50 protein-coding genes and 4 pseudogenes (2 of these 54 cut by a window edge) are annotated in these 57,671 nt (G+C 39.4%); 40 read left to right on the forward strand and 14 right to left on the reverse strand.

Going from position 1 to position 57,671, the window contains the following annotated elements; all coding sequences use genetic code 11:
• Together strH and M594_RS00285 are read right to left on the reverse strand one after the other, a co-directional pair.
• Window positions 1–2,726, reverse strand: the 5' portion of a protein-coding gene (strH, locus tag M594_RS00280; RefSeq protein ID WP_173875658.1) for an LPXTG-anchored beta-N-acetylhexosaminidase StrH. The gene continues 1,402 nt to the left of window position 1, outside the view; 2,726 of the gene's 4,128 nt are visible here — the first part of the coding sequence; its start codon is at window positions 2,724–2,726; its stop codon lies off the left edge, out of view.
• Between the two features lie 302 nt (window positions 2,727–3,028).
• Window positions 3,029–3,787, reverse strand: coding sequence for a GntR family transcriptional regulator (locus tag M594_RS00285; RefSeq protein WP_173875659.1), 759 nt, complete (start codon window positions 3,785–3,787; stop codon window positions 3,029–3,031).
• A gap of 280 nt (window positions 3,788–4,067) precedes the next feature.
• Here M594_RS00285 and M594_RS00290 point away from each other — a divergent pair, with 280 nt between their 5' ends.
• The 9 genes and pseudogenes from M594_RS00290 to M594_RS00330 all read left to right on the forward strand — a co-directional run bounded on the left by M594_RS00290 (window position 4,068) and on the right by M594_RS00330 (window position 12,514).
• Window positions 4,068–5,855, forward strand: a complete 1,788-nt coding sequence (locus tag M594_RS00290) for a glycoside hydrolase family 35 protein (RefSeq protein WP_173875660.1) — start codon at window positions 4,068–4,070, stop codon at window positions 5,853–5,855.
• Window positions 5,852–6,328 carry a PTS sugar transporter subunit IIB gene (locus M594_RS00295; protein WP_000156970.1) on the forward strand — a complete coding sequence of 159 codons (477 nt, stop codon included), beginning with the start codon at window positions 5,852–5,854 and terminating at the stop codon, window positions 6,326–6,328. The genes M594_RS00290 and M594_RS00295 overlap by 4 nt, the downstream gene beginning before the upstream one ends.
• 26 nt (window positions 6,329–6,354) lie before the next feature.
• The gene (locus M594_RS00300; protein WP_173875661.1) at window positions 6,355–7,260 is read left to right on the forward strand and encodes a PTS mannose/fructose/sorbose/N-acetylgalactosamine transporter subunit IIC; all 906 of its coding nucleotides are present in this window, start codon (window positions 6,355–6,357) and stop codon (window positions 7,258–7,260) included.
• Window positions 7,247–8,068, forward strand: a complete 822-nt coding sequence (locus tag M594_RS00305) for a PTS system mannose/fructose/sorbose family transporter subunit IID (RefSeq protein WP_049502319.1) — start codon at window positions 7,247–7,249, stop codon at window positions 8,066–8,068. Before M594_RS00300 ends, M594_RS00305 begins: the two co-directional genes overlap by 14 nt.
• Window positions 8,069–8,071: 3 nt before the next feature.
• On the forward strand, window positions 8,072–8,476 hold the full coding sequence (locus M594_RS00310; RefSeq protein ID WP_173875662.1) for a PTS sugar transporter subunit IIA: 405 nt from the start codon (window positions 8,072–8,074) through the stop codon (window positions 8,474–8,476).
• Between the two features lie 253 nt (window positions 8,477–8,729).
• Entirely contained in the window at window positions 8,730–9,896 is a 1,167-nt protein-coding gene (locus M594_RS00315) for an SIS domain-containing protein (protein ID WP_173875663.1), read from the forward strand.
• Between the two features lie 116 nt (window positions 9,897–10,012).
• Complete coding sequence (locus M594_RS00320) at window positions 10,013–11,050, forward strand: aldose epimerase family protein (RefSeq protein ID WP_173875664.1); 1,038 nt, start codon at window positions 10,013–10,015, stop codon at window positions 11,048–11,050.
• A 202-nt stretch (window positions 11,051–11,252) separates the two neighbouring features.
• Window positions 11,253–12,107, forward strand: a pseudogene (locus M594_RS00325) (VOC family protein).
• Window positions 12,108–12,256: 149 nt separating this feature from the next.
• Complete coding sequence (locus M594_RS00330; protein WP_045594097.1) at window positions 12,257–12,514, forward strand: metal-sensitive transcriptional regulator; 258 nt, start codon at window positions 12,257–12,259, stop codon at window positions 12,512–12,514.
• A gap of 201 nt (window positions 12,515–12,715) precedes the next feature.
• Here the strand turns inward: M594_RS00330 and M594_RS00335 are convergent, their stop codons facing one another.
• From M594_RS00335 to M594_RS00345, 3 genes are read right to left on the reverse strand one after another with little or no spacing between them, the layout of a single operon-like run.
• Window positions 12,716–13,012: a rhodanese-like domain-containing protein gene (locus tag M594_RS00335; RefSeq protein WP_173875665.1), complete on the reverse strand. Its 297-nt coding sequence runs from the start codon at window positions 13,010–13,012 to the stop codon at window positions 12,716–12,718.
• On the reverse strand, window positions 13,002–14,657 hold the full coding sequence (locus M594_RS00340; RefSeq protein WP_173875666.1) for an FAD-dependent oxidoreductase: 1,656 nt from the start codon (window positions 14,655–14,657) through the stop codon (window positions 13,002–13,004). The genes M594_RS00335 and M594_RS00340 overlap by 11 nt, the downstream gene beginning before the upstream one ends.
• Window positions 14,658–14,677: 20 nt before the next feature.
• Window positions 14,678–14,983, reverse strand: a complete 306-nt coding sequence (locus tag M594_RS00345) for a rhodanese-like domain-containing protein (RefSeq protein WP_094753874.1) — start codon at window positions 14,981–14,983, stop codon at window positions 14,678–14,680.
• 175 nt (window positions 14,984–15,158) lie between these two features.
• Between M594_RS00345 and M594_RS00350 the strand changes: the two genes are divergently transcribed.
• The 14 genes and pseudogenes from M594_RS00350 to rpsD all read left to right on the forward strand — a co-directional run bounded on the left by M594_RS00350 (window position 15,159) and on the right by rpsD (window position 34,568).
• Entirely contained in the window at window positions 15,159–15,722 is a 564-nt protein-coding gene (locus M594_RS00350) for a sugar O-acetyltransferase (protein ID WP_173875667.1), read from the forward strand.
• Window positions 15,723–15,789: 67 nt separating this feature from the next.
• Window positions 15,790–17,141, forward strand: a protein-coding gene (locus M594_RS00355) for an IS3 family transposase (protein WP_125454068.1) whose coding sequence is annotated in 2 segments (ribosomal slippage) — window positions 15,790–16,231 and window positions 16,231–17,141 — 1,353 coding nt in all. Because the reading frame shifts where the segments join, the coding sequence is not laid out codon by codon here.
• A 668-nt stretch (window positions 17,142–17,809) separates the two neighbouring features.
• On the forward strand, window positions 17,810–21,226 hold the full coding sequence (locus M594_RS00360) for a hypothetical protein (RefSeq protein WP_173875668.1): 3,417 nt from the start codon (window positions 17,810–17,812) through the stop codon (window positions 21,224–21,226).
• 2 nt (window positions 21,227–21,228) lie between these two features.
• A complete protein-coding gene (locus M594_RS00365) occupies window positions 21,229–21,687 on the forward strand; it encodes a hypothetical protein (protein ID WP_173875669.1) in 459 nt (152 codons plus the stop codon).
• Complete coding sequence (locus M594_RS00370) at window positions 21,668–22,873, forward strand: response regulator (RefSeq protein WP_173875670.1); 1,206 nt, start codon at window positions 21,668–21,670, stop codon at window positions 22,871–22,873. The genes M594_RS00365 and M594_RS00370 overlap by 20 nt, the downstream gene beginning before the upstream one ends.
• Window positions 22,874–23,172: 299 nt before the next feature.
• Window positions 23,173–23,688: pseudogene (tnpA, locus tag M594_RS00375) on the forward strand (IS200/IS605 family transposase).
• A 379-nt stretch (window positions 23,689–24,067) separates the two neighbouring features.
• On the forward strand, window positions 24,068–25,300 hold the full coding sequence (locus tag M594_RS00380) for a carbohydrate-binding domain-containing protein (RefSeq protein ID WP_173875671.1): 1,233 nt from the start codon (window positions 24,068–24,070) through the stop codon (window positions 25,298–25,300).
• A 125-nt stretch (window positions 25,301–25,425) separates the two neighbouring features.
• Entirely contained in the window at window positions 25,426–26,190 is a 765-nt protein-coding gene (locus M594_RS00385; RefSeq protein WP_173875672.1) for a nucleoside phosphorylase, read from the forward strand.
• 33 nt (window positions 26,191–26,223) lie between these two features.
• Complete coding sequence (locus M594_RS00390) at window positions 26,224–27,603, forward strand: TrkH family potassium uptake protein (RefSeq protein WP_173875673.1); 1,380 nt, start codon at window positions 26,224–26,226, stop codon at window positions 27,601–27,603.
• 13 nt (window positions 27,604–27,616) lie between these two features.
• Window positions 27,617–28,282 (forward strand): potassium channel family protein, encoded by a 666-nt coding sequence (locus M594_RS00395; RefSeq protein ID WP_217423021.1) that lies wholly within the window; start codon window positions 27,617–27,619, stop codon window positions 28,280–28,282.
• Window positions 28,283–28,438: 156 nt separating this feature from the next.
• Window positions 28,439–31,891: an SSURE domain-containing protein gene (locus M594_RS00400; protein WP_173875675.1), complete on the forward strand. Its 3,453-nt coding sequence runs from the start codon at window positions 28,439–28,441 to the stop codon at window positions 31,889–31,891.
• A gap of 123 nt (window positions 31,892–32,014) precedes the next feature.
• Entirely contained in the window at window positions 32,015–32,713 is a 699-nt protein-coding gene (locus M594_RS00405) for a response regulator transcription factor (RefSeq protein WP_173875676.1), read from the forward strand.
• Complete coding sequence (locus M594_RS00410; protein ID WP_173875677.1) at window positions 32,710–33,762, forward strand: HAMP domain-containing sensor histidine kinase; 1,053 nt, start codon at window positions 32,710–32,712, stop codon at window positions 33,760–33,762. The genes M594_RS00405 and M594_RS00410 overlap by 4 nt, the downstream gene beginning before the upstream one ends.
• 194 nt (window positions 33,763–33,956) lie before the next feature.
• Window positions 33,957–34,568 (forward strand): 30S ribosomal protein S4, encoded by a 612-nt coding sequence (rpsD, locus tag M594_RS00415; protein ID WP_000092756.1) that lies wholly within the window; start codon window positions 33,957–33,959, stop codon window positions 34,566–34,568.
• A gap of 95 nt (window positions 34,569–34,663) precedes the next feature.
• Here rpsD and M594_RS00420 read toward each other — a convergent pair.
• The 4 genes and pseudogenes from M594_RS00420 to M594_RS10065 form a co-directional block, all read right to left on the reverse strand.
• Window positions 34,664–34,921, reverse strand: a pseudogene (locus M594_RS00420) (tyrosine-type recombinase/integrase); the annotation flags it as partial.
• Window positions 34,922–35,412: 491 nt separating this feature from the next.
• Entirely contained in the window at window positions 35,413–35,625 is a 213-nt protein-coding gene (locus M594_RS00425) for a hypothetical protein (RefSeq protein WP_049544542.1), read from the reverse strand.
• 30 nt (window positions 35,626–35,655) lie between these two features.
• Complete coding sequence (locus tag M594_RS00430) at window positions 35,656–35,865, reverse strand: CPCC family cysteine-rich protein (protein ID WP_049544541.1); 210 nt, start codon at window positions 35,863–35,865, stop codon at window positions 35,656–35,658.
• A 215-nt stretch (window positions 35,866–36,080) separates the two neighbouring features.
• Window positions 36,081–36,266: pseudogene (locus tag M594_RS10065) on the reverse strand (CPCC family cysteine-rich protein); the annotation flags it as partial.
• Window positions 36,267–36,659: 393 nt separating this feature from the next.
• On the opposite strand from M594_RS10065, the gene M594_RS00440 reads away from it, so the two are divergent.
• The 11 genes from M594_RS00440 (at window position 36,660) to M594_RS00490 (ending at window position 49,007) form a co-directional block, all read left to right on the forward strand.
• The gene (locus M594_RS00440; protein ID WP_080710438.1) at window positions 36,660–36,848 is read left to right on the forward strand and encodes a hypothetical protein; all 189 of its coding nucleotides are present in this window, start codon (window positions 36,660–36,662) and stop codon (window positions 36,846–36,848) included.
• A gap of 10 nt (window positions 36,849–36,858) precedes the next feature.
• A complete protein-coding gene (locus tag M594_RS00445) occupies window positions 36,859–37,128 on the forward strand; it encodes a hypothetical protein (protein WP_173875679.1) in 270 nt (89 codons plus the stop codon).
• On the forward strand, window positions 37,121–37,390 hold the full coding sequence (locus M594_RS00450) for a hypothetical protein (protein ID WP_173875680.1): 270 nt from the start codon (window positions 37,121–37,123) through the stop codon (window positions 37,388–37,390). Before M594_RS00445 ends, M594_RS00450 begins: the two co-directional genes overlap by 8 nt.
• Before the next feature lie 44 nt (window positions 37,391–37,434).
• A complete protein-coding gene (locus M594_RS00455; RefSeq protein ID WP_173875623.1) occupies window positions 37,435–37,677 on the forward strand; it encodes a hypothetical protein in 243 nt (80 codons plus the stop codon).
• 38 nt (window positions 37,678–37,715) lie between these two features.
• A complete protein-coding gene (locus tag M594_RS00460; protein ID WP_173875681.1) occupies window positions 37,716–37,943 on the forward strand; it encodes a 16S rRNA processing protein RimM in 228 nt (75 codons plus the stop codon).
• A 1,068-nt stretch (window positions 37,944–39,011) separates the two neighbouring features.
• Window positions 39,012–39,818: a hypothetical protein gene (locus M594_RS00465; RefSeq protein ID WP_173875682.1), complete on the forward strand. Its 807-nt coding sequence runs from the start codon at window positions 39,012–39,014 to the stop codon at window positions 39,816–39,818.
• A gap of 21 nt (window positions 39,819–39,839) precedes the next feature.
• Window positions 39,840–41,087 (forward strand): toxic anion resistance protein, encoded by a 1,248-nt coding sequence (locus M594_RS00470; protein ID WP_125443474.1) that lies wholly within the window; start codon window positions 39,840–39,842, stop codon window positions 41,085–41,087.
• Window positions 41,088–41,506: 419 nt separating this feature from the next.
• Entirely contained in the window at window positions 41,507–44,875 is a 3,369-nt protein-coding gene (locus M594_RS00475; protein ID WP_254597157.1) for a type I restriction endonuclease subunit R, read from the forward strand.
• Between the two features lie 160 nt (window positions 44,876–45,035).
• Window positions 45,036–46,106 (forward strand): AbiH family protein, encoded by a 1,071-nt coding sequence (locus M594_RS00480; RefSeq protein WP_173875683.1) that lies wholly within the window; start codon window positions 45,036–45,038, stop codon window positions 46,104–46,106.
• A gap of 11 nt (window positions 46,107–46,117) precedes the next feature.
• Complete coding sequence (locus M594_RS00485) at window positions 46,118–47,344, forward strand: restriction endonuclease subunit S (RefSeq protein ID WP_173875684.1); 1,227 nt, start codon at window positions 46,118–46,120, stop codon at window positions 47,342–47,344.
• A gap of 61 nt (window positions 47,345–47,405) precedes the next feature.
• Window positions 47,406–49,007, forward strand: a complete 1,602-nt coding sequence (locus M594_RS00490) for a type I restriction-modification system subunit M (protein WP_173875685.1) — start codon at window positions 47,406–47,408, stop codon at window positions 49,005–49,007.
• A 188-nt stretch (window positions 49,008–49,195) separates the two neighbouring features.
• Here the strand turns inward: M594_RS00490 and M594_RS10070 are convergent, their stop codons facing one another.
• From M594_RS10070 to rpmF, 4 genes are all read right to left on the reverse strand, one after another.
• A complete protein-coding gene (locus M594_RS10070; RefSeq protein ID WP_254597159.1) occupies window positions 49,196–50,050 on the reverse strand; it encodes a hypothetical protein in 855 nt (284 codons plus the stop codon).
• A gap of 137 nt (window positions 50,051–50,187) precedes the next feature.
• Window positions 50,188–50,577: a hypothetical protein gene (locus tag M594_RS10075; RefSeq protein ID WP_254597160.1), complete on the reverse strand. Its 390-nt coding sequence runs from the start codon at window positions 50,575–50,577 to the stop codon at window positions 50,188–50,190.
• Window positions 50,578–50,720: 143 nt separating this feature from the next.
• Window positions 50,721–50,870: a 50S ribosomal protein L33 gene (gene rpmG / locus M594_RS00500; RefSeq protein ID WP_001265622.1), complete on the reverse strand. Its 150-nt coding sequence runs from the start codon at window positions 50,868–50,870 to the stop codon at window positions 50,721–50,723.
• A 15-nt stretch (window positions 50,871–50,885) separates the two neighbouring features.
• Window positions 50,886–51,068 (reverse strand): 50S ribosomal protein L32, encoded by a 183-nt coding sequence (rpmF, locus tag M594_RS00505; RefSeq protein ID WP_000290417.1) that lies wholly within the window; start codon window positions 51,066–51,068, stop codon window positions 50,886–50,888.
• 229 nt (window positions 51,069–51,297) lie between these two features.
• Here rpmF and ilvD point away from each other — a divergent pair, with 229 nt between their 5' ends.
• Window positions 51,298–53,001 carry a dihydroxy-acid dehydratase gene (ilvD, locus tag M594_RS00510; protein WP_117306186.1) on the forward strand — a complete coding sequence of 568 codons (1,704 nt, stop codon included), beginning with the start codon at window positions 51,298–51,300 and terminating at the stop codon, window positions 52,999–53,001.
• Window positions 53,002–53,061: 60 nt separating this feature from the next.
• Here the strand turns inward: ilvD and M594_RS00515 are convergent, their stop codons facing one another.
• Window positions 53,062–53,403: a metal-sulfur cluster assembly factor gene (locus M594_RS00515; protein WP_033681053.1), complete on the reverse strand. Its 342-nt coding sequence runs from the start codon at window positions 53,401–53,403 to the stop codon at window positions 53,062–53,064.
• 124 nt (window positions 53,404–53,527) lie between these two features.
• On the opposite strand from M594_RS00515, the gene M594_RS00520 reads away from it, so the two are divergent.
• The 5 genes from M594_RS00520 to M594_RS00540 all read left to right on the forward strand — a co-directional run.
• Window positions 53,528–54,379 carry a helix-turn-helix domain-containing protein gene (locus M594_RS00520; RefSeq protein WP_049544535.1) on the forward strand — a complete coding sequence of 284 codons (852 nt, stop codon included), beginning with the start codon at window positions 53,528–53,530 and terminating at the stop codon, window positions 54,377–54,379.
• 199 nt (window positions 54,380–54,578) lie between these two features.
• A complete protein-coding gene (locus M594_RS00525) occupies window positions 54,579–55,826 on the forward strand; it encodes a transporter (RefSeq protein WP_173875686.1) in 1,248 nt (415 codons plus the stop codon).
• Between the two features lie 77 nt (window positions 55,827–55,903).
• Window positions 55,904–57,184, forward strand: coding sequence for a histidine--tRNA ligase (hisS, locus tag M594_RS00530; protein WP_101776924.1), 1,281 nt, complete (start codon window positions 55,904–55,906; stop codon window positions 57,182–57,184).
• Window positions 57,184–57,651 (forward strand): hypothetical protein, encoded by a 468-nt coding sequence (locus M594_RS00535; protein WP_173876726.1) that lies wholly within the window; start codon window positions 57,184–57,186, stop codon window positions 57,649–57,651. Before hisS ends, M594_RS00535 begins: the two co-directional genes overlap by 1 nt.
• A 9-nt stretch (window positions 57,652–57,660) precedes the next feature.
• Window positions 57,661–57,671: the 5' portion of a helix-turn-helix transcriptional regulator gene (locus M594_RS00540; protein ID WP_173875687.1), read on the forward strand. Its footprint extends 196 nt past the window's final position; 11 of the gene's 207 nt are visible here — the first part of the coding sequence; its start codon is at window positions 57,661–57,663; its stop codon lies beyond the right edge, outside the window.

The following is a 57,671-nucleotide window of genomic DNA, read 5'->3' on the forward strand; positions in this document are numbered from 1 at the left end:
TCAGGATATTTGGTAGAAGCTAGTTGATTGAATGGTGTTTTTTCAGTATTCTCAATAGCTTTTTTGAGGAAACCACCACCATCTTCTGGTTTTTGACCGAGAATGTAGTACCAGTCACCGTTGGTATTCAAGAACTTATAACCCTTGCTTGCTAGGTATTGAGGTGATGCGAGGTTGTAGCCCCACCAGCCTTTAGACCAGTAAGAAATCAAGACATCTTTGTCAAACTGAACATCGTCCTTGTCCTCATAGTAGAAGCCATCGTTGAAGGCCATTGGTTGAAGCCCTCTTTCTTTGGCCATGGCAGCGAGGGTGTTGGCATATTCGGCAAATTTGCCATAGAGTTGATACCATTTGAGGTAGTACCAGCCTTGGGCACTAGTCGCATCGTTAGCGTATTCGTCAGTACCAAAGTTGAAAATCTTTGTTTTTCCTGCAAAGAAGTCCATGTATTTACCGATGAGGGCTTTTACAAAGTTCATCGCTTCTTCGTTTCTCAAGTCCATAGTTGTTTTGGAGACTTTGTCAAAGTGGGCTTGAGGATTTTTAATACCCAATTTTTCCATGGCAACCAGCATAGCATCCATGTGACCTGGACTGTTAATAGCTGGGATGAGACCGATGCCCTTAGATTTAGCGTATTCAATTAGTTCTGTCACTTCTGCCTGTGTAAGTGCAGTCCCGTTTGGATCATCGTAGTAAGCTTTTGTTCCTTGGATGATGGCATTTTTGACATCATCACTTGCATAGGTTTTTCCGTTGGCAGTAATGGTCATATCATCGAGTAGGAAGCGAAGTCCGTCATTTCCTAGAAGGAGATGGACATCAGAATATCCGAGCTCACTGGCCTTGTCTACGATGCGTTTGAGCTGGTCAAGAGTAAAGTATTTGCGTCCAGCATCGATTGAAATCACCTTGTTTTTAGCAAGTTTTTCAACCTCACGTTTAGCATCTTCTTCTTTTTGAGCTTCTGGCGTGAAGGTCAAATTGCTGACTGCTTCTTGAAGTTTTGCAATTGCTTGGTCAATCGTGTCTTGTTGGGCGCGACTGAGGTTGCTATCAAGTGATCGGATGGCTTTTGCCGCTTCGTTAACCGCTGCGACACTTTCTGCAGTATAACGGTTAAGGTCTTTTGGTACCTCGTTAAGTGCTTGTTCTGCAGACTCATAATCAGCTGCGAAGTATTCAGCATTAGAATTTGCGAATTGACGCATGAGTTTGAAGAGGCGTGACGGTGAATAACGTGCAGATGGAGTGTCGGCCCACGCAGCTACCATACCACCGATGAATGGAATAGTTGCTCCGTCGGATTTTGGTACTGAAGTGATTGGAGTGTTCTTGATACCGTTTAAGCCTTGATCAAGGTTGTACCAACCTTGGCCATCTGCATTTCGCCCAAGAACATAGTACCAAGCATCGTTAGTGTTTAGGATTTGGTGACCTTTTTCTACTAGAAGTTTAGCAGAAGCGACGTCGTAACCTCCCCAACCACCAGTCCACATTGAAACGATGATATCTTTGTCAAAAGTTCCGAAGCTAGTATCACTATTGTAGTAGATACCATCATTGAAGGCCATTGGTTTTAGACCGTGCGATTTTACAATACGAGCTAGGTCATTGGCGTAGGCAATAAATTTTTCATAGCCTTTTACAGGATAGCCTTCGTTTGGATAGTATTTATCAGCTTGAAGAACGCTCCAACCTTTAGCGTTTGTTGCATCATTGGCATATTCATCAAGTCCGATGTTGAAGATTTCAGTCTTTTTCGCGAAATAAGCAGCATACTTATCGATAAGGGCTTTTGTAAAAGCGACTGCTTGTTCGTTGTCAAGATCGACAGTACGAGCTGATTCCTTCCCAAAATAGTTAAAGTTAGGGTTTTGGATTCCCAATTCTTTCATGGCATTGAGAATCGCATCCATGTGACCAGGACTATTTACTGTCGGAATGAGACCGATGCCTTTATCTTTGGCATAGTTAATCAGATCTGTCATTTGACTTTCTGTTAAGTGATTGCCGTTTGGATCGTTGTAATAATCATTCGTACCTTTTTCAATGGCACGTTTGACATCGTCACTCGCATAGGTCTTGCCGTTAGCTGTGATGCTCATATCGTCCAACATGAAGCGGAGTCCATCATTTCCAACTAATAGGTGTAAATCAGTGTAGCCATAATGTTTCGCTTTATCAATGATTTCCTTGAGTTGTTCTGGTGAGAAATATTTACGTCCAGCATCAATAGAAACAATTTTCTTTTTCGCTAGCTTTTCATTAGTTTGAGTGGCACGTTCAGTAGTCGGAGCGAGTACAGCAGGAGTAGCAGGCTCGTTTTTCTTCTCAGTATTGGCACTCTCTCCGCTTTTTTCCACTTGAGTTGCGCTATCTGCCCCTGTAGTAGGGGCTGGGCTGGCATGTTCTGTTACTACTGGTGTTACCACATTGTCTGTTTTTGGAACAACTGTGTTAACAGTATCTTTTTCAGTTTTAACTTCCTCTTTTATAGTTTTGTCAGCTTGTTTTACCAGTTTTTCTTCTTTATCTTGAATTGGTTCTTCTGATGCTTGTGGGCTATCCGGCACAGCTTGCAAAGTTTCAGTAGCTTTTGGTGCTGGTGTGAGTCCATCTGCAGATACGACTTGCGCACTGAAGGTAAATCCTATCAGTACAGAAGCTGCTCCGACTGCATACTTGCGGATTGAGAAACGCTGTTTCTTGTCTAGTTTCATGATAAAACCTCCTTGATACAACTATTTTGATAACGTTTACATAAAACCAACTTAATTTTATTATCTATATAGTAAAAAGTCAAGCAGGTTTATATAAGAACTATAATAAATGGAGGAAATCATAAGATTTTGGAAATGACAACTTATATAAGAAGGTAAAATTAAGGAAAAATCAGTGATTTTTAACTTGTTTTTAGTAAAAGTTCTACAAATTAAATAAAGGTATCTAATAGCGTTTTCATAGTCGCTTTTTCGTGCTATAATATATATAGAAAAAGCCTGAGCAAGGCTCAAGCTTTTTCTTAGTGACCACGGTTACATGAAATGAATTTGATTTTGTAGTAATCTGCTCGCTTATACGTTTCGCTATAGGCAAGAACTTGTCCAGTTGCTTCAAGCTTAGTAGTTTTTGTTTGAAGTACTGTTGGGAATTGTGTATCAATTCCTAGTACAGAAGCAGCATGCTCTGGTGTTGGGAATGCAATTGCATTGATTTCCTCAAAATGCTCATCACTCATGTGAATACGGTAATCCAATTTGAAACGGTTATAGATAGAGCTATAATATTCAAGATTTGGATAATTGGCATTGATATATTGTTCAGGAACATAAGATGTGTGATAGATGTACACAACGCCATTTGTTTCGCGTACACGCTCAATCTTGTAGTAGAACTGATCACCACGTAGTCCAAGTTTATCTAAATACTCAAGTTTATTTCCACGCTCGATAGAAAGGACGGTTACCTTATCATCTTTTGTTTCGAAAACTTCGACGTCTGAAAATTCTACGAGTTTGTGTTTACGTGCGCGTGAGACGAACGTACCCTTTCCTTGTTGGCGAACGATGTAACCATCTTTAGCAAGGTCGTTTAAAGCACGAACAACTGTGATAGAACTTACATCGTACATTGCGATCAATTCTGCTTCTGTGTAAAATTTATCACCACTTGCAAATTGACCAGAGATGATTTTATTTTTTAATTCATCTTTAATATATTGGTATTTTGGAATAGCCATAATTTCACCTCGATTCTCTTTCTCCATCCTTGATTTTACCATAAACGTAAAGAAAATAGTAGTATTTAGGCAAAAAAATTAAAATAATAGGCTAAAAATATTATGATACATGTAAAAAAATCCATTTTATAATTGGATAATTATCTGAACTTTTAAAATAGCCTCTTTCATGCGAATTTTTGATAATTTTGGTAAAAGGTAAGTAAAAAAATGGAAAAATTTTAAAGAATTTTCCAAAACCTATTGACAAATGCAAAAGATTTGATTATATTTAATATTATAACAAATGAAAGCGCAAACTTAGTTAGTCAGAGGTAAAAAAATGACAAGGTTTAAAATTGAGGACGATTTCTATTTAGATGGGAAACCGTTCAAGATTTTGTCTGGTGCCATTCATTATTTTAGAATTCCAGCAGAGGATTGGTATCATTCGCTCTACAACTTAAAAGCGCTTGGCTTTAATACAGTCGAGACTTATGTTGCATGGAATTTACACGAACCTGTTGAAGGGGAGTTTAATTTTGAAGGTGATCTGGATTTAGAGAAATTTCTCCAAATAGCGCAGGATTTGGGTCTCTACGCAATTGTGCGTCCGTCTCCCTTTATCTGTGCAGAATGGGAATTCGGTGGTTTACCAGCTTGGCTCTTGACCAAGAACATGCGAATTCGCTCATCCGACCCAGCGTATATTGAGGCAGTTGGTCGCTACTATGATCAATTATTGCCAAGACTGGTGCCGCGTTTGTTGGACAATGGCGGAAATATTCTCATGATGCAAGTCGAGAACGAATACGGTTCTTATGGAGAAGATAAGGCTTACCTGAGAGCGATTCGAAAATTGATGGAAGAACGAGGGATTGATTGCCCACTCTTTACTTCAGATGGCCCATGGAGAGCTACTTTGAAAGCTGGAACCTTAATCGAAGATGACCTCTTTGTAACAGGCAACTTTGGTTCTAAGGCACCTTACAACTTTTCACAGATGCAGGAATTCTTTGATGAGCATGGTAAGAAATGGCCACTCATGTGTATGGAGTTCTGGGATGGCTGGTTCAATCGTTGGAAAGAACCGATTATCACACGGGATCCGAAAGAATTGGCAGAAGCTGTTCGAGAGGTATTGGAGCAAGGCTCTATCAACCTTTACATGTTCCACGGTGGTACAAACTTTGGCTTCATGAATGGTTGCTCGGCTCGAGGAACTCTGGATTTGCCACAAGTTACATCTTATGATTACGATGCCCTTCTGGATGAAGAAGGAAATCCAACTGCCAAATATTTGGCAGTCAAGAAGATGATGGCAACACATTTCCCAGAGTATCCGCAGTTGGAACCACTCTATAAGGAAAGCATGAAGGTGGACGCTATTCCACTTGCTGAAAAAGTTTCCTTATTTGAAACCTTAGATAGTCTTTCTAGTCCAACAGAAAGTCTCTATCCAAAAGCGATGGAGGAATTAGGTCAATGTTATGGCTATCTTCTCTATCGTACTGAGGCAAGTTGGGATGCAGAAGAAGAACGCCTTCGCATCATCGATGGACGTGACCGTGCTCAACTCTTTGTAGATGGTCAACGAATTGCAACTCAATATCAGACGGAGATTGGAGAAGATATCTATTGTCAAGGTAATCGAAAAGGTTCTTCACAACTTGACATCTTGATTGAAAATATGGGCCGTGTTAACTATGGACATAAGTTCTTAGCTGATACACAACGTAAAGGAATCCGAACAGGTGTCTGCAAGGATTTACACTTCTTACTTAATTGGAAACACTATCCACTCCCACTAGACAATCCTGAGAAAATTGATTTTTCAAAAGGATGGACAGAAGGACAACCAGCCTTTTATGCTTATGATTTTACAATCGAAGCGCCAAAAGATACTTACTTAGACTTGTCTGAGTTTGGTAAGGGAGTTGCCTTTGTCAATGGGCAGAATCTAGGACGTTTTTGGAACGTCGGCCCGACCCTCTCGCTTTATATCCCTCATAGCTACCTCAAGGAAGGTGCAAACCGCATTATTATCTTTGAGACAGAGGGTGAATATAAAGAAGAGAGTCATTTAACTCGAAAACCTACACTAAAACATATAAAGGGGGAAAACTTATGACAATTGTAGGATGCCGTATCGATGGACGTTTGATCCACGGACAAGTAGCCAATCTTTGGGCTGGAAAACTAAATGTTTCACGTATTATGGTTGTAGATGACGAAGTTGTCAACAACGACGTTGAAAAGAGTGGTTTGAAACTAGCGACACCACCAGGTGTGAAATTGAGTATTTTGCCAATTGAGAAAGCGGCAGCCAATATTCTTGCTGGTAAATACGATAGCCAACGTCTCTTTATCGTGGCTCGTAAACCAGACCGCTTCCTTGGTTTGGTAGAAGCAGGTGTACCACTTGAAACCCTTAATGTTGGGAATATGTCTCAAACACCAGAAACTCGCGCTATCACACGTTCTATCAACGTAGTGGACAAGGATGTGGAAGACTTCCACAAACTGGCAGAAAAAGGTGTTAAACTTACTGCTCAAATGGTTCCAAATGATCCAATTTCAGACTTTTTGAGCTTATTAAAATAGGAAAAAATTTTTAGGAGGTCATTGTTATGATACAATGGTGGCAAATTTTACTTCTCACTTTGTACTCAGCTTATCAAATCTGTGATGAGTTGACGATCGTTTCATCTGCAGGTTCCCCTGTATTTGCTGGTTTCATTACTGGTTTAATCATGGGAGATGTGACAACTGGTTTGTTTATCGGTGGTAGCTTGCAGTTGTTCGTTCTTGGGGTTGGTACCTTCGGTGGTGCTTCTCGTATTGACGCAACTTCTGGTGCGGTTCTTGCAACAGCATTCTCAATCTCTCAAGGTATTGATACAGACCTTGCGATTACAACAATCGCTGTGCCAGTAGCAGCTCTCTTGACTTACTTCGACGTTCTTGGACGTATGACAACTACTTTCTTTGCACACCGTATTGATGCTGCAATCGAACGCTATGACTACAAAGGAATCGAACGCAACTACTTGCTTGGTGCGATTCCATGGGCTCTATCTCGTGCCCTTCCAGTCTTCTTCGCCCTTGCTTTCGGTGGAGAATTCGTACAAGGTGTTGTAAACCTTGTTAAAGAATACCAATGGGTTGCAGACGGTTTGACTCTTGCAGGTCGTATGCTTCCAGGTCTTGGATTCGCTATCTTGCTTCGTTACCTTCCAGTTAAACGTAACCTTCACTACCTTGCTATGGGATTTGGTTTGACAGCTATGTTGACTGTTCTTTACTCAAACGTACAAAGTCTTGGTGGAGCAGTTGCTGGTATCATTAGCACTCTTCCTGCTGAAGTTGCTGAAAAAATTGGCTTTGTTAACAACTTCAAAGGATTGTCTATGATCGGTATCTCTATCGTGGGTATCTTCCTTGCAGTTGTTCACTTCAAGAACAGCCAAAAAGTTGCTGTAGCAGCACCTTCTACACCATCAGAAAGTGGGGAAATTGAAGATGACGAATTCTAATTACAAATTAACAAAAGAAGATTTTAATCAAATTAACAAACGTAGCTTGTTCACTTTCCAATTGGGATGGAACTACGAACGTATGCAAGCATCAGGTTACCTATACATGATCTTGCCACAATTGCGTAAAATGTATGGAGATGGAACTCCTGAGTTGAAAGAAATGATGAAAGTTCATACTCAATTCTTCAATACTTCACCATTCTTCCACACAATCATCGCTGGTTTTGACCTTGCCATGGAAGAAAAAGATGGTGTAGGTTCAAAAGATGCCGTTAACGGTATCAAGACAGGTTTGATGGGACCATTCGCTCCTCTTGGAGATACTATCTTTGGTTCACTTGTACCTGCTATCATGGGATCTATCGCAGCAACTATGGCTATCGCTGGCCAACCATGGGGTATCTTCCTCTGGATTGCAGTTGCAGTAGTGTATGACATTTTCCGTTGGAAACAGTTAGAATTTGCCTACAAAGAAGGGGTTAACCTTATCAACAACATGCAAAGTACTTTGACAGCTTTGATTGACGCTGCATCTGTACTTGGTGTCTTCATGATGGGTGCTCTTGTAGCAACAATGATCAACTTTGAAGTTTCTTATAAATTGCCAATCGGTGAAAAAATGATTGACTTCCAAGACATCTTGAACTCAATCTTCCCACGCTTACTTCCAGCAATCTTTACTGCCTTTATCTTCTGGTTGCTTGGTAAGAAAGGTATGAACTCTACAAAAGCAATTGGTATCATCATTGCTCTTGCAGTAGGTCTTTCATTCATCGGTAAATTCTTGCTTGGAATGGGCGCATAATTTATGACGAAATCATTAATTTTGGTGAGTCATGGTCGCTTCTGTGAAGAACTTAAAGGTAGCACTGAAATGATCATGGGTCCACAAGACAATATTTATACAGTAGCTCTTCTTCCAGAAGATGGCCCAGAAGATTTTACTGCAAAATTTGAAGCTGCTATTGAAGGATTGGATGATTTCCTAGTCTTTGCGGATCTTCTCGGTGGAACACCATGTAACGTGGTAAGCCGTTTGATTATGGAAGGTCGTGATATTGACCTTTATGCAGGGATGAATCTTCCAATGGTGATTGAATTTATCAATGCGAGCCTTACAGGTGCAGATGCGGACTATAAGAACCGTGCTGCAGAAAGCATCGTGAAAGTTAATGACCTGTTAGCTGGCTTCGATGATGACGAAGATGAATAATACTCTTCGAAAATCAAATTCAAACTACGTCAACGTCGCCTTGCCGTAGGTATATGTTACTGACTCTGTCAGTTCTATCTGCAACCTCAAAACGGTGTTTTGAGCAGCCTGCGGCTAGTTTCCTAGTTTGCTCTTTGATTTTCATTGAGTATACGATGTGACAACGTGAAAATCGTTAGAGCATTTTATATAGAATATACATGGGAATGGGGCTTACTCCCATTCCCATATTTAATAGAAAAAGAGGAATTCAATGTTACATTATACAAAAGAAGACTTGCTCGAATTGGGTGCAGAAATCACTACACGTGAAATCTACCAACAGCCTGATGTATGGAAAGAAGCTTTTGAATCTTATCAAGCAAAACGTGAAGAAATTGCAGCCTTCCTACAAGGGATTGCTGATAAACATGACTATATCAAGGTTATCTTGACAGGTGCGGGGACTTCTGCTTATGTGGGAGATACCTTGGTACCTTACTTTAAGGAAGTCTATGACGAACGCAAATGGAATTTCAATGCTATTGCGACAACAGATATCGTTGCCAATCCAGAAACTTATTTGAAAAAAGATGTGGCAACTGTCCTTGTATCTTTCGCTCGTAGTGGAAATTCACCTGAAAGTGTGGCAACTGTTGATTTGGCCAAGGCCTTGGTGGATGAGCTTTATCAAGTGACGATTACTTGTGCAGCGGACGGTAAGTTGGCTCTTCAAGCTCATGGAGATGACCGCAATCTCTTGCTTTTGCAACCAGCTGCTTCTAATGATGCTGGATTTGCCATGACTTCTAGCTTTACGTCTATGATGTTGACAGCTCTCTTGGTCTTTGATCCTACAGAATTTGCTGTTAAAGCTGAACGTTTTGAAGTTGTATCTAGTCTTGCCCGTAAAATTCTAGACAATGCAGAAGATGTCAAAGAACTTGTTGACCTCGACTTTAACCGTGTCATCTACCTAGGCGCTGGTCCATTCTTTGGACTTGCTCATGAAGCTCAGCTCAAGATTTTGGAACTAACTGCTGGCCAAGTGGCGACCATGTATGAAAGCCCAGTCGGCTTCCGTCACGGTCCAAAATCTCTTATCAACGAAGATACAGTTGTTTTAGTCTTTGGTACAACGACAGACTACACTCGTAAGTACGACTTGGACTTGGTTCGAGAAGTTGCTGGTGACCAGATTGCTAGTCGTGTTGTGCTTTTGAGTGATCAAGCCTTTGGTCTTGAAAATGTCAAAGAAGTGGCCCTTGGTTGTGGCGGTGTCTTGAATGATATTTACCGTGTCTTCCCTTACATCGTTTATGCCCAACTCTTTGCCCTCTTGACTTCACTCAAGGTAGAAAATAAACCAGATACACCATCTCCTACAGGTACAGTAAACCGTGTGGTACAAGGTGTTATCATCCACGAATATCAAAAGTAATACTGCGTTTATAGATTCTCGATAAAGGGGTTTGTAAATCATACAAGTAAACCATAGATTGTCAATTCGCTTTCTATGGTTTGTTTGCTTGAGAGAAATAGTAAAAGGAGAAGAGAATGAAAGCATACACAGAGCGTGTATTTGGAAATGTTGAGGGACAAGATGTTTTGGCCTATCGATTTGAGACGGACGGTGGCTACCAGCTTGAGGTTATGACTTATGGTGCGACCATCTTGCGCTATGTCACACCTGACAAGGATGGAAATTTTGCCAATGTTATTTTGGGCTTTGATGACTTTGATAGCTATGTAGGCAATAGTCCTAAGCATGGAGCTAGCGTAGGTCCTGTGGCAGGCCGTATTGCAGGTGCGACATTTGAGCTCAATGGTAAGACCTATGACCTTGAAGTCAACAATGCTAGCAACTGCAACCACAGTGGCTCAACAGGTTGGGATTCCGGCTTGTTTGAACTAGTTGAGGTGAGCGACCATGGCTTGACCCTCTACACAGAGCGTACAGATGGGACAGGCGGATTTCCTGGCAATCTTAAAATCTGGATCAGTTACCACTTAGAAGAAACTGGTGCCTATGAAATCAGCTACAAGGTAACGACAGATCAAGATACGCTGGTCAATCCAACCAACCACAGCTATTTCAACTTGTCCGGTGATTTCACAAAGACGATTGACCGTCATGTCTTCCAACTAAACACAGAGGGCATTTACCCAATCGCTCCCGATGGTGTTCCGGCCAAAACTCCAGATGCCAATCGTGATGTGGTCAAACACATCTACAATGGTGCCTTGTTGAAGGATATCTTTGCAGAAGAAGATGAGCAAATCCAGTTGGTATCTGGCTTAGATCATCCATTTGCTCTTCCTGCAGGTCATGACAATGCTGGTTTCCTTTATGACCAAAATTCAGGTCGCTTCCTGCTTTTCAAGACAGAAGCTCCTTGTTTTGTAGTCTACACAGCAAACTTTGTGGATGAGAGTGTACTTGTGGCTGGCAAACCAATGGTACAGCACAATGGGATTGCTCTTGAAGCGCAGGCTTTACCAGATGCCATTCACAGCGACCTCAAAGACCAAGTCATTCTTAAAGCCGGTCAAACCTTTACAAGTAAGACACGTTATGAGCTTGTTGTGAAATAAAAAAGCTGGGAAAAAAGTCTTTAAAATTAGGAAAATGCATATTATCAGGTGCTGAAAACTTTGATAATATGCGTTTTATTATGGAAAGATTCACTTTATCTTATCCTGAAATGGCCTTATTTTTGAGTTGTCTGACTTGACTTTCTTGATGGATTTTATACAATAATTGTAATAATAAAAATTACAACAGAGGAGATATCCTATGATCTATGAATACAAGAGTCACATTTATTTAGCAGAGGCAGTTTTGAATGTAAAGGATTTGGCAAGTTAAACAGCCTTTTATCAGCAAATCATTGGTTTAGAAATCTTATCTCAGACTGAGACCGAGACGATTCTAGGACTTGATGGAGAGGCCTTGGTACACCTGATTCAAGCACAAGAGAGTGGACAAGTAAGGGAACATTATGGCCTTTACCATCTGGCTATTCTCTTGCCGACACGAAAGGCTTTGGCTGATGTCTTGAAACACCTGATAGATTTACAGATTCCTCTCGTCGGCGGTGCAGATCATGGTTACAGTGAAGCTATTTACTTGGAAGATTTGGAGGGAAATGGCATTGAACTCTATCGAGATAAGCCGGTTTCCACATGGGATATTCGAGAAGATGGACGCATTATCGGAGTGACGGAGGCTCTTGCGGCGCAGGACATTTATGAGCTGGGGGAAAGAGTAGAGCCCTTTATCCTGGCAGAAGGTATGAGAATGGGGCATATTCATCTTTCCGTCAAGGATAGTCGAAAGTCCAGCCAGTTTTATCAAAAAGTGTTAGGGTTAGAGGATAAATTCAGTGTGCCTAGCGCTAGTTGGATTGCAGCTGGGAATTACCATCATCATTTGGCAGTTAACGAATGGGGAGGAAAAGATCTGGCTCCGCGTAAGCAAGGCTTGCCAGGCTTAGCCTTCTATGTCATTGAAGTCGCACATAAAGAGGAACTGTTAACGATTGTCCAGCGAGCACAAGAAGTTGATGCACCAATCAAGTGGCTGACATCTAGCCAGCTGGAAATCACAGACCCAGACGGAATTGTGACTCGTATTCGTTTAGCAAGGTAAAACTAGAAAACTCTAGTAAATTATCAGTATGGCTAGTTTACTTTTTGAAAAGTCTTTGATAACAGAACTGCGTGAGCTGGATGGGCGAGAATTTTGACAAAGAAGCTGATTAGAGATATAATGAAGAAAAATCGAGCAAGGAAAAAGAAATGACAAACTCAAAGTATATTACTCGTTTGAAACGTTCAGAGGGCCAGTTGCGTGGGATTCAAAAGATGATTGAAGAAGATCGTGATTGTGCTGATATTGTGACGCAACTGACAGCCGTGAAATCTAGTGTGGAGCGCGTGATTGAGATGATAATTACCGAAAACCTTACTGAATGTATCAATCAGCCACTAGATGATCCTGAAGCTCAAAAGGCACGCCTAGAAAAGGCTATCCGATACTTGATTAAAAGGAAGTGAAGTAATTGTTTACTTTATCATAAAGACAAAAATGCCATCAGTAGAATAGTTTAATGTGAATCAAGAGAGGCTGGAAACAGTCTTTAAAATTAAAAAAATGCATACTATCAGGTGTTGAAAAACCTTGATAGTATGCGTTTTATTGTGGAGAGATTTACTTCACTTTCTCCTGAAATTGAGTTTTTGTCCAGCTCCTCTTGATTATTCTACTTGACCTGGCCAAGTATTCATACCACCTTCTACGTTGGTAACGGTGAGGCCTTGGGAACTGAGAAATTGACAGGCAGAGGCAGAACGCACTCCTCCTTGACAGATGACATGGTATTCATGATCAGGTTTGAGGTCTTTGTAGCCTTGTTCCAAGGTACTTAACGGAAGATTTTTTGCACCTGGTGCATGTCCTGCTTGGAATTCATGCGCTTCACGGACATCGATAAGCTCTAAATTTTTATTTTGATATTTTGCATAAAAGTCAGCCATACTGATATTAGTTTCCATATTCTACTCCTTCTGGGTTAGCCATTTTGTATAGTGAATAAGCGCCGTCAAGGTTTTGGACGGTAAATCCTGCTTGTTTGAGGATACGCTCTGCGATATAGCTGCGCAAACCACTGTGGCAGCTAACGATGTAGGCTTGGTTCTTGTCTAGTTCATCCAAGTGTTCCCGTAGTTCATTTAGGGGGATATGAATGGTATCGACTTTGAGTCGACCACTCTGGAATTCGCCACTTGTTCGTACATCTAGGAATTTCTTACCATTAGCTAGTTCGTCTTCGAGCTGGTACCATTGAACATTGTTGCTGAGGCCTTCGATAAGGTTTAAGGCTGCGTAGCCCAGCATATTGACGGGATCCTTGGCCGAGCCAAATGGTGGCGCATAGGTAAACTCCAATTCTGGTAAGTCAAAGACGGTGAGATTTCCCTTGATAGCAGTTGCTAGGATATCGATTCGCTTGTCAACACCTTTCTTCCCAACTCCTTGGGCACCATAGATTTTTCCAGTGTTTGGGTCAAAGAGGAGCTTCAAGGTCATATCAGTAGCGCCTGGATAATAACCAGCATGGTCTTTCCCGCTGACATGAAGGGCCTTGTAAGGAAGTTGATTCATGCTAAGTACATGCTCGCTGAGACCAGTCGAAGCAGCTGTCATATCAAAGGTACGAACGATAGCAGTACCGATACTGCCCTTATTTGTACGACCGAGTCCTGCGATGACGTCTGCCACTTGGCGTCCTTGTCGATTGGCAGGAGAAGCTAGAGAGATGAGAGCATCTTGGCCTGTAATCTCTTGCTTGACGACGATGGCATCCCCAACTGCAAAGATATCTTTTTGACTAGTTTCGTAATGTTCATTGACCAGGATCCCACCACGAAGTCCCAGTTCAACCCCCGCAGCTTTTGCTAATCCATTTTCAGGTTCAACACCGACAGAAAGGATAGTGAGGTCAGAAGTGATCTTTTGACCATTTTCGAGAATGATGACTTTTCCTTGGTCTTCAAATCGAGTCGCAGACTGAGAAGTGATAACGCGAACGCCGTTTTTAACCAATTCTTCCTGGACAAAGGCTGCCATTTCTTGATCTAATGGTGGCAAGACATGGGGTGCTTTCTCAATGATGGTAACTTGCAATCCACGTTTCGCAAGATTTTCAGCCATTTCAAGCCCGATAAAGCCTGCGCCGATAACGACAGCTTCTTTTGGATGATTGTCCAAGGCAGCCATAATCTCGTCAAGATCGGGAACATTGCGGAGCGTGTAGGCATTCTTAGCTTCTGCCAAACCTTCAATGGTAGGAACAAATGGTTTAGCTCCTGGGGAGAGGACCAACTTGTCGTAGCTTTCTGTGAATTCCTGTCCATCGTGTCGCACAGTCACAGTGTGCTCTGCTGGGGAAATACTGATGACCTCATGGAAAGGACGAACATCCAGATTAAAGCGTGCTTTGAGACTTTCAGGAGTTTGGACCAATAAACTATCACGGTTTGCAATTTCTCCTGAAACATAGTAAGGAAGTCCGCAGTTTGCAAAGGAAACAAAGGGACCTTTCTCAAAAATAGTGATTTCAGCGTCTTCCATGAGACGTCTGAGGCGGGTTGCTGCTGACATACCGCCTGCAACTCCCCCGACAATGATAATTTTCATTGACTTTCTCCTTTATACATCTAGATGATTTTACCTGTCCAAGCACTCATACCGCCTCGGACATTGATGACATCATAGCCTTTTTTCTTTAGCTTTTTAGCAGCCATCTTACTACGCATACCAGAATGACAAATGACATAAAGTGTTTCTTTTGTCGCTGGTGTATAAGATCCGATTTCGGATAGAGGGACATTCTTGGCATTTTTGATATGGCCTCTACGAAATTCCATCGGCGTCCGAACATCCAGTAGCTGAATTGGTTCCTTGAGTTTGGCTTCTAACTCGCTGGTAGAAATACTGTCAATTTTTGTAAATAAGTGAAACATAGGCACCTCCAAATATACCCTTATGGGGTATATTAAACCATGAAGTCAAGCTTTTGTCAAGCAAGTTGTTTTGACTTGGGAGGGAATTAGTTTCGAGAGTCTAGAAAGCAGGCTATTCTTGACCTTTCAAAGGCTTTTTGATATGATGGGTCCAAAGTGAGTATGAGGTGATAAGATGACCAGTGAATACCAGAAAATGATAGCAGGGGAGCCTTACCGTCCGTCGGATCCTGAATTACGGACCTTGGCGCAGGCTTCTCGCCAAAAACAGTTTGCCTTCAACCAGGAGTTAGATCCCTTGAAAGGGGCAGAGATTATCAAGACTTGGTTTGGTTCAACTGGAGAAAATCTCTATGTCAATCCACGCCTGGTGGTTGATTATGGAATTAATATCCATCTAGGGGAAAATTTTTATTCTAATTGGAACTTGACCATGCTGGATGTTTGTCCGATTCGCATCGGTAACAATGCCATGATTGGCCCCAACTGTCAGTTTTTAACCCCACTCCATCCACTAGATCCGAAGGAACGTAATTCAGGGGTCGAATACGGCAAGCCCATCACCATCGGTGACAATTTCTGGGCTGGAGGTGGCGTCATTGTCCTTCCTGGAGTGACACTGGGAAATAACGTAGTGGCGGGAGCAGGGGCTGTGATTACCAAGTCCTTCGGAGACAATGTTGTTTTAGGTGGCAATCCTGCGCGTGTTATCAAGGAAATCCCTGTGAAAGAAAATTAAAAAGAACAGCTGTGAACTGCACCCCAAAAGTTAGACAGAAAAAATCTAACTTTTGGGGTGTTTTACTATGAAATTAACTTATGATGATAAAGTTCAGATCTATGAACTTAGAAAACAAGGATATAGCTTAGAGGAGCTTTCAAATAAATTTGGGATAAACAATTCTAATCTTAGATACATGATTAAATTGATTGAACGTTACGGAATAGAAATCGTTAAAAAGAGGAAGAATCGTTACTATTCCTTTAAATTGAAACAAGAAATGATTAAGAAAGTTCTGCTGGAAGGTCGTTCACAAAGAAGTGTTAGTCTTGATTATGCCCTCCCAAACCAAGGAATGCTTCCAAGTTGGCTGGCGCAATACAAGAAAAACGGGTATACTATTGTTGAGAAAACAAGAGGGAGAGTACCTAAAATGGGACGTAAACGGAAGAAAACTTGGGAAGAAATGACAGAACTAGAGCGACTTCAAGAGGAGAATGAGCGTCTACGTACCGAGGTAGCCTACCTAAAAAAGTTAAAAGAGTTAGAGGAAAGGGACGAAGCCTTAGAGCGAGAAAGGCAGAGACAGTTAGAGAAATGGCTTCAGGAAGATTTCGACTAGATTTACTTCTTGAAACAGCACGTTTAGCTCGTTCGACCTACTACTATCACGTGAAACAGCTAGACAAACCAGATAAGGATCAAGAACTTAAAGCTGAAATTCAATCCATTTTTACTGAACACAAGGGAAATTACGGATATCGTCGAATTCATTTAGAATTAAGAAATCGTGCTTATGTGGTCAATCATAAAAGAGTTCAACGCTTGATGAAAGTGCTCAATTTACAAGCTATAATCCGCAAGAAACGCAAGTATTCTTCTCATAAAGGAGACGTTGGCAAGAAGGCAGAGAATCTCATTCAACGTCAATTTGAAGGCTCTAAACCGATGGAAAAGTGCTATACAGATGTGACAGAGTTTGCCATTCCAGCAAGTCCTCAAAAGCTTTACTTATCGCCAGTTTTAGATGGATTTAATAGCGAAATTATCGCCTATAATCTTTCAACTTCGCCCAACTTAGAACAAGTGAAAGCTATGTTAAACCAGGCCTTCAGTGAGGATCATTACACAAATACTATTCTCCATAGTGATCAAGGGTGGCAATACCAACACGATTCTTATCATCGGTTCCTAGAGAGTAAGGGAATTCAGCCATCTATGTCACGTAAAGGCAACAGCCCAGACAACGGCATGATGGAGTCCTTTTTTGGTATTTTGAAATCGGAGATGTTTTACGGTTATGAGAAGCACTTTAGATCTTTAGAAGACCTTGAACAAGCTATTATAGACTATATTGATTACTACAACAATAAACGAATTAAGGTCAAACTAAAAGGACTCAGTCCTGTGCAATACAGAACTAAATCCTTTCAATAATTATTTGTCCAACTTTTGGGGGTCAGTACACTTTAAGCGTTTTTTCTTTTTTCAATTTTAATCATCACAAAATTTATATATCATTTAATCAATTCACTTTTATTTTTTCACGCAGTTCCTATCATATTATTTTTTATAATATGATATAATACGAGTAGAAAACGATTTTGCTACTTGAATTTTACAGATTTAAAAGATTTTCCAAAAATTAACATAATGTTATGTTGAAAAGCATTGTTTTTAAAAAGAGTTAAGATTTGAGCGAGTATATATTAGATATAGATGATTGTTTACTAAAAACACTATTGGAATAGACAGTTTGAAAGGAAGATATGATTAAAAAGTATGATGTAAGATATAATCAGTCAACTAATATAGTGGTTTAATCTAAAGTAGAAAAGTGGGATGTAATTTTTCATTTACAATTGAGATATATATTTAAAACATAATAAGTTTTTCATGAGATTGACTCAAAAAAATTAAATATGACAAAACAAAAGTATAAGAAAGAATATATTAATACTCTGCTGTAAATTATGTAACTTATTTAGTAGGGATGTATTAAATATTGAATGATTTGCTTTTTGGTTTGTGTCTCTCTAAAAAATTGCTAATAATCAGGAATGAACATTTAAAGAATTAGTTAAATATGTATTAGGAAGAAACAGATGGGTTCAAAGAAAAATAAAAAAATTAATAAAATTCAAAATAGAAGACAGGTCATCAGCAATTATGATATAGTAGAACTTCAGAAGAAAATTGCCTTAGGAAAAAAGTTATCTGTCAGTGATATATTTAAAATAAAAAGCTCGAATAATTCAGAAATTAAAAGACAATTTTTTAAAACAACTACAATAGCTAATGAGTATTTTTCTTATCATTCTAATAAAGCAATTATAAAAAATATTAAGAACACTGATTTTACAGGATTTAATATTCATCTTGAGAGTTTAACTCTTATGAAAGAGCTAGAATGGTTTCTGCTTGAATTATTATCGTTTAAAGATGAGATTAATTACTATTTAGGATTGAAATCAGAGTTTGAAGATTCCTTTTTTAGAAGAAATTGTGATTTTGGAGAACATATTTTAGCAGAAATAAAAGAAAATCTTGGTTTTTCTCTATGGGAATTTGAAAATGAACTGTTAATAAAAATAAATAAAGAGAAACATAATAAGAGTGAACTTATAGAAGAAGTTAACTCTTTATATCAAGACGATAAACCTTATTCAAGTTTCAATGCCTTATTACTATCTTTAATTGTTGATAAAATATCAGATGAATCAGACTCATTTCTTTATTACCAAACTATTAGTAAAAAAATTGAAGGGATTCCTGAGCCTTTTAAACATGTTCTTTCTTATTTTCTATTATGTGAATCTTATCCTTTATATAATGAAAAGGAAGTTAGCAAATTGCTAGCACACTCAACTATGTTATCTATAGTTGATAGATTTAATATATTAGTGAAATTACTACTAAATTTTCCTGAGAATATTAAGAAAAAAATACGTGATAATTTTTCAAGTATATTAAACCAATTTGACGATTATAAAATAAAGAAATTTCTATCAGAAAGGTATGATTTATTAGATAATTTAAATAGAAGTGACATTGATTTTATTGAAACACAACAGCAGTTATCGGTTAAAAATTATAAGAACAATAGTAATTTGATTGGTAAGGTAATAAAGGAATATTATCTAAGTTATTCAACTGTAGACTTATTGAGTAGATATGTATCATCACAAAATAGAGAAGAAGAAGAACTCTACAAAGACTTAAAGATAGAGTATATTCCAGATTTTGTAGATATAATAAATTGTTATGTTAAGATTAAGAATTTTAGTTTTTCTAGTGACCATATAAGTAAGCTTTACTATTACACAAGAAAGTATAGTAGTTTCGATTTATTAAACCAATTTAGGTTACATCTAAGAGCATTATCTACAGGGGCGCTAGATGATAGAAGGATTGAACTTTATGATAAATACACTACACTATCCTGTCTAAAGTATACTATAGATGCCATAGATGCTGTAAAAATTTTAAATAAAAATATTGATTTTAAAATTTATTTAGATGATATTTTTAGTTTAAAAGTTAACAATATAAAATCTGTAGCAGATGTTGAGCTAGGGTTATCTCTATTAAGAAATATCAAGCTGGATATCAATAGTTTAAATAATTTTTCGCAATCAATTGAGGATTTGCAATTACCGGTATGGTATTTAGAAGAAGTGAAATATTTTATTTTTAATCATTACTTGGATAGTAATGATTTACAAAATGCGATAGCAGAATTATCGGATGCCTATTTTAGAAGGAAAAATTCTATCTGTATTTATCCTTTGGATAAAATGAGAGAGTTACTTGATCAAGAAACATTATGTTTTGATTTATCGAAAATAGAGGTTCCAATTGTCGCAAAATTATGTAACTCTTCTAAATTAAAATATATTTTCGAAGATTATCTAGAAGAAAACATGATAGATTATCCTTCAAATATGAAAATGGGAACAAATAATGAAAACAAAGTGCGCTTTGTGTTAGAATCTATTTGTACACGAGAATTATTATCGGAATTAACTATGATTTTAGAATCTGAAGAGCAAGTGACTAATGAACGATTAAGTATTCTTAGTAAATTGAACGAATCGAATGTTGGGGAGTTCGATAATAAATATGCGAAAGAGATAAGTGAGTTATCACAAGAAGTCTTATTAAAAAAATTAGTACGTTCGGTAAACCGAAGCAAGTTAACTGTTGATAGTGAAAAAATATATCAAAAAAATAAGGATGAACTTGGTAAGTTCTTTAATGACTTTATTGATACAAAAGAAGAGCGATTATTGGGATATTTTACAAATGATCAATTAAATGAGAATAAACAATTACTTTTTATTGGATTGAAAGAATATAATCCCAAAATGGGAGCTTTAGAGCGTTTGTTTACTAAAGTTGTTATAAAATTCTTGTTTGATGATGATGGCTTAGATTCATATCTCAGCACAAGGGTAAGACATGGAACTTTACAAGGACAAATTAGACGTGCTTTTAGTAATAATAATTTAATAACAGAAAAGATATCGGATACATCCAATATATACGCTCCAAATGAGTATATAAAAAAAATAGTTGAACCAAATTATGATAAAATATCAAGTATTCTTAATGATTTCTCAGAATCAGTGGATGATGAAATAACACGTATAAAGCAAGAAATATTACAAATCAAATACGGAGAGAGAGGGATAGATTCCGGGATTTTTAATTTGAGTGAAAGCTTTTATGATATAGAAGATGAAGTATATAATAAAGTAAAAGTACTAAATGATCCAAAACAAATATATGATAAAATTGTAGAGTATATCTGGAAAAAAATTGATATAAAAGTATTGATGTTACAAAAGATGATTAAAAGTGACATAACAAAAATCTTTATTGACAAACTTACAAACTTGGAACATCGTTTAGATAGGAGTGGGTTAGAATTATCTATTATTAGAAATAATATCGCAAGTTGTAAGACAGACATTCAAAATTCATTAGAAGAAATAGCAGGATGGTTTGAACGTTCGCAAATTTCAGATGATACTGTAGTCCATAGCGAAGATCTAATTTCTGTTTCTAAAAATATAATTTCAAAAATAAATTCTGATTTTGAAAAAATAACATTTAATTTGGAATTAAATAAAGACTATAAAATTTCTAGTAGAGAACTTCCATTTTATATCGATATACTCTTGATTTTATTCAACAATGCTATGAAACATAGTGGTGTTAAAAGTGATGACCTTATTATTAATGCTTCCATAATTGAAAATGAAGATGGATCTACTATTAAGTTTAGCAATAATTACTTAAGTGAAAAGGAAGACTTAATTAGAGAGTCAATTGAAACTTTGAAACAGAGCTTAGATGAAATAGCAAGTAGTGATAATATTCCAAGGTTAACTAAAGAAGGAGGATCGGGCTACCATAAATTATTTAAAATAATAAAAATTAATTTTATTAAGGACCCCTTTTTTGAATTTTGTATATCGAAAGATAAATTTGAAGTGATTATCAGAATGGAAGGATAGCAGTGAAAATATTAATTATTGAAGATGATAAAAATAAAAGTACTCAAATTATTGAGCGTTTGAGTAGCTACTTTACAGATATAGATTTTACTGTCAAAAGATCATTTCAACAAGGAGTAAAAACACTAAGGAGTTCTAGTTTTGATGTATTACTTCTGGATATGACATTGCCTACATTTGATATTGATATCAATAGCAGTGGAGGAAAGATTAGAAACTTTGCTGGGATGGATATTTTAGATGTAATGCAGCAGAGGCAAATAGGTCTTAAAACAATTGTAATAACTCAATATGAAAGTTTTGGGGAAGAATTAGTTACAATATCTCAGATGAAGGATATATTAAAAGATCGATACAACAAAAATTTTGTTGATATAATATATTATAGTTCTTCGTCTAAAAGTTGGTTTGAAAGTTTAAAGAAATTATTAGGAGATCTATATGAAAGTATTAATTGTTGATGATAATACTGATAAAATCAAAGAAATAACAAAAGTTTTTAATAAAAAAAATTGGGAAATTGACACTTCAACAGGTTCAGTAGAAGCAATGAAAAAACTTAAAGAAACTGAATATGATTTATTAATTTTAGACCTAATTATTCCTAAAAAAATTGGTGTTGATGACGTGAATTTGAAGAACTCAATTGATTTGTTAGAACGAATTAAAAAGGGGAAAGGGTTAATTGAACCTAAAAATAAAGTAGCTTTAACGGCAGATACAAATGCGCTTGAACAGGGGCACCCAATTTTTTCTTCAGCATTTATAGAAATAATAAAATATGATCTCTCTTCTCGAGGGTGGCGTGATAATTTATTTTCAAAAATAGAGATGATTGAGAATTTTACCCCAAATTATTATCAAAAAAGAGGATACCTTTACGATTTTGCAATCATAACCGCGTTAAAGTCACCAGAATTAGATGCGGTCAAGCAAGTTTTCCCAGATTTAGAACAAATTAATATCGAGGGTGATACTTCGTATTATTTTGGAGTAAAACTAACAGATGGAAGAAAAATCTTATTAGCTACTGATAACCAGATGGGAATGGTTGCTATGTCACAATTTACTGAAAAAATAATTCAAACTTTTCGTCCATATAATGTTTGTATGTGCGGAATAGCAGCTGGAGTAAAAGGGGAGGTGAATTTAGGTGATATAATGGTATCTAAGGAATCATGGAACTATGATAGTGGGAAAATAGTTGAAGGCTCTTTCAAACCTGATTATAGTTCTATTTCGATCCATGAGGAATTAGTTTCAAAGATAAATAAAATTGTTGATCTTCCCGTAAAGTTATTTAAAATAAAAAAAGAATTTTCTGGGCCAACCCCTGAACATGATTTACAAATGAAGATAGGTCCAGTTGCTTCTGGATCAAGTGTTGTAGCAGATACGGAAATTTTAAAAAGACCACAAAGTTTGACTAGGAAATTACTTGGTCTTGAGATGGAAATTTATGGGATGTATTTTTCTTGTAAACATACTTCAACACCTAGACCAGAGAACTTTCTTGCGGTAAAGAGTGTTTGTGATTTTGCTGATGCAGATAAAAATGATAGTTATCAACAATATGCAGCATATACAAGTGCAAGTTTTTTAAAATTAATTATTGAGGAAGGTGTATTTGATTCTGAAGATTTCTGATGTCTTAATTTTCTTTCAGACTTTTAACTGGAAATATTTTGAAACTAAACGAGGCTGGGACAATAGTGTCTCGATTTTATCAAAAAAAGCAACGGTTTGAACGGCACCCCAAAAGTTAGACAGAAAAAATCTAACTTTTTGGGGTGTTTTATTATGTGACTATTAGTCCGTCTCGCTCCGTTAGGTGCGAGACAAATAAACCACCCGCTATGCGGGTGCGCGTCGAAGGTTATACCAAAAACTCCAAACGCGATACAATAAAGGTGTTCAAGCCAATTGTAAAGCGAAAGGAGAAAAATATGGCACAAAAGGCACATAGTTTATCACACACAAAGTGGATGTGTAAATATCACATTGTGTTCACCCCTAAGTATAGACGAAAAGTCATTTATAATCAATATCGAAGCAGTTTGGGAGAAATATTTCGTCGATTATGTAGTTATAAAGGTGTTGAGATTCTCGAAGGCCATTTAATGCCTGATCATGTACATATGTTAGTAAGTATTCCACCAAGGATAAGCGTTTCAAGTTTCATGGGGTATTTAAAAGGCAAAAGTGCACTCATGATGTTTGATAAACACGCCAACCTCAAGTATAAGTTTGGGAATCGGCATTTCTGGGCAGAAGGTTATTATGTAAGTACAGTAGGGCTCAATGAAGCCACAATTAAGAAATATATTCAAGATTAAAGAAATTATCCAGTGGATGATTTCTTCACGAGTATAAAAATTCGAGAACGAGTAAAGCATGATATAGCACTAGATAAAATGAGTGTAAAAGAATATGAGGATCCCTTTAGGGATAGTGGTAAGTAATACTAAAGCCTCTTTGAGAGGTTTGTGACGAGTCAAGAGCAATAAGGCTTGAACAACGTGAAAGCCAGCGTCTTTAGGCGCTGGCTGGTAATTTGGGCTTATAGCCCTGGTGCAAACCACCCGTTAGACGGGTGGTCATGATTTCTATCTTAGTCTTATAAATTTTTCTTCTTTTTGGTTTGGGAGACATGGCACTGGGGGATGTTGGTTTTAAAAACTATTAACTGTATTTTAGTATTCTCAAATTGTTTCTAGTAGCCTTTTCAAAAGAATATTAAGCGAAACTAAATTTAAGGAAACTTTCAGAAAAGTTTTAGTTTTGTTTGAGGAATCTTCTGTAAACTGTCTAGCTATATCATACGAAGGAGAGGAAAAAGGTATGAAATCAAAAAAATGGACCCTACTCGCAACGAGTTTAACGGCAATGGTGCTGATGGCAGCATGTTCCCAGTCAACAACTACATCTAATACCAAGGCAACGACAAATAATGCAACAACTTCAACAAAGATAAACCAAACTTCCTATTTTACAGAGAAGGACAATGATACTGCTTATGATGAAAGCACAGCTTCTAAGATTGAGCTATCTGGCTCATCTGCAAACGTCTCTGGAGATGGGGTGACAGTCTCTGAATCAACAGTGACCATCACAAAATCTGGAACCTATGTGATTTCAGGTCAGTCTGACGGAGTGCAGATCAAGGTCGAGGCAGATAAGTCGGCAGATGTTCACCTAGTCCTAAAAGGTGCGACTATGACCAATACCAATGCAGTAATTTCTGCGACATCAGCTGGCCATGTCTACCTGACTCTGGCAGAGGGAACCACCAATAGTCTTTCTGACTCAAGCTCGAACAGTGACGAAAAAGCCGACGCAGCTCTCTTTTCTAAGGCGGATTTAACCATCAACGGGAAAGGAACTCTTAATGTAGAAGGAAAGAAAAATAATGGTATTAAGGCCAACGACACCCTCCACATCACGGGTGGAACCTATAACATCACAGCAGTTGGCGATGCCTTTAATGTCAATGATGAACTCAACATCACTGGTACGACCATGACTATCGATGCCAAAGAAGATGGAGTCAAGGTGGACAATGATGAAGATACTTCAGTCGGAACCATGTACCTATCTAACAACAAGATTACCGTTACAGCAGGGGATGATGGCATCCACGCTTCTGGAGACCTCGTCATCGATAGTGGGACTTACACCGTCAAGAATTCGACAGAAGGACTTGAAGGGAAATCCATCACTATCAACGGAGGGGACATTAGCATCTATTCAACAGATGATGGAGTCAATGCAGCCAACAAAAATGCCCAACAAAGTGAAATCTTCTTCACCATGAATGGCGGGAACCTGACTGTAGAAGTTGGTCAAGGAGATACAGACCCAATCGACTCGAATGGGAATATCACTGTCACAGGCGGAACCATTAAAATGATTGGTCAAACAGGTTTTGACTTTGATGGAACAGCGACCTACACAGGTGGGGACATCTATCTCAACGGTGAAAAGCAAACGGAAATCGTCAACTCTATACCTGGAGGCGGTGGACCGGGTGGGGGACCTCAAGGCGGCGGTCCAGCCCCTGGCGGACAAGGATAAGCAAAATTCTCCTTTCTCGAGAGAGAAGGGAGATTTTTGTGTTGTTACTAGAGGAAATGTAAAGACAACTCCTTGACACTCCGTCAGTTTTTGATACAATAGTACAAAATTAGAGGAGGTGGGCGATGATTCAGAAGCATGCGATTCCCATTTTAGAGTTTGATGATAACCCCCAAGCGGTCCTTATGCCAACACATGAGGGATTAGACTTGAAGTTGCCAAAGAAGTGTATCTATGCATTTTTGGAGGAGGAGATTGACCACTATGCTCAGGAAGTAGGGGCGGACTGTGTTGGTGAGTTCGTTTCTGCCACCAAGACTTATCCAGTCTATGTCCTCAACTACAAGGGCGAGGAGATTTGTCTGGCTCAAGCGCCTGTTGGTTCTGCTCCAGCGGCCCAGTTTATGGATTGGTTGATTGGCTATGGTGTGGAGCAAATCATCTCCACTGGTACTTGTGGAGTCCTAGCTGATATAGAGGAAAATGCTTTTCTCGTCCCTGTTCGCGCTCTGCGAGATGAGGGAACCAGCTACCACTATGTAGCGCCTTCTCGTTATATGGAGATGCAGATTGAGGCTATCTCTGCCATTGAGCAAGTCTTGGAACAAAGAGGCATTCCTTACGAGGAGGTCATGACCTGGACGACAGATGGTTTTTATCGAGAGACGGCTGAAAAAGTTGCCTATCGCAAGGAAGAAGGCTGTGCAGTTGTGGAGATGGAGTGCTCGGCTCTTGCGGCAGTAGCCCAACTACGTGGGGTTGTCTGGGGGGAATTGCTCTTTACCGCAGATTCCTTAGCAGATTTAGAGAACTACGACAGTCGCGACTGGGGCTCAGAAGCTTTTGATAAGGCACTCGAACTCTGTCTTGCCATTGTGCACCACATGTGAGTGTTCTGACTGTTTTTATGGTAGAATGTAGTTATGTTATTCAAATCTTTTTTGGAAAAAATCAAGACGATACTGGGACGCTTGTCGCCAGCCCGTCGCATCTTTTTAAGTTTTGCCCTAGTGATCTTCTTAGGTTCGCTTCTTTTAAGTCTCCCCTTTGTGCAAGCAGCTACGTCACAAGCGACCTACTTTGACCATCTCTTTACGACCGTGTCCATGGTCTGTGTGACAGGGCTCTTTACCCAGCCGGTAGCCTCTACTTACAATATATGGGGCCAGTTGATCTGTATGCTCTTGATCCAGATTGGCGGTTTGGGGCTCATGACCTTTATCGGAATCTTTTATATCCAAGGCAAGCAAAAGCTCAGTCTTCGTGGTCGGGAGACCATTCAAGAAAGTTTCAGTTATGGAGAAACCCAGTCTCTAAAGGACTTCATCCGCTCGATCTTTCTGACGACTTTTTTGGTGGAAGGGATCGGTGCCTTTCTCCTGAGTTTCCGCTTCATTCCTGAATTTGGCTGGGGACGAGGGGTGTTAACCTCTATCTTTTTGGCTGTTTCAGCTTTCTGTAATGCTGGATTTGACAATTTTGGAAGTACGAGTTTGCTAGCCTTTCAAACGGATCCCTTGATCAATCTAGTCATTGCTGGTTTGATTATCACAGGTGGTCTAGGATTTATGGTCTGGTTTGATCTAGCAACCCAGTTTGGGAAAAAGAAAAAACGCCGCCTGCGTTTCCATACCAAGTTGGTTCTCTTTTTAACGGCGGGAATTCTGCTCTTTGGAACCGTATCGACTTTGTTCATTGAGTGGAACAATCCTGGAACGATTGGAAATCTCAGCGCTCCAGAGAAATTGCTGGTTAGCTTTTTCCAGACCGTCAGCATGAGAACGGCTGGCTTTGCTTCAATTGACTACACTCAGGCTCGACCAGTTACCTTACTGATCTACATCTTGCAGATGTTTCTGGGCGGGGCACCAGGAGGGACAGCAGGGGGGCTTAAGATTACGACCTTCTTTGTCTTGTTGGTCTTTGCTCGTAGCGAACTATTGGGCTTGCCTCATGCCAATGTTGCTCGGAGGACCATTGAACCCCGAACCGTGCAAAAATCTTTCAGTGTCTTTATTATCTTCTTGCTGACTTTCTTGCTGGGATTGATTCTATTAGGGGTAACCGCAGAAGGAAATCCGCGCTTTATCTACCTCATGTTTGAGACCATTTCAGCCCTTGCGACAGTTGGAGTGACGGCAAATTTAACACCGGAGCTAGGCAAGATAGCCCTCAGCATCGTTATGTTGTTGATGTTTATCGGCCGTATTGGTCCCTTGACACTACTGGTCAGTGTAGCGGAATACCAGCCAGACAAGAAAGATACGATTCACTATATGAAAGCAGATATCACCATTGGATAAGAAAGGAAGAACGATGTCAGATCGGACAATTGGAATTTTAGGCTTGGGAATTTTTGGGAGCAGTGTTTTGGAAGCTCTAGCCAAGCATGACATGAATATCATTGCTATTGATGACCACGAGGAACGCATTAATCAGTTTGAACCAGTGTTGGCGCGAGGGGTAGTTGGAGATATCACGGATGAAGAACTCCTTCTATCAGCGGGGATTGACACCTGTGATACCGTAGTTGTCGCAACGGGGGAAAATCTAGAGTCCAGTGTTCTCGCGGTTATGCACTGCAAGAGTCTAGGAGTACCGACAGTTATTGCCAAGGTCAAAAGCCATACAGCTAAAAAAGTTCTAGAAAAAATCGGTGCGGACGCAGTCATCTCACCAGAGTTTGAAATGGGGCGCTCATTAGCGCAGACAATCCTCTTTCATAACAGCGTGGATGTATTTCAGCTAGATAAGAATGTTTCGATTGTCGAGATGAAAATCCCCCAATCGTGGACGGATAAAAGCCTCAGTCAGTTAGATCTACGTGGGCGATACAATCTCAACGTACTTGGTTTTCGTGCCTACGAAAATGCTCCTCTGGATGTCCAATTCGGACCCAATGACCTCTTGCAGGCAGATGCCTACATCATGGCAGTCATTAATAACCAACATTTGGATACCCTAGCTGAACTGAGTGAGTAGGAGAGGAAGGGTACTCTCTTTCCCAAATAATTAACGAGTCAATATAAGTATTTTATAAGAGGGATTTAAGAAAAATTTTAACTTTTTCTTAATCCTTTTTAATTTTAGGAGATTATACTAGAGTCATCAAAAAAAGAAAGCTCTAAGGAGAATCCTATGAAATTCAATCCAAATCAGAGATATACTCGTTGGTCTATTCGCCGTCTCAGTGTCGGTGTTGCTTCAGTTGTTGTGGCCAGTGGCTTCTTTGTCCTAGTTGGTCAACCAAGTTCTGCGCGTGCTGATGTCGTCAATCCGACTCCTGCCCAAGTCGTGCCAGGCGCTGCTTCGGTGAGTGAAAAGAGCGACTTACCAGCAGAGGTTCTCAAAAAAGCAGTCGATGTAGCTCTTCCTTCAGAACAGTCTATTCCAACACCTAAAGCAAGTGTGGATACCACAAGCTCTTCAGAAAAAGCGGACGAAACTGCTAAAGAGCCAGTAGCAGCACCAAAAGAAGTGCAAGCACAATCTGACTCTAAGAAACAAACAGAAGATGCAGTTAAACCTGTGGAAAGTTCTGCATCTACAGTTGCTGGACAAGACCGTGAAGCAAGTGAAGCTCAGCCAGCAACCACCCCAGCTGAAGTGCAAAAAGGTGTGGCCGACAACACTAAAGATACAGTGGATGTTCCGGCATCTTACTTGGACAAAGCGAACTTCCCAGGCCCATTCACAGCCGGTGTCAACCAAGTCATTCCATACGAATTCTTCGCTGGTGACGGTATGTTGACTCGCCTTATCTTGAAGTCTTCAGACAAGGCCCCATGGTCAGACAATGGTTCAGCTAAAAATCCGGCCCTTCCACCAGTAGAAAACTTAGGTAAAGGTCTTTACTTCTATGAAGTAGACTTGGCAGGAACTCAAGGCAAATCAGATAAAGATCTTCTTGACCTCTTGAAACAAAATGGTACACAAAGTTATAAAGCCACTATCAAGGTATACGGTGCTAAAGATGGTAAGGCCGATTTAAGCAACCTCGTAGCGACTAAGGATTTGGATGTCAATTTGAATGGCTTAACTACTCCAGCTGAAGTGCAAAAGGGCGTAGCTGACAATACTAAAGACACGGTAGACGTTCCAGCTACTTACTTGGACAAGGCCAACTTCCCAGGCCCATTCACAGCCGGTGTTAACCAAGTCATTCCTTACGAATTCTTCGCCGGTGATGGTATGTTGACTCGCCTTATCTTGAAAGCCTCAGACAAGGCCCCATGGTCAGACAACGGCTCAGCCAAAAATCCCGCTCTCCCACCAGTAGAAAAATTGGGCAAAGGCCTCTACTTCTACGAAGTGGATTTGGCAGGTACCCAAGGTAAATCTGATAAAGAGCTTCTAGACCTCTTGAAACAAAACGGAACTCAAAGTTACAAGGCAACTATCAAAGTGTACGGTGCGAAGGACGGTAAGGCCGATTTGACTAATCTTGTAGCAACAAAAGATTTGGATGTCAATTTGAATGGCTTAACAACTCCAGCTGAAGTCCAAAAAGGTGTGGCTGACAACACTAAAGATACAGTAGACGTCCCAGCTACTTACTTGGATAAAGCTAATTTCCCAGGGCCATTTACAGCCGGTGTTAATCAAGTCATCCCATATGAATTTTTCGCAGGTGATGGTATGTTGACTCGCCTTATCTTGAAAGCATCCGACAAGGCCCCATGGTCAGACAACGGCTCAGCCAAAAATCCCGCTCTCCCACCAGTAGAAAAATTGGGCAAAGGCCTCTACTTCTACGAAGTAGACTTGGCCGGCACTCAAGGTAAGTCAGATAAAGAGCTTCTAGACTTGTTAAAACAAAATGGCACACAAAGCTATAAAGCTACCATCAAAGTGTACGGCGCAAAAGATGGCAAGGCCGATTTGACTAACCTCGTAGCGACAAAAGATTTGGATGTTAATTTGAATGGCTTAACTACCCCAGCTGAAGTTCAAAAAGGTGTGGCAGACAATACTAAAGACACAGTAGATGTCCCAGCTACTTACTTGGATAAAGCGAATTTCCCAGGCCCATTCACAGCCGGTGTCAACCAAGTCATTCCATACGAATTCTTCGCTGGTGACGGTATGTTGACTCGCCTTATCTTGAAAGCTTCAGACAAGGCTCCATGGTCAGACAATGGTTCAGCTAAAAATCCAGCTCTTCCACCAGTAGAAAAATTGGGCAAAGGTCTTTACTTCTATGAAGTAGATTTGGCTGGTACCCAAGGCAAATCTGACAAAGAGCTTCTAGACCTCTTGAAACAAAACGGAACTCAAAGTTATAAAGCTACTATTAAAGTGTACGGTGCCAAAGATGGAAAGGCTGATTTGACTAATCTTGTAGCGACTAAGGATTTGGATGTCAACTTGAACGGCTTGACTACTCCAGCTGAAGTGCAAAAAGGTGTGGCCGACAACACTAAAGATACAGTGGATGTTCCGGCATCTTACTTGGACAAAGCTAACTTCCCTGGTCCATTCACAGCCGGTGTCAACCAAGTCATTCCATACGAATTCTTCGCTGGTGACGGTATGTTGACTCGCCTTATTTTGAAAGCATCCGACAAGGCTCCATGGTCAGATAACGGCTCAGCTAAAAATCCTGCTCTTCCACCAGTAGAAAAATTGGGCAAAGGTCTCTACTTCTATGAAGTGGACTTGGCCGGCACCCAAGGTAAATCTGATAAAGAGCTTCTAGACCTCTTGAAACAAAACGGCACTCAAAGTTACAAGGCAACTATCAAGGTTTATGGTGCGAAGGACGGCAAGGCCGATTTGAGCAACCTCGTAGCGACTAAAGATTTGGATGTCAACTTGAATGGCTTAACTACCCCAGCTGAAGTCCAAAAAGGCGTAGCCGACAACACCAAAGACACAGTAGATGTTCCAGCCACTTACCTAGACAAAGCTAATTTCCCTGGACCGTTCACAGCCGGCGTCAACCAAGTTATTCCATACGAATTCTTTGCTGGTGACGGTATGTTGACTCGCCTTATCTTGAAAGCATCAGACAAGGCTCCATGGTCAGACAATGGTTCAGCTAAAAATCCTGCTCTCCCACCAGTAGAAAAATTGGGCAAAGGCCTCTACTTCTACGAAGTGGACTTGGCAGGTACCCAAGGTAAATCAGATAAAGAGCTTCTAGACCTCTTGAAACAAAACGGCACTCAAAGCTATAAAGCCACTATCAAGGTATACGGTGCTAAAGATGGCAAGGCAGACTTGAGCAACCTTGTAGCGACTAAAGAATTGACAGTGAACTTGAATGGGTATAAGTCCCTCAATGAGATGAAATCTCAAATGCCAGCTGCTAGCCAAGATAAGATGATGCCTAACAAAGAGCAGGACAAAACCATGAATGCTAGCCAGCCTATGCTAACCTCAAGCAAAATGTCTGATGAAGGCAAGATGGCGTCTGCTAACAAGGTGTCAAGTCCAATGATGGCTGATCACATGAAAGACCAAAAAGACATGCTTCCATATACTGGTGAAGCCCAAACATCAATGGCTACTCTTGGATTCTTTGGATTAGCCTTGGCCGGCCTGTTAGGTGGACTCGGTTTGAAAGCTAAAAAAGAAGAAAATGACTAGTCTAGCTACAGACTTTCTATCTAGGATATGAAAAATCTAGATATCGTTTAGAATGTTCGTAAAGAGATTAAAATAGTGTTATACTATTGTGGTATAGCACTGTTTTTTTCAAAGGAGAGACAGATGGGAAAGACAATTTTACTCGTTGACGACGAGGTAGAAATCACAGATATTCATCAACGTTATCTGGTTCAGGCAGGATATCAGGTTTTGGTGGCCCATGATGGAGTAGAGGCCTTAGAAATCTTCAAGCGAAAACCAATTGATTTGATTATTACAGATATCATGATGCCTCGGATGGATGGTTATGATTTGATTAGTGAGGTTCAGTATCAATCTCCAGATCAGCCTTTTCTCTTTATCACGGCTAAGACCAGTGAGCAGGACAAGATTTACGGCTTAAGCCTGGGGGCAGATGACTTTATCGCCAAGCCCTTTAGCCCTCGTGAGCTGGTTTTGCGTGTCCACAATATCTTGCGTCGCCTTCATCGTGGAGGTGAGACAGAAGTCGTCAGTCTCGGGGATTTACGGATGAATCACGGTAGCCATGAGGTCCAAGTCGGAGATGTGGCGCTTGATTTGACCGTCAAATCCTTCGAACTTCTATGGCTTTTAGCGAGCAATCCAGAGCGGGTTTTTTCTAAGACAGACCTCTATGAAAAAGTCTGGCAAGAAGACTATGTGGATGACACCAATACCTTGAATGTTCATATTCATGCTCTTCGACAGGAGTTGGCTAAATATGCCAGCGCAGAAACGCCTGCTATAAAAACTGTCTGGGGTTTGGGCTACAAAATTGAGAAAGCACGAGGTAGTCAATGAAATTAAAAAGTTATATTTTAGTAGGGTATATCATTTCAACACTCCTAACGATTATCGTGGTTTTTTGGGCTGTTCAAAAAATGCTGATTGAGAAAAGCGAGATTTACTTTCTGCTTGGAATGACCATCGTTGCCAGCCTTGTCGGTGCTGGGATTAGTCTCTTTCTCCTATCGCCGGTCTTTACTTCATTGGGCAAACTCAAGGAACATGCCAAGCGGGTAGCGGACAAGGATTTTCCTTCAAATCTGGAGGTTCAAGGTCCTGTAGAATTTCAACAATTAGGCCAAGCTTTCAATGAAATGTCCCATGATTTGCAGGCCACCTTTGATTCCTTGGAAGAAAGCGAACGAGAAAAGGGCTTGATGATTGCTCAACTTTCGCATGATATCAAGACTCCCATCACTTCGATCCAAGCGACGGTAGAAGGGATTTTGGATGGGGTTATCAAGGAAGGAGAACAGGACCATTATCTAGCAACCATTGGGCGTCAGACGGAAAGACTCAATAAACTGGTTGAGGAGTTGAATTTTTTGACTCTAAACACAGCTAGAAATCAGGTGGAAACGACCAGCAAAGACAGTATTTTTCTGGACCAGCTCTTGATTGAGTGCATGAGTGAATTTCAGTTCTTGATTGAGCAGGAGGAGCGAGATGTCCATTTGCAGGTAATTCCAGAGTCTGCCCGGATTGAGGGAGATTATGCCAAACTTTCTCGTATCTTGGTGAATCTGGTCAATAATGCTTTTAAATACTCAGCTCCAGGAACCAAGCTGGAAGTGGTAGCTAAGCTGGAAAATAACCAGCTTTCAATCAGTGTGACTGATGAGGGACAGGGGATTGCCCCAGAGGATTTGGAGAATATTTTCAAACGCCTTTATCGTGTAGAAACTTCGCGTAACATGAAAACAGGTGGTCATGGTCTTGGTCTTGCGATTGCGCGTGAATTGGCCCATCAATTGGGTGGGGAAATCATAGTCAGCAGCCAGTACGGCCTAGGAAGCACCTTTACCCTCCTTCTCAATCTCTCTGGCAGTGAAAATAAAGCTTAAAACCTCTTTACAAATCTAGCTATTCATGGTAGAATGGATTTTGTGCGAAATATCAGCAGGAAAGCATGAAGCTCGTCAACAGGTGTCTTATGATAAGTAACCTTGGCTGTTTAGGCGAAGGGCATCTGCACGAATCAGGGCTTTCTAAGTGACTATTTCCACCGAAATATTATTTATATCAGGAGGACATACACATGTCACGTTATACAGGACCATCTTGGAAACAAGCTCGTCGCCTTGGCCTTTCACTTACAGGTACAGGTAAAGAATTGGCACGTCGTAACTACGTACCAGGACAACACGGACCAAACAACCGTTCTAAATTGTCAGAATACGGTTTGCAATTGGCTGAAAAACAAAAACTTCGTTTCACTTACGGTGTAGGTGAAAAACAATTCCGTAACTTGTTCGTACAAGCTACAAAAATCAAAGGCGGAATCCTAGGTTTCAACTTCATGCTTCTTTTGGAACGTCGTTTGGATAACGTTGTTTACCGTCTTGGTCTTGCGACTACTCGTCGTCAAGCTCGTCAATTCGTAAACCACGGTCACATCCTTGTTGACGGAAAACGCGTTGATATCCCATCATACCGCGTAACTCCAGGTCAAGTGATCTCAGTTCGTGAAAAATCATTGAAAGTTCCAGCTATCCTTGAAGCAGTAGAAGCTACTCTTGGACGTCCAGCATTCGTATCATTCGACGCTGAAAAATTGGAAGGTTCATTGACTCGCTTGCCAGAACGCGACGAAATCAACCCAGAAATCAATGAAGCACTTGTCGTTGAATTCTACAACAAAATGCTTTAATTTTAAGATATATCTTACAGAAAGCCTGCAACAGTGGGCTTTTTGCTTTGTCTTAAAACATTGATTTCTGGGTTTGTCATCATTTTTGTCATCACTTATAACGAACTCACAGCTTTCTCATAAAATGAGACGGCTGTTTTTGCTTTTTCTTTGGAGAGATGACTGTAAGTGTCCATAGTCATAGCTAGTGTAGAATGACCTAGACGGTGTTGTAATTCTTTATATGGTATTCCAGAGTTTAGCAAAAGACTAGCGTGTGTGTGTCTAAAACCGTGGAATCCAATATTAGGTACACCAGCATGTTTGAAACGTGTGTTTAAACGAGTTGATAGTGTTTTATTGTTTGGGTATTGAGGAAATAAGAGAAGTTTAAAAGTCTATCATTTTAAATTTGATGCTTACAAAATGATAAGCAGATAAGCAAAGCAATAACTTGCCTTAGTTGCTCGTAGAATGACAAGGAGATAGGAGAGATAAAACTCTTCTTAATTGCTTATTTAGTGGTATGAGAGTAGTCTTGAAGTAAGAGTGAACCAAGAGAAAATAAAAAAGCACTTAGAATAATCTAAGCGCTCAAGAGTAGTGGACGGTGTGCCTGTCCCGTCATCTCATACTATGAAGTTGCGTAGCGACACTATCATTTCTACCTCACTTCTCTTTAAACTAATTATACTATAAGGAATACCAGCGTGACCACTAACCAAGTAGAAAAGAAACTAAAAAGCATTAAAAATTTTGATAAAGCAATTCAGAGACTAGACTTAGACTTGAAGATAAGTGATTGTATGATGTAGGACGTGAGATATTCGCAAGACGATTTATAGATAGATTAAAGCTATTTCAGTTATATGAGGTACTGGTCAATTTTATCAGTAATTTCAACTTTCTTGATTTCATCTTCAAAGAGTTTAATCCATCTGGTTCCAGAATTAACGGATAATCCATCAAGTTCTTCATCATAGACATCTTTGTCTTCGTAAAGAGCTACGCCTTCAAATATTTGGCCATCAATATCGGTGATTCTGACAACCTTGTTATTAAATTCTATAAGTTCCAACAGTCTCTCCTTTAATGCTACTATAGTCTGTTATATTATTGGAATTCCTTTAACATAAGCTTCTTTGGCTTCTGCAAGTGTCATTTCATTAGGACCACCATCTATATTAGTTTCTCCTGTATTTTGCCACTGACAAACGTCACAGATATCATACACTGCTGTAACAGTACCACATACTGGACAATGGACATATTCGCTGCCGTTAATGATGATTAAATTCTTTTTTCCAGTCTTATTCATTTAAGGTTACTCCCAACACTATACAAATATATTAGCTATTTCTATACACTTACTTTTTCAATATCATTGATTGTAATTGTAATGCTATCCCAGTCTTTCGGGGAATCTCCTATGTCAGCAATAAAAGTATCTTCACTTAACTTTTCGACAATTGTCGCCGTTTGACCGTTTTTTAACAACACTGTATCAAATTCTCGAATTTTTACGATTTTTCTCCTTGCGTAAGCTTCTTTGGCTTCGGCGAGAGTGATCTTATTCGGGCCACCGTCTATATTTATAATACCTGTATTTTGCCAACGACAGACGTCACAGATATCATAGTCCATAACTTCAGTTCCGCAAACAGGGCAATTTAACCATAAATATCCATCAATTACCCAAGTCTTTTTTGATCTATCCATATAAATCCCTCCTCCATAAACTCGCCAAACCAGTCTTTTTGGTGAACCGTGAGTATCAACCCGCCTTTCCATCATTATACTGCAAACCGAGGGGGATTACTAATAATTTAGTGTGTTTTCTAGATGTGGTATGATAGTATTATTAGGTAATAAAAAAAGGACGTTTGACCGTGCTAGTTTCTTGCCTGCTGAACTCAAGCACAGCCTGCGGCTAGCTTCCTAGTTTGCATTTTGATTTTCATTGAGTATAAGAAATCAAATCATGAAAATTAAAGAGACAGTAAAGGATACTTACCATTTTCTAAAAAGCTATTGTAATGGTATCTTGTGGATTGAATATTAGGATAGGAAAGTTTATAATGAAGTTAAAGTAAAGGAGGTTTCGTTCTAGATATGATGATACCACCAAGCAAAGAGCTGTTGATTTTTTATAATCAAATTCATGAGTGGGTTGACCAAGTTTATCCAGACCAAGATAAACCTACTGTATCATTTAAGAAAGACACTCCACAATCTATTTTAGATTTATTTGATAGTATTAAATCTAAAATAGGTTTTGATTACCAAGAACATAAGTATTAAAATAATAATTATGGATAAGTTAAACACGAAAAATAAGATAATTGATGTTTATAAAATAGCGCATCGTCTTGTTTCTATTACTGTTGAGAATCCTGATTTTTCAAATTTGAAAATCAATCATTTTGTGAGAATTGGAGAAAAAGAGTATAGGGTGCATAGTGTCCCTATGATTCATTCAATTCCATTTAGTTTAGATACTTTTACAATTGACTACACAGAGGACGACTTGATGAATAAAGTGGCGGTATTTACGCATAGGGAAGTATTTAAAGATGATTAAAATTTCAATCAGTTTGTTGCTAGATGCGATTGAAGATAACATCAACGACGAAGAACTTCAATCTATCGATTTCGAGAGTCATATTAGAAAAATTACAAAAGAATTCCAGGGAGAAAATGGTGAATTATTAGTAAAAGAAGAAGCGTTTGAAACACTCCCTTTGGACAGAGATAAAAAGGATAAAATCATTGAGCAAATAAAACAGAATAGTCAAAATGTTTTCGAAGACGATTTCGATACCTTGTTGCAATTATATTTTTGAGAGTCAAGAATAATTCCAGTGCCTTATTTTACACTAAATAGAAAATGATAAAGATTGATAAACAAATTATTACGATGTACAAAATAGAAGATGGAACCTCTAAGAGGCAGTATTCTATTGTGAGTGGAGGTTGTAAAGGTATTGCAACTATCGATAAAACTACTTTGGAATATAGCTATGTTGGAGATGATCTAGGACAATTCGCTTCGTTTGTAAAAGATACTTTAAGTAAAAGTATTAAGTTAGGAAAAGAATTGCCAGATAAGTTTTTGTATGGCTTTGGATAAGTTGTGGAATATCTTATATAGGAGAATCAAGATATATTATGGCGATATTTGATGATTTACGAGTATTGTATGACAATGTTTGGGACGCTTCTTTTGATTATAAGGGTCAAGTATGTGGTATTTTTCCTAATTCTGTTTATGACATTGTAGTCGTACTTGGAGATAATGAATATAAAGTGGTATCTTTTGATGAGTTAATTTCTTTACAGATAAACGGGAAAACTTTGCTGGAAATCATGAGTGAGGTTGAAGTGCAATATGGTTGAAGGACACTAGAGAAAAAGATAGACAATAAATTCAGATGCACAGATTGAAAATTGAGAAAAAAGTGCTATAATGAAGATATGAAGGATAGAGGTTGAGAATCTGTCACCAACGCGCCACTTATAAGTGGGTCGAGAAATGCAGGAGCCCCGACAGTCCTGCCTATCCTTGCAAGTCAATCAGCCCTTAGCTATGAATCTAGGGGCTTTTTTCTTTGTCTTAAAACGTTGATTTCTGGGTTTGCTTAGAGATTTGCTAGTAAGATTATTTGCGTATCTAAGTCTATCTATTCCAATAATTAAGTGATGTTGATGATATAATGTTTTGGCCCCCTCACTTTAAGGAAGGGAGGTGTTATGTATGCTAGAGTTACTTTCCCTTTTTCTAGCTCCGTTACTTGTTAACGTACTATCTGAGCTTTTCAAGCTATGGATAAAGAGACGTAGCAAGTAGCATTTAACCCTTTTAGAGGGTAGCAAAAAACCCCTATCGGTGGCACGGTGGGGCTTTTTAGTTATATATGCTAGAAGCATTATTTTCCCTTTATGCTTTCATTCTAACACAACTCCCCCGATATTTCAAGCTTTTGTTTTTTATACGCGATATTGATGATATAAATCTGCTATGATATAATGTTTGAGCCCCCTCAATTTAATGAAGGGAGGTGTTGCCGATGTTAGAAATTATCATCACAATTTTTCTAGCACCCTTAGTAGTCAATATTTTGACAACCTTGTTTGAGAAATGGCTTAACTCACGCAAGAAATAACCTTTAAGGGGCAATAAGCCAAAAAAACCTCAACGCTGGAACGTTGGGGCTTTTTGTTGCCTTGTTAGACAATTATCATCACTATAGTCCAATTCTAACACAACCCCTCCGATATTTCAAGCTTTTGTTTTGATATTAATCAGAGTGTGTTTGTGGTTTGAGTCCATTACATTGAAATTAGCACACGCGCTACCAAGCTCCATTCTACATCAAAGAAATCAATTCTTTTCTAGGGAATTTCCGCCCTCATTTTTGTCTTTTGTGCTAAAATAGACTTATAAATTGAAAATAAGGAATGTTTATGAAATTGGGTAATGGTTTTTGGAAAGGTTGTCTCTATTTTTGGGGCTTCTTGTTCTTACTGGGCCTTTTGGTTCAATATGCTCTTCCACTTGCGGCTTGTGTCCTGCTAGGATATGGTGGTTATCGTCTCTATAAACGTTGGCGCTATCCTCTTTTGCAGGATCGTTCGCTCGATGATCGAATTGAGCTTTTAAAAGCCAGGATTCGCCAGGCTGATAAAGATATTCAGCAATTAGAGGGAACTTTAGTAGAAAAAGGCTCAGATTCCTATAAGAGTTTGGCTAATCAAGTCTTGATCGAACTGCGGGAAATTCATCAGGAGGCGGATCGTCTCAAGTCCTATATCGATGCTGATATCTACAACCGTATTGACAAAAAGGTTCGTACAGTGAGGGCAACTATCGATGTTCAGCTAGAACGTTTGGATAGGGAAAGTCAGGTAGATCTTGAGAATGCGGAGCCAGAGGAATTAGCTCCAGAATTGTCCCAGACATTAGCCAATATTGCCATTGATCATCAGGCCATTTTAGACAAGATTGCTACCTCTGCTGAGGGTGATAAGGAAGAATTGACGGCCATTCATAGTTTGAAGATGGAGAAATTCCAAACGATTTTAGAAGGCTATTTAAAGATTAAGGCCAATCCGAAGAACTATAATCGGGCAGAAGAACGCTTAGAGCAAGCTAAAGCAGCTATCGAACAATTTGACCTTGAGCTGGACCAAGTTCTGAGAGAACTCAATGAAACAGATATGCGTGATTTTGATATCAGTTTGCGTATCCTAGAAAAAGATCGTAAAGAATAGGTTAGAAACAAAGGAGTAACCATGACAGAATTTAATTTTGATATTGACCAGATTGCCAATAATACGGTAGCTAAGGTGGATAAAACAACCCAAATCATCGAGACAAATACTGGCTCAGACAAGACCTTGACCTTCTTAGAAAAGTTGAGTCCTGAGCAGCAAGAAGGAATCAAGGCGCACGTGCCCCAGTTAGTAGACCAATTTGTCACCAATCAAAATGCTCTTTTGGATTTTGGACAATCTGCTGTAGAAGGCGTAAACAATACGGTCAATCGTATCTTGTCAGAACAAAAGAAATTGCAGATTCCCCAAGTGGATGATCTTCTCAAGAATACCAACCGTGAGTTGCAAGGCTTTGTAGTCAAATACAAGAACGCTGAAATTGCTGAGTTAGAAGAAAAGCCAAACTTTTTGCAACGCTTGTTTAACAAGAGCAAGAATACGCTACAAGAATTTTACTTTGACTCAAAAACAGTGGAGCAAAAGCTCGATGGTATGGCTGCCGCAGTGGTCAAGCAAGAAGATGTGCTAGCTCGAAATATCGTCTCTGCTGAGATGTTGATTGAGGACAATACCAAATCCATTGAAAATCTGGTGGGAGTGATTTCCTTTATCGAAGCCAGCCAGACAGAAGCTGGCAAACGCGCTGCCGAACTGAAAGCTCAAGCTGACCAACTCGATACAAGTTCGGTAGAATACCAAACCAAGTCACAAGAATTGGCCCGCATGGCTGAAGTGGTCAATACCCTCGAACAACAGCACACCGAGTATGTCAGCCGTCTCTATGTGGCCTGGGCAACAACACCTCAGATGCGCAATCTGGTGAAGGTGTCATCTGATATGCGCCAAAAATTGGGCATGCTTCGTCGCAATACGATTCCAACAATGAAGCTTTCCATTGCTCAACTTGGTATTTTGCAACAATCCATGAAATCAGGTGTCGTGGCAGATGCCATTGTCAATGCCAATAATGCTGCACTTCAGATGCTAGCTGAAACCAGTAAGGAAGTGATTCCGCAAATGGAACGAATTGCTCAAAGCCCGACAGTCGCTGTCGAATCGGTTACCAAACTGGCTGAAAGTCTGGTCGCTCAAAACCAAGGTATCGTCGCAGCAATTGAATTGGGACGCCAGAAACGTGCCCAACTAGAAACAACCATCGTCAAGTCCGCAGAAATGATCAACGATTCTGTCAAGCTACGCGATGAGAAAATCGTCCAAGCCCTTCTAGATCAAGGCAAGGCCGCCCAGAAAGAAGTACAAGAATAACACACAAGTCCCCTGCAAGCATAGTTTGCAGGGGATTTTGCTTGTTTTATACTCAATGAAAATCAAAGAGAAAACTAGGAAGCTAGCCGCAGGCTGTACTTGAGTACGGTAAGGCGACGCTGACGTGGTTTGAATTTGATTTTCGAAGAGTATTAGTAGAAGTTTGAAGGTCAGGGAATTCTTGCTAGTTTTAGAGAGAATACCCTAGAAAACCTTTTCACTACTAGTCTTTTATGATACAATGGAAGGAAGTAAAGGCGCTGTTTTTTCGATGTCGCAACGCCTTGGATGAATGAAAAGGAAGAGTCCCTATGGTTAAGCAAACAAGTCCCATGCAGAGAGCTGCATTCGAGTCCTCGTACCCAGTTTCCAAACCTGCCAATTTCCTTGGTAGGCTTTTTGCGTTGTAGAAATGGGGTATGAACATGGCTTACACCTTATCAAAAGAATTAGAACAAGAGCTCATCGTTTCAGCACCTGAGTTACAGCCTAGTTATGCTGCCATCGTAGAATACCTAGAAGCTATCAACCAGAAAGAAGCATCTGGAAGCAATTCTCAGGAACTCCAGAACCAGCTTACTATTCAGCTGAGACGTTTAGAAGATTTGGTGCAGGGCTATATCCAAATAAAGAAGAACCCACATCACTACCTAGATGCAGATAAAGACCTGACGGCAGCCTATCAAGCCATAAAAGGGACGGAGCAAGATCTTCTCAAAAAATTGCAACATCTCAATCAAGCAGCCTTGCAGGATTTTCATATCAGCCAGAGACTCTCTCCCAAAGATGAGACTGCTATCCCTGTAGCAGGTAAAGCCAAAACCAAACAGGAATTGGCTATCGAGCGGGATTTAATTAACCAGCTGACAAAGGGAGAAAGTCAATGGGTGTATCGGCCTGAGTTAAACACAGAAGATCTCCTATGGGGAAACTTTTTTGCCAAGCTGGAAGCCAATAATGTCCGCATTTTGCAAGACCATCCCCTTACAAATTCAGAGAAAAATCAAATCAAAAACCAGCTCAATTTCGTCAACTTTTATGAAGCAGCCAAGTGGATAGCAGGGGAAAACGGTATTGCCAAGGTGCAGGTTCAACGTGAAGATGCCAGTCTAGGCACCATTCGCTTGGAAGTCTTGTGGAGAAACAATGTCGCTGGTGGCAAATCCAGCTATGAGGTTGTCAACCAAGTCATCACAGGCGGAGAAGGGATTCGCCAGCGCCGTGGGGATGTGACTTTGCTGATCAATGGTCTACCCATGATTCAAATTGAACTAAAAAGCCGTTCTCATCCTTATATGGATGCCTTCCGTCAGATTAAGAAATACGACCAAGAAGGACAGTTCAGAGGCATTTTTTCAAGTCTTCAGATGTTTGTCGTCTCTAATGTCACAGACACTCGCTACATCGCAGCTGCCAAAGCCAACAAGCTAAATGAACGCTTCTTGACCAAGTGGGTGGATAGTGAAAATAGACCTCAACCTCAACTATTTGACTTTGCTGAGTCTGTCTTGTCCATACCGAGAGCCCACGAGATGGTCATGCAGTATTCTGTCATCGATGACGACAAGAAGGCCTTGATTTTATTGCGTCCCTATCAGGTTCATGCCATTGAAGCCATCCGTGAAGCCAGTCGCAAGCGCCAATCAGGCTATATTTGGCATACGACTGGTTCAGGAAAAACCCTGACCTCCTATAAGGTTTCGCGCAATCTGCTCCAGATACCATCCATTGAGAAGACAATCTTTGTGATTGATAGGACAGACCTCGACCAGCAGACGACCAGTTCTTTTCAGTCTTACGCAGAGAACGATATGATCGATATCGACGAGACCGATGACACACAGGAATTGGTTAAAAATCTGGCTTCTGATGACCGCCGTGTCGTTGTGACGACCATCCAGAAAATCAATGCCATGATTCGTCAGTTTGATGAAGGCCGTCACCAAAAGGTCTACAATCGTATCAAACAACTCAAACTAGCCTTTGTCGTTGATGAATGCCATCGCGCAGTGACTCCTGAACGCCAGCGCCACCTAGAGCATTTCTTTACAAATTCTCTCTGGTATGGGTTTACAGGAACTCCTATCTTTACGGAAAATAAACGTGAACAAAAAGGAGACCTTGCTCAAACGACCGAAGAGCAGTACGGTGATTGCCTCCACCAATATACCGTCAAAGAAGCCATCCATGACAAGGCGGTTCTTGGTTTTAATGTGGAGTATCAGACAACCATGCCTGGTTGGGCAGAAGATGAGATTGACGAGGAGCGTTATGATGACGAAGGCCACATGCTTGCCGTTTTAGATGCTATTCTCAATCGCTCAAGACGCAAACTCGGTTTCCAAAATGGGGTAGGAAAAACCTATGAAGCCATTTTGACCGTTAAAAGCATTGCCCGTGCACAGGCCTATTATAACCTGATTAAGCAAGTCAAAAATGGCGAGAAGTCTCTAAGCATCTCGGAAAATGTTAAAAAGGTCTTGCCAGACTTTCCTAAGGTTGCCATTACCTATTCTGTGACAGAAAATGAAGCAGACTCCTATATCAACCAAGCCTACATGGAGGAGAGTTTAGAAGACTACAATGCTATGTTTGGCACCCACTTTAGCCTAGCAACCATTGCTTCCTACAATAGTGACCTCAACGACCGCTTGGCTCGTAAGAAAGAACGCTTTGCCTTCCGTGAAGAACAATTGGACCTGGTTATCGTGGTGGACCGCTTGTTGACGGGCTTTGATGCCCCTTGCCTATCGACCCTGTTCATGGATCGTCAGCCAATGAAACCCCAGCATATCATTCAGTCCTTTTCACGAACCAATCGCCTTTTTGATGAAGGCAAGAAATTCGGCCAAATCGTCACCTTCCAAACGCCTGACCGCTTTAAAGAAAAGGTGGATGAAGCTCTGAGCCTCTACTCAAATGGGGGTGAAACTAGTGTCTTAGCCCCAGAATGGCAGGAGGAGAAGGCCAAGTTCCTGGAAAAGGTTCATCAACTACTGGCTATCGCTCCAAGTCCAGAGCAGGTGCCTGATTTGGATACAGCGACAGATGCAGAATTAAAACGCTTTGCCAAGGCCTTTCAAGAATTTGACAAGCTCCTATCCTCTATACAAGTCTATTCGGACTATGATGAGAAAGTCATCCTCAGAGAGATTGGCCTCAGCCTAGAAGACATTGAGAACTTTGCCGGCCAATATCAAAATGTCATCGAAGAGCTCCGCAGACGCAGAAAAGAAGACCAAGAAGATGAAGGTGTCCTACTGGATATCGAGTATGAGCTCGAATCCATCCGCACCGATGAGATAAACTATCACTATATCCTCTCTCTCATCCAAGCGTTGATTGAAAATCGGGAAAACCTTATCGGTAAAAAGGAAAAGAGTCTGGTAGATAACTATATCGAAGATTTGAACAAATCCAATCCCAAGTTATCCAGCCTCATCTCCAAACTCTGGCAGAATGTCCAATCAGATGCCAAGAGCTATCAGGGACAGTCTATCATCCATAAGTTGGAAGAGATGATTGAGCTAACAACCCAGAAAAAGATTCGTGAAACGGCAGATTATTGGCAGATAGGGGAGGATGAGCTCCAGTTCGTAGTGGACAACTATCGCATTGGACGAGACAAGCAAAATGGTGAAAAAGCCATCACCGAGTCTCAAGACTATCTGGCTTATAAGGAAGCCCACGGAGACAAGGCACTACCAAAACTCAAATACAAAAAAGCCCTCAAAGAGGACTATATGCGCATGATTTCAGAGGATATCTTACCCTTAAGGGGGAGATAAAATACCGATTTGATTTTTCTTATTTGCTAGATGTTTAACGTTATCTTGTCAAATCATACTTTCTATTGTTTCAAAATAGGCAAAATTGAAGAATAGACATCAAAAAAGAAAATCTAAAGTGTAGAAATAAGAAAATGGAGTAATAGAAAGAAGAAACATTATGGAAAAATTATTTATTATTGGAAATGGGTTTGATATAGCGCATGATTTAAAGACGGATTATCTATATTTCAAGAAGTTCGTTTATCAGCAAGCCTATGGAAAAGATGAACTGTTAGAGTCGTTGCAAAGTGAAAATGCCATTAAATTATATCTAAATAGAATTGATGAAGAAATATTGCTAGAAGAAATAGACGATTATAGTATTCCTGAAATGCAAAGGGGACCAGAAGGGGAAAAACTATATCCAGATGATGTAGATTTGTATAAGTTATTGTATCTGCTAATGGGTCAAATTACGGAAACTGAGAAATTTTGGTCTGATTTTGAAGCGAAATTAGCAGATTTTAATAAAGTGTCTATTGCTACTATGGATTTTCTGGATATTGATGACGAATTGAATGGTTCTTTGATGGCTAATAATGCAAATGAGATAGGAGAAATTCTAGCTGAATATATAGATTATTCTTTAAATAAATTATTTAAATTGTGGATAGAAGAAACATATTCTGATTGGAAGGATAGAATTCTGACTAAAGGCGAAGAATCGTACTCTAAATTGTTAAATGATAGCGTTTTGAAAAATTCTGATGCATTATTTATCAACTTCAATTATACAAAAACGTTAGAAGATTTATATAGAATTCCTGAAAAGCAAGTTTTTCATTTACATGGAGTTATTGATGGGGGAAAATTTATTTTTGGACATGGTTTTGATGATGAATTAAGTGATTTCAATCCTCTAGATGTAGGAGCATATCTTGAAGAAGTTGTTGAAAAGTTAAAGAAACCAGTTGACAATGTATTGTCTAATTACAATGAACTTTTTGAAAGGTTATCTTCTGTCAAAGAAATTTATTTCATCGGTTTTGGAATTCGTTCAGAACAAAGATGGGTAGACAGTCCATATTTAAAAACAATATTTAAGGAGGCTCCGAATGCAGATATTTTACTTGATAGTTATTACCGATTTGGAAATATAGTACAAATAAAAAGAACTCTGAAAAAATTAGGTGCAGATAAAGCATATAAACTAAGATTGATAGATACAAGGGACAATCAATTGTTATAAGGAGGAGATATATGACAAAACAACCAAGCTATCGATTTGTGGGATTTGAAGATGAGTGGAAGGAAAAGTATTTGTATGAAGTTTTAAAAGTTTCTAAAGATAGAAATGTGGATTTAGCATATGATAAAAATCAAGTATTGTCTGTATCACGTGAAGCAGGCGTGGTTAATCAAATCGAATATCAAGGAAGATCATTTGCTGGAGCAGATTTATCTAACTATAAAATAGTAAATAAAGAAAACTTAATTTATACAAAGAGTCCATTAAAAGGCGCTCCTTATGGAATTTTCCAGATATCATATACTACAGGGATAGTATCTCCGTTATACGCTGTATTCAAATCTACAAAACAAATTTTTGCCCCATTTGTTGGTTTATCACTTACGGATGATAATAAAGCTTCTAAGTATTTATCTCCTATTGTTACAAAAGGAGCCAAGAACACTATTAATATAACGGATGAAGGTAGTCTTCAAGGTAAATTACTATTTCCTAGTATCTTGGAACAAACGATAATGCATACTTTCTTCCAAGATATTGACCAGCTCATTAGCATTCAACAGCGTAAGTTAGAGGTGCTCAAGGAGCAGAAGAAAACCTACCTCAAACTCCTCTTCCCAGCCAAAGGACAAACTAAACCAGACCTTCGTTTTGCAGGATTTGAAGATGAGTGGAAGGAAAAGTATTTGTATGAAGTTTTAAAAGTTTCTAAAGATAGAAATGTGGATTTAGCATATGATAAAAATCAAGTATTGTCTGTATCACGTGAAGCAGGCGTGGTTAATCAAATCGAATATCAAGGAAGATCATTTGCTGGAGCAGATTTATCTAACTATAAAATAGTAAATAAAGAAAACTTAATTTATACAAAGAGTCCATTAAAAGGCGCTCCTTATGGAATTTTCCAGATATCATATACTACAGGGATAGTATCTCCGTTATACGCTGTATTCAAATCTACAAAACAAATTTTTGCTCCATTTGTTGGCTTATCACTTATGGATGATAATAAAGCTTCTAAGTATTTATCTCCTATTGTTACAAAAGGAGCCAAGAATACTATTAATATAACGGATGAAGGTAGCCTTCAAGGTAAATTACTATTTCCTAGTATGGAGGAGCAAAGGATAATACATACTTTTTTCCAAGATCTAGACAAGTCTATTGCCAAACAAGAGGAAAAAGTCAACCAACTCAAAGAAAGCAAACAAACCCTACTCAGAAAAATGTTTATATAAGATACCAAGACCGTAAAAAGCTACACTAAACGAATGAAAGTAGAAATTGATAGGAGACCCTATGTCACAAACAGATTTATCAAGAGAACTCTACCAATCCCTCTGGAATGCAGCGGATATCCTGCGTGGCCAGATGGAAGCCAATGAATACAAGTCCTACCTCTTGGGCTTGATTTTCTACAAGTACCTATCCGACAACATCCTCCAAACCGTCTGTGATAACTTGGACGAGACCTTTGAGTCCTTCCAGCAAGCCCAGCTTCTCTATGAGGAAAATTTTGCGAATGCGGATGTCCGTGAAGACCTCATCGAGGTCTTAAATGACGAGTTGGGCTATGTGATTGAACCTTCTCTAACCTTTACCAAGCTGGTTCAGTCTATCCACGAAGGAACCTTCCAGCTAGAGTCTCTAGCCCAAAGTTTCCGTGATATCGAGCAGGCCAATGAAAAATTTGAAAATCTTTTCGAAGATATTGACCTCTATGCGAAAAAGCTAGGCAACACCCCACAAAAGCAAAACAAGACCATCTCTGAGGTTATGAAACAGCTCAACGAACTCAATGTGTCTGGTCATGCTGGTGATATCTTGGGTGATGCTTATGAGTACTTGATTGGCCAGTTTGCCAGCGATTCTGGGAAAAAAGCTGGAGAGTTTTATACACCTCAAGCAGTTTCTCACCTCATGACTCAGATTGTCTTTGCAGGGCGGGAGCATCAAAAGGGCATGTCGGTTTACGACCCGACCATGGGTTCTGGTTCTCTCTTGCTCAATGCCAAGCGCTATAGTAAGGAAGCTTCGACAATTTCTTACTACGGTCAGGAGTTGATTACTTCGACCTTCAACCTTGCACGCATGAATATGATGCTTCATGGAGTTGCGATTGAGAACTATCACCTCAGCCACCACGATACCCTAGACGAAGATTGGCCGACTACGGAGCCGACAGACTTTGATGGGGTTTTGATGAACCCACCCTATTCACTGAAGTGGTCAGCAGATAGTGGCTTCCTGCAAGATCCTCGCTTTTCAAGTTATGGAGTTCTGGCGCCTAAGTCCAAAGCGGATTTTGCCTTCCTCCTTCACGGTTTTTACCATCTTAAGCATAATGGTGTCATGGCTATCGTCCTCCCTCACGGAGTCCTCTTCCGAGGAGCAGCCGAGCAAAAGATTCGCCAGCACCTATTAGAAGAAGGCGCTATTGACACAGTTATCGGCTTGCCAGCAAATATCTTTTACAACACCTCTATCCCGACAACCATTATTATCCTTAAAAAGAATCGCACTAACAAGGATGTCTTCTTTATCGATGCCTCAAAAGAGTTTGAAAAAGGGAAAAATCAAAACAATATGACCGAAGACCATATTGCCAAGATTTTGGAGACCTATCAAAAACGCGAGAATGTCGAGAAGTTTGCTCATCTAGCCAGCTTTGAAGAGATTGTCGAAAATGACTACAACCTCAACATTCCACGCTATGTCGATACCTTTGAGGAAGAACCCATTGTTCCCCTCGCCGACCTCGCAGACCAGCTCGCAGAGATTGATAAAGAAATTGGAGAGGTAGAAGCCAGACTCGCACATATGCGCAGCCAGCTAGTAGGTACAACGCCAGAAGCCCAAGCAGAATTAACCGCCTATCTCGAAAAATTGAATGAGATTTAGAGAGTGGGGGAAGAATGAAAAAACGCAGGTTCACTTGAGCCTGCGCTTTGGTTTCCGAAAATGTTCCGAGAATTATTTTTTCTTCCTAAAATATAATGTTGCTTAAATTTGTTTTTTAAGACGATTGTCACGCGAAAAAGTAAATTTGATTGATAATTAAAATCTTTGATTTCATAGGCCTTTAATTATTATTTTAGTATTCTTACTATGATTATGAATATAGAAATAACAATAATACTAACTAAACTTATCAATAAAATCTCAATGTTATTAGTAAAGATATTTATTACTTGAAGAACAGATACGGAAGCAATAATAAAAAGTATGGCTTCCATAAGTTTAGTATTTCTTAATTCATTAAATTGATATTTTTCCTTAATCAAGTCATATTCCTCTTGCTTTACTTTTTCCACATATTCATCGTGAATGAAATCAGAATGTTCTTTAAGATGATTAAAAAGTTCAAAAATGGCTATAAAATTCAGTCTGTACATAAAAACATATGATTTTTTATAATTGTGAGCCCATTCATTAAACTGAATAAGATGTTTTTCATTTGAAAGGTGGAATTTTTCAAGTCCGTCCATAATAGTTTCTTCAAGGCAAACTAATTGAAAAAAAGGAGTAGCCGAAGCTAAAAAGAAGCTAGCTTGTTGTAGAAAATTGGACTCAAAATTATTAGAATTATTGTTATTCCAGATGACATAATTAGAACCTTTGTTTATGTAGTTAATGTATTCTAAATCAAAATAGTCTGTTCTGTAATATTTTGATTTATTCATAGAGGATAGAGCTTGTGAAGTATATGGAGCGTTAATCATCCAAGTATACAATTTGTCTTTTTTAAAGAATTCTAATTTATTCATATCTTTCATATTAGTAATGAAATGGAGTGTAAAAAAACGTTCGCTTAATTGAATGCCTCCGCTTATTGAAGATAATTCTTTTTTTATATAATTTAAAATATCATCTAACTGTTGAGAAGAGTCCAAAGAGTATGATTTGTTTCGCTTTTTAAAATCAGGAAAGAGTTTGGCTATCATTTTGGTATACGGGTGTTGAAAGTCGACATCATAAAAAGAGTCTCTCAAATCCTCAAATAAATCAATTACTATTGATCCATTTTGATATACGGTAAGTGTGACAAAGTAGAGGTATATTTTGCTCTCTTTACCAAATTCTATAAGAGGAGAAACACAAATTTAATAAATTGATTACTCTCTGTGCTATATAACCATTTTTGCTTTTCCTTCTCAAGTTTGATAAAGTATAAGTCAAGATAGTCATTGGTCTTTTTATCAATCGCATCTTTCAAATGATGTATTTCAGAGGGGATATTCCAAAATTTATTTTTTTTAGCAATAAGTTGGTTATCTTTAGTACCTATTAAAATCATTATCGTGGCAGGATGATTTTCAAATTTATTGGTAATAATTTGTGTTAACTTTTTATTATCAATTTTATATAGGTCTGTACTTAACATATAAAAAGAAGTTATTTTAAATTCTTTGATTTTTTTAGAGACTTCAGAAATTTTTTCTCCCCAATTAATATTGATGGTCTTCTTCATACTAGGCTCCTTGATGATTTTCAAAATAATTATATCAAAAATATTCCCCTATTTGATATGAACAATCATATTCAGTTATTTTGCTAAAATTAAAAGAAAAAAGCCATTGAAACGTTGATTTCATAGGCTTTTACTGTGTTAAATTATTTAACTTCTGTAAACACAACGTGTTTGCGAAGTTTTGGTGAGTATTTCTTCAATTGAAGACGGTCTGGAGTGTTACGTTTGTTTTTAGAAGTAAGGTACAAGCGTTCACCAGATTCTTTGTGTTCAAGTGTAATATTTACGCGCATGGTATCTCCCTTCTATTATTCAGCTGATGCAGCTTTAGCGATTTTACGTCCTTTGTAGTATCCTTTAAGTGATACACGGTGAGAACGTGAGTAATCTCCAGTAGTTTCGTCAAAGTTTACAGATGGAGCTGTTACTTTGTAGTGTGTGCGACGTTTGTTTTTCTTCGCTTTTGAAGTGCGACGTGCAGGTACTGCCATTTTGATTTCTCCTTTAGGTATTTATATTCGATTCAATCTACTGATTTTCATCAACCATACTAGAATAACACATTTTTTTTGTAAAGTAAAGTTACTTGACAAAAAAAGATGAAAAAATTAGAAGGTCATTAAGTAAATTAATCGAATTTTCTGAAAATTCAAGAATTTTCTTCTGTTCATTGCTTTTAAAATGTGCTATAATAGTAAAAACTGAAATGGGAGGGAACAAATGACTGAATTAGATAAACGTCATCGCAGTAGCATTTATGACAGCATGGTTAAATCACCAAACCGTGCCATGCTTCGTGCGACTGGTATGACAGATAAGGACTTTGAAACACCGATTGTGGGAGTAATTTCGACTTGGGCGGAAAATACACCATGTAACATCCACTTGCATGATTTTGGGAAATTAGCTAAAGAAGGTGTAAAATCAGCAGGTGCTTGGCCTGTGCAGTTTGGGACAATTACCGTAGCGGACGGAATTGCTATGGGAACGCCAGGTATGCGTTTCTCTCTAACATCTCGTGATATCATCGCGGACTCAATCGAAGCGGCGATGGGGGGCCACAATGTGGATGCCTTTGTTGCTATCGGTGGCTGTGATAAGAACATGCCTGGTTCTATGATTGCCATTGCCAATATGGATATCCCAGCTATTTTCGCCTATGGTGGAACTATTGCACCGGGAAATCTTGATGGCAAAGACATTGACTTGGTTTCTGTTTTTGAGGGTATCGGAAAATGGAACCACGGTGATATGACGGCTGAGGACGTAAAACGTCTCGAATGTAATGCCTGCCCTGGACCTGGTGGCTGTGGTGGTATGTATACTGCTAATACCATGGCGACTGCTATTGAAGTTCTAGGTATGAGTTTGCCAGGCTCTTCATCTCACCCAGCTGAATCAGCTGACAAGAAAGAAGACATTGAAGCAGCAGGACGTGCTGTTGTTAAGATGTTGGAGCTCGGTCTCAAACCATCAGACATCTTGACTCGTGAAGCCTTTGAAGATGCCATCACTGTAACTATGGCTCTCGGTGGTTCTACAAATGCCACTCTTCACTTGCTTGCCATTGCCCATGCGGCTAATGTTGACTTGTCACTTGAGGACTTCAATACGATCCAAGAACGTGTGCCTCACTTGGCCGACTTGAAGCCATCTGGTCAGTATGTCTTCCAAGACCTCTACGAAGTCGGTGGTGTGCCTGCGGTTATGAGATATCTCTTGGCAAATGGATTCCTTCATGGAGACCGCATCACATGTACTGGTAAGACTGTTGCTGAGAACTTGGCTGATTTTGCAGACCTCGCTCCAGGTCAAAAAGTCATCATGCCACTTGAAAATCCTAAACGTGCAGATGGTCCGCTTATCATCTTGAACGGGAACCTTGCCCCTGATGGAGCGGTTGCTAAAGTATCAGGTGTTAAGGTGCGTCGTCACGTTGGACCAGCTAAGGTCTTTGACTCAGAAGAAGATGCGATTCAGGCTGTTCTGACCGATGAAATCGTTGATGGTGATGTAGTCGTTGTTCGTTTCGTGGGGCCTAAAGGTGGTCCTGGTATGCCTGAGATGCTGTCACTTTCATCAATGATCGTTGGTAAAGGTCAAGGAGACAAGGTTGCCCTCTTGACGGATGGCCGTTTCTCAGGTGGTACTTATGGTCTGGTTGTCGGACATATCGCTCCTGAAGCTCAAGATGGTGGACCGATTGCTTACCTTCGTACAGGCGATATCGTTACAGTTGACCAGGATACCAAAGAAATTTCCATGGCCGTATCCGAAGAAGAACTTGAAAAACGCAAGGCAGAAACAACCTTGCCACCACTTTATAGCCGTGGTGTCCTCGGTAAATATGCCCATATTGTATCATCTGCTTCACGCGGAGCCGTGACAGACTTCTGGAATATGGACAAGTCAGGTAAAAAATAAACTTAAAAAGCAAGCCAATCTCGGCTTGCTTATTTTCATCTTCAAAAGTAATTTGCCTGTTTAACGAGGTGGCAGTCCAAGGGCAATACGACCGTAGCGACTGATTCGTGTAATCTTCCAGGCAGGCGACCATGTAACTTCAACCTTGACATCTTCGATACCCTCGATTTGTTTCAGACCTGCAACGATTTCAATAGGCAAACTTTCGGCACAATCGCAGGCAGTATCGGTGAAGGTCATGACAATCTTACAGAGACCCGTTTCGTCCAGATTGATTTCATAAATCAACCCTAGATTGTAAACATCTAATTCCACATCTGTATCAAAAACCTTCTCTAGTTTTTCGATAATTTGGTCTTTTAAGGCCAAAGCGCGGTCATTGATTTTGATATCGTCTCTCATTACAGTCCCTCCACATGATAAATATCCTCTATTTTCTCATAATTCTGACAATTTGGCAAGTTTTTGATGAATTTTCTGAAAAAATATGATAATATAAAGAAAATGCCGAATCAAGGGGAAGCCTATGGAGAAGATTGGAAAAGTCTTTAGACAATTACGAGAGTCAAGAAATATCTCGCTGAGACAAGCAACTGGAGGACAATTTTCGCCGTCTATGTTGTCCCGATTTGAAACTGGTCAGAGTGAGCTTTCGGTGGAAAAGTTTCTATTTGCTCTGGGAAATATATCTGCCAGTGTGGAGGAAATCCTCTTTCTTGCGAGAGGTTTTCAGTATGATACAGATTCTGAGTTGAGAAAAGAAATCAAAGATGTCTTGGATCCAAAGAATATAGCTCCGCTTGAGGACTTGTATCGCAAGGAGTATCAAAAGCATGCCCATTCTCAAAACAAACAGAAACATATTCTAAATGCCATTCTTATCAAGTCTTATATAAAGAGCATGGATGAAAGGGTAGAGTTAACGGCAGAGGAAGGGAGAGTTCTTCATGACTACTTGTTTTCTACTGAGATTTGGGGAATCTATGAACTCAATTTATTTTCAATCAGTTCTCTATTTTTATCTGTTTCTCTTTTCACTAGATATGTACGAGAAATGGTACGTAAATCTGATTTTCTAATGGAAATGTCTGGCAATAGAAACCTTTTTCATACTATACTATTGAATGGCTTTTTAGCTAGCATTGAGTGTGAAGAATTTACCAATGCCTATTATTTTAAACGTGTTATAGAAGAGCATTTCTACAATGAAAATGAAACCTATTTTCGAATCGTCTATTTGTGGGCGGAAGGTCTCCTTGATAGCAAGCAAGGTAGAGTCAAGGAAGGCCAGAAAAAGATGGAGGATGCTGTCCGTATTTTTGAGATGCTTGGTTGTAATAAATCTGCTGAATACTATAGAAATACAACCGATTGTTGAATATCTGCAAACTAAGAAAATAATTTAAAATTTGAAGCGATAGAACTGTTGGGCTCTCTCGTGTCACTGTAGAAATTCTATCGTTTCTTTTTGCTCATTTTATTTGTTGCATATATTCAAAGTTTTTCCTCTAAAATTTCTAAGTGCTATACTATAGTCATACTTCACATAAAACTTCGAACAAGAAGGGAGATTATCTATGAAACTATTGTTTAGAAATCAAGCTTATCGACTCTTGACTTTGTCACGTTTCTTCAATGCTTTTGGTGCTTCGATTTTCAACCTGGTATTTATCGTCTATGCATCGACTTTGCCACAAGCTTCTTTTGCGGTTGCTATGGCGAATATTGTCATGATTATTCCGACTCTCTTTACAGTTTTTGTAGGGATTCGGGCAGATTACACGAGGGCCAAGGTCAAATGGATGGTCTATAGCGGTTTGTTTCAGGCGGTTTTATTTTTTCTAGTAGCCCTAGTTGTTCAGCAAGCTAGTCTCTTTGCCTTTTCTAGCCTGTGTTTAATCAATGTCATTAGTGATGTCATCAGTGATTTTGCAGGTGGTTTGCGCATGCCTCTCATTAAGGAAAAAGTAGCTGAAGATGATTTGATGGAGGCTTACTCTTTTTCCCAGTTCATTACCTATATTTCAGCTATTGGTGGTCAAGCTTTTGGAGTCTGGCTCTTAGGGCTATCGGTCAACAATTTTTCCCTCGTTGCGGGAATCAATGCCTGTTTCTTCCTAGTATCAGCCGTCATCCTCTTTTTAGGAAAAAGCAAATTGAGCCTGTCAATTTCATCTCCTGATGGTGAATCACTAAAAAATGAGAAGCTTTCTATCAAAGACCAGTTCCTAACGATTTATCGGAATTTACGTCTCGTTTTTCTTAAAGGTGGACAGAAAAACTTTGGTTTTATGCTCTGTGCTGTCTTGCTTATCAATGCCTTGGGTGGCGCTTTAGGAAGCATCTATAACATCTTCTTTTTGAGCCATTCTCTTTTGGACTTTTCTTACACAGAGGCATTATTTATCAGTCAAGTCTGTGCTTTGTTAGCAATCATCATCAGTAGCCTTACGGGCAATGATTATTTTGGGAAGCAGTCCTTGCCTAGATTGATGATGTGGGTGACCGTAGGACTCAGTCTAGTTGGTCTAGCTAATTTATTCAATCAAGTCGTACTTGGTTTACTATTTCTCTGTTCAACTCTGTATGTGTCTGGTAAAGTTCAACCAAAGATTAGTGCCATGCTCCTGAAAAATCTAGCTCCAGAGGTTCTAGCTCGTACCAGTAATTTTTTAGGTTTATTATTTACCTTATCCATACCTGTGGGAACAGCTTGTTTTTCACTTATAGCTGTATGGAATATACAGTTGACTTGGATGCTATTTGTTGGTCTCTCCTTGATAGCTATTCTTTTGACAGTTATTAATCTCAAAAATGATATCTAAATCCTAATTTTTTTCTTACTGTTTTAATCCCTCTATTTATGGTAAAATAAGACTATTAAGTTTAAAGAGGATTCCCTATGAAATTACAAAAACCAAAAGGAACGCAGGATATTTTACCTGCTGAATCTGCCAAGTGGCAGTATGTTGAGGGCTTTGCCCGTGAGATTTTCAAGCGCTATAACTATGCAGAAGTGCGTACGCCTATTTTTGAGCATTACGAGGTCATCAGTCGCTCTGTCGGAGATACGACCGATATCGTAACCAAGGAAATGTACGACTTCTATGACAAGGGTGACCGCCATATTACCCTCCGCCCAGAAGGAACTGCGCCTGTTGTTCGTTCCTATGTGGAAAATAAACTCTTCGCCCCAGAAGTGCAAAAGCCAAGTAAGTTCTACTACATGGGCCCTATGTTCCGTTATGAGCGTCCACAGGCAGGGCGCTTGCGCCAATTCCACCAGATTGGTGTTGAGTGTTTTGGATCTAGCAATCCAGCTACCGATGTGGAAACAATCGCGATGGCAGCTCATTTCTTGAAAGAAATCGGCATCCAAGGTGTCAAATTGCACCTTAACACTTTGGGGAATCCTGAGAGCCGTGCGGCCTATCGTCAAGCCTTAATTGACTATTTGACACCGCTCAAGGAGACCTTGTCTAAGGATAGCCAACGTCGTTTGGAGGAAAATCCTCTTCGTGTCTTGGACTCTAAAGAAAAAGAAGACAAGGTAGCAGTAGAGAATGCACCTTCTATCTTGGACTTCCTTGATGAAGAAAGTCAAGCTCATTTTGATGCTGTGCGTCAGATGTTGGAAAATCTTGGAGTAGACTATATCATCGATACCAATATGGTGCGTGGTCTGGACTACTACAATCACACTATTTTCGAGTTTATTACTGAGATTGAGGGCAATGACCTGACAGTCTGTGCGGGTGGTCGTTACGATGGTTTGGTTTCTTACTTTGGAGGCCCTGAAACTGCTGGATTTGGTTTTGGACTTGGTGTAGAGCGCCTGCTTCTCATTCTTGAAAAGCAAGGTGTGGCCCTCCCTATCGAAAACGCCCTAGATGTCTATATAGCAGTCTTGGGCGAAGGGGCAAATGTTAAGGCTTTGGAATTGGTACAGGCTCTTCGCCAACAAGGTTTCAAAGCAGAGCGTGATTACCTCAACCGTAAACTCAAAGCTCAGTTCAAGTCAGCCGATGTCTTTGCGGCTAAGACCCTCATCACCCTAGGAGAGAGTGAAGTCGAAAGCGGACAAGTGACGGTCAAGAACAATCAAACCCGAGAAGAAGTGCAAGTGTCGCTTGAGACTATCAGCCAAAACTTCTCAGAAATCTTTGAAAAACTAGGGTTTTAATAACAGAAAGACTGGTCAGGAACCTACCCCTGACCTTTTTCTTTTGCAAAATGACAAAAATCATAAACTTTTTGACAAATATGCTTGTCAAAAAGAAAAAGATGTGTTACAATGTAAGCAAGTTAAGAAATAAAGAAATAGGAGGGAGCCACATGTGGGTATGGATTTTTTTCCCTTTTCTCGTCTTGATTTATACGAGTCAATCTAAAAAAATCAAGCGGTTAGAGAAGAGGTTAAAGGTAATCGAAAGAAAAGAGAAAGGAAATATAGATATGTCAAGATTATTGCAAGAATTAATTGGGAAAAATCCAACAATCGTTGGACAAGTGTTTGGAACATCTTTATGGGAAGTTGTGGATGTTGATGAGGAATGGGTCAAACTACGTCATATTGATAAAAATGGAAAAGAAAAATTCAAGTTGCAACGTATTGAGGATATCCAAGCCGTTGAATTTGACGGAGAGTAGGTGTGTAACATGCAACTAAA

It is taken from the genome of Streptococcus mitis, assembly GCF_013305725.1.
Classification (GTDB): Bacteria; Bacillota; Bacilli; order Lactobacillales; family Streptococcaceae; genus Streptococcus; species Streptococcus mitis_BO.

Coding starts and splice junctions, on each gene's coding strand:
- rpmG (WP_001265622.1), bottom strand. CDS start 50,870: ATGCGCGTAAATATTACACTTGAACACAAAGAATCTGGTGAACGCTTG.
- M594_RS00295 (WP_000156970.1), top strand. CDS start 5,852: ATGACAATTGTAGGATGCCGTATCGATGGACGTTTGATCCACGGACAA.
- M594_RS00450 (WP_173875680.1), top strand. CDS start 37,121: ATGATTAAAATTTCAATCAGTTTGTTGCTAGATGCGATTGAAGATAAC.
- M594_RS00455 (WP_173875623.1), top strand. CDS start 37,435: ATGATAAAGATTGATAAACAAATTATTACGATGTACAAAATAGAAGAT.
- M594_RS00380 (WP_173875671.1), top strand. CDS start 24,068: ATGAAATCAAAAAAATGGACCCTACTCGCAACGAGTTTAACGGCAATG.
- M594_RS00470 (WP_125443474.1), top strand. CDS start 39,840: ATGACAGAATTTAATTTTGATATTGACCAGATTGCCAATAATACGGTA.
- rpmF (WP_000290417.1), bottom strand. CDS start 51,068: ATGGCAGTACCTGCACGTCGCACTTCAAAAGCGAAGAAAAACAAACGT.
- M594_RS00340 (WP_173875666.1), bottom strand. CDS start 14,657: ATGAAAATTATCATTGTCGGGGGAGTTGCAGGCGGTATGTCAGCAGCA.
- M594_RS00315 (WP_173875663.1), top strand. CDS start 8,730: ATGTTACATTATACAAAAGAAGACTTGCTCGAATTGGGTGCAGAAATC.
- M594_RS00405 (WP_173875676.1), top strand. CDS start 32,015: ATGGGAAAGACAATTTTACTCGTTGACGACGAGGTAGAAATCACAGAT.
- M594_RS00360 (WP_173875668.1), top strand. CDS start 17,810: ATGGGTTCAAAGAAAAATAAAAAAATTAATAAAATTCAAAATAGAAGA.
- M594_RS00290 (WP_173875660.1), top strand. CDS start 4,068: ATGACAAGGTTTAAAATTGAGGACGATTTCTATTTAGATGGGAAACCG.
- M594_RS00475 (WP_254597157.1), top strand. CDS start 41,507: ATGAACATGGCTTACACCTTATCAAAAGAATTAGAACAAGAGCTCATC.
- M594_RS00525 (WP_173875686.1), top strand. CDS start 54,579: ATGAAACTATTGTTTAGAAATCAAGCTTATCGACTCTTGACTTTGTCA.
- M594_RS00320 (WP_173875664.1), top strand. CDS start 10,013: ATGAAAGCATACACAGAGCGTGTATTTGGAAATGTTGAGGGACAAGAT.
- M594_RS00350 (WP_173875667.1), top strand. CDS start 15,159: ATGACCAGTGAATACCAGAAAATGATAGCAGGGGAGCCTTACCGTCCG.
- hisS (WP_101776924.1), top strand. CDS start 55,904: ATGAAATTACAAAAACCAAAAGGAACGCAGGATATTTTACCTGCTGAA.
- M594_RS00465 (WP_173875682.1), top strand. CDS start 39,012: ATGAAATTGGGTAATGGTTTTTGGAAAGGTTGTCTCTATTTTTGGGGC.
- M594_RS00490 (WP_173875685.1), top strand. CDS start 47,406: ATGTCACAAACAGATTTATCAAGAGAACTCTACCAATCCCTCTGGAAT.
- M594_RS00390 (WP_173875673.1), top strand. CDS start 26,224: ATGTTATTCAAATCTTTTTTGGAAAAAATCAAGACGATACTGGGACGC.
- M594_RS00335 (WP_173875665.1), bottom strand. CDS start 13,012: ATGGAAACTAATATCAGTATGGCTGACTTTTATGCAAAATATCAAAAT.
- M594_RS00485 (WP_173875684.1), top strand. CDS start 46,118: ATGACAAAACAACCAAGCTATCGATTTGTGGGATTTGAAGATGAGTGG.
- M594_RS00410 (WP_173875677.1), top strand. CDS start 32,710: ATGAAATTAAAAAGTTATATTTTAGTAGGGTATATCATTTCAACACTC.
- M594_RS00300 (WP_173875661.1), top strand. CDS start 6,355: ATGATACAATGGTGGCAAATTTTACTTCTCACTTTGTACTCAGCTTAT.
- M594_RS00460 (WP_173875681.1), top strand. CDS start 37,716: ATGGCGATATTTGATGATTTACGAGTATTGTATGACAATGTTTGGGAC.
- M594_RS00370 (WP_173875670.1), top strand. CDS start 21,668: ATGAAAGTATTAATTGTTGATGATAATACTGATAAAATCAAAGAAATA.
- M594_RS00515 (WP_033681053.1), bottom strand. CDS start 53,403: ATGAGAGACGATATCAAAATCAATGACCGCGCTTTGGCCTTAAAAGAC.
- M594_RS00440 (WP_080710438.1), top strand. CDS start 36,660: ATGATGATACCACCAAGCAAAGAGCTGTTGATTTTTTATAATCAAATT.
- M594_RS00310 (WP_173875662.1), top strand. CDS start 8,072: ATGACGAAATCATTAATTTTGGTGAGTCATGGTCGCTTCTGTGAAGAA.
- M594_RS00385 (WP_173875672.1), top strand. CDS start 25,426: ATGATTCAGAAGCATGCGATTCCCATTTTAGAGTTTGATGATAACCCC.
- M594_RS00345 (WP_094753874.1), bottom strand. CDS start 14,983: ATGTTTCACTTATTTACAAAAATTGACAGTATTTCTACCAGCGAGTTA.
- M594_RS00480 (WP_173875683.1), top strand. CDS start 45,036: ATGGAAAAATTATTTATTATTGGAAATGGGTTTGATATAGCGCATGAT.
- rpsD (WP_000092756.1), top strand. CDS start 33,957: ATGTCACGTTATACAGGACCATCTTGGAAACAAGCTCGTCGCCTTGGC.
- M594_RS00445 (WP_173875679.1), top strand. CDS start 36,859: ATGGATAAGTTAAACACGAAAAATAAGATAATTGATGTTTATAAAATA.
- M594_RS10075 (WP_254597160.1), bottom strand. CDS start 50,577: ATGAAGAAGACCATCAATATTAATTGGGGAGAAAAAATTTCTGAAGTC.
- M594_RS00520 (WP_049544535.1), top strand. CDS start 53,528: ATGGAGAAGATTGGAAAAGTCTTTAGACAATTACGAGAGTCAAGAAAT.
- M594_RS00395 (WP_217423021.1), top strand. CDS start 27,617: ATGTCAGATCGGACAATTGGAATTTTAGGCTTGGGAATTTTTGGGAGC.
- M594_RS00430 (WP_049544541.1), bottom strand. CDS start 35,865: ATGAATAAGACTGGAAAAAAGAATTTAATCATCATTAACGGCAGCGAA.
- M594_RS00330 (WP_045594097.1), top strand. CDS start 12,257: ATGACAAACTCAAAGTATATTACTCGTTTGAAACGTTCAGAGGGCCAG.
- M594_RS10070 (WP_254597159.1), bottom strand. CDS start 50,050: ATGATAGCCAAACTCTTTCCTGATTTTAAAAAGCGAAACAAATCATAC.
- M594_RS00285 (WP_173875659.1), bottom strand. CDS start 3,787: ATGGTAAAATCAAGGATGGAGAAAGAGAATCGAGGTGAAATTATGGCT.
- ilvD (WP_117306186.1), top strand. CDS start 51,298: ATGACTGAATTAGATAAACGTCATCGCAGTAGCATTTATGACAGCATG.
- M594_RS00400 (WP_173875675.1), top strand. CDS start 28,439: ATGAAATTCAATCCAAATCAGAGATATACTCGTTGGTCTATTCGCCGT.
- M594_RS00305 (WP_049502319.1), top strand. CDS start 7,247: ATGACGAATTCTAATTACAAATTAACAAAAGAAGATTTTAATCAAATT.